We start from the raw sequence: 57,671 nt of genomic DNA on the forward strand, positions 1-57,671 counted from the left end.
TTCATATAATCCTAACGTAGCAGGAAGTTATACATTTACAGCAACACTTGGAAGCTTGCCAACCGGATATGCAAATACAGGAAACTACACAGCGACAGTTGAGATTATAGTTAATAAACAATCTTCTTCTGGAGGTCATAGCTCATCTTCCTCAAACACAACTATAACTTCTACTAAGGTTATTGTGAACGGAGAAGACTATAATGCGGGTAGTACACAGACTGAAAGTGTTAACGGTAATATGGTTACTACGGTTACTTTAGACACTGAGAAGATAGTGAAGCTTCTTGACTCAAAGGATGCGAAGCCAGTAGTTACTATTCCTGTAATAAATAGTTCAGATACGATTTCAGGGGTTTTAAATGGTCAGATGGTAAAGAGTATGGAAAATATTGAAGCCACACTTAAAATTGAAACTGCTTCAGCAACTTATACTCTTCCTGCCAGCCAAATTAATATCGACTCTGTATCACAGCAACTGGGTACTCAGATAGAATTAAAAGATATTAATGTTCAAATTCAAATTGCAGAGCCTTCTGCTGATACTATTTCAATAGTAAAAAATGCAGAAGAAAAAGGAAAATTTACACTGGTAGCTCCAGCAGTTGATTTTAGTATTAGCTGCATACATGACAATAAAACTGTAGATATAAGCAAATTTAATACTTATGTTAATAGAATGATTGCTATTCCTGAGGGGGTAGATCCTACTAAGATTACAACGGGTGTTGTAGTCAATACAGACGGTAAAGTTAGACATGTACCTACTAAGATCACACTAATTGATAGTAAATATTATGCGATAATTAATAGCATGACAAATAGCACATATACTGTTATTTGGAATCCTATTGAGTTTTCAGATGTTGTAAATCATTGGGCGAAAGATGCTGTGAATGACATGGGCTCCAGAATGATAGTAACAGGTGTAGGTGATGGCACATACCATGCGAACAGCAATATTACTAGAGCTGAGTTTGCGACAATTATGGTAAGAGCTCTCGGTCTTCAAGAAGGAATAGGTGACAATAAATTCAATGATGTGAAAGAAAAAAATTGGTACTGCGAATATGTAGAGACAGCGTCCTCTTACGGTATTATTACGGGTTATGGCAATGGTAACTTTGCACCTAATGATAAAATTACACGTGAGCAAGCAATGGTTATGATTGCACGAGCTATGAAATTAACCGAACTAAACGTTGATTTGAGTGATGCTGAAATCAGTACATTACTTGGTGGTTATACAGATTCTGCAAATGCATCAAAGTACGCAAAACAGAGCATTGCAGCATGCCTCAAATATGGGCTTATTTCTGGAAGTGAAAAAAAATCACTTACACTTAAGAATTCAATAACAAGAGGTGAAGTTGCAGTTATTGTACAGAGATTGCTGCAAAAATCTAACTTAATTTAGACTTTGTGCACATTTTTCTTTTTCATTAAAAAAGCTTTTTATGAATTTATATTTTTCATAGAAAGCTTTTATTTTGTTATTTACAGGCTATTTCATAATCTCATAATGTCATTTCCGTTTCAAGTTCTTCTAGATGTATACAGTTACTTTTGTTTGACAGGAATCCAAATTTCACTATAGTATTTTTCATCCTGTATCCCTTTTGCATATTGGGTAGCATCACTATACATTTCAATGTTGTATCCTGCAGCTATTTCATATTCCTTGCAGTTGGGCAGCCATTCTGAAAATATTCTTTCATTTACCTCCTGTAAGGACTTGGGCATTGCACCTCTGCAAGCAAAAACAGCCCAAGTATGTTTAGGAATAACTTTTGTAATAAAGCCTTCGGGGATTTCCATAGAAGGGTTATAATTATCTGCAATCAAGTATTCAAACTCATCCCCGCTCATGTCTTCATCAATACTCATTCCATACATACCGCACACGGTTTCGCCTTTTCCTGTTTGATAATGCTCTGTCCAAAACTGTGGAATTTCTTCTTTGGCATTATCATATCTGAACATTTTTGATACACCTAAAACTGTAAATGTATCCTTTTTAATAATTTTATAATCCATAACATATCCGCCTTTCAATATAAATTTGATTCTTAATGGAGCAAAAGATTTAATCATCGCTCCGTCTTTTCGAACAGAAGTAGGTGTAACGCCATGAAAACGAGTAAAAGCTTTTGTGAAACTATCGGGTGAGCCATAGCCGTATTTAAAAGCAATATCTATAATTTTCTTGTCAGTAGAAACAAGTTCATTTCCGGCAAGAGTAAGCCTGCGCAGCCTGATATATTCTCCAACTGTAAGACCGCAAAGCATTGTAAATCCCTTTTGAAAATAGAATGGGGATATAAATACTTGTTTTGAAATATCTTCAATTGTAAGTTTTTCAGTAATATTATCTTCAATATAGAAAATTGCATCACTAATACATTCAATCCATCCCATACTCGTTACCTCCTGTCTATAACTTTATCTTATCACCCTCAAAGAGGTTATTCCCGACTTTTTATGCTATGTTTTGTCGATGAGGTTGTATAAGTTAATAATCATCTTTTAATTATATCTATTTTTATAAATTATCATCTTTATCAAGCTTATATTTGTTTTATTATACATTATTTTAATGATTTATAATTAAATGTTGATAAACTCTTTATACCAAAAATAATTTATCTATCGCTATCAAAATCCATGTATATAGGTTATCCATAAACAGAATAGGGCTGTGGATGAAAAAAGGATTATTTTGGGAAAATCCTTTTAAAATATTGAAATATAACGCTTTTCATGAATTGAAGTTATGCACAGGTAAGGTTGGATAAAATAGTATACAATTTTATATTGCATGTGGAAAAATATCATAAGTCCTAAAATTATGAGAATATCAGGCTGTTGAAAAATGTTTACGCTATTATATCCTTAAGTTTACATAATGATTAATAAGATTATAACTTGTGTACATTTTATTGTTAACGGGTTCTGAAAGTTAAGATAAAGGTCAGGAAATAAATCCATAATTTTTAATAATTCCTATGAAAAAGTTCTCGCTTTTGCGGGAACTTTTTATAGGAAAACTTAAAATTGTTTAATATATTTTTAGATTTTAGATTTTCTTGTCTTTTAAAAAATATCCATCTACTTTTTTAAAGTAGAGCCTTTGTTGATCTAAAAAGAATTTTGGAAGTTTCTTATGTAACTTAGATTTTCTTTTTACAAGAAATTAGCCAAGGTGCCGGAAATGGTTCTACTATGTTTTTACTATTGACGTGAGATATTCCTATGTGTATAGCTTCTGTACGTTCTAAGCCGTTTTCTCGACATAAAGCTGAAAGAGATGATAACATTTCAAAATCTAGTGTATAGATTATAAATTTTATGTCAGGATTAATAGACATAAGGATTTTTACTTCTTCATCAATTCTCGCAGAAGCTACTATAAATGCTATATCCGGTACATCTACATTACTTAAGATTGAATCCTTAAGAGATTCAACGATAGTTACGTTATTTAATCCAAATTTTGATATATTTTCTTCCATCGTATCGCGGTCTTCTTTGTTATACTCTACAGCAATGACACTACCTTCAGAAACGATCATGGCGGATTCCACCGCAATGCTTTCTCCAGATATTATACAAATATTATTTTGATCTCCCAAATTGAGCTTATTCATGATAATAGCTCGAACTTCCTGACATACATAATGAACAGAGTTGTAAGAAAAACGTCGGTTCTCAATACCAATCTGATAATTTGTTGCAGCATTAGGATTTAGAATCAGCATAGCTGCAGAAGCATTGATCCCTCTATTAATCATACTTGAGAGTTTACTATGCTTAATTTCTCCATATGGTTCAGAACCTTCATTATACCAGACTTCGCAATCTCCTAGTTCAGAATTCCACATGTCGTAGAAGATATCTGGATGCCCTGCATCTACAAAGACTAGTACTGCTCGGTTGCTCATAACGGTTGGCATTAAGTTTTTATTTTTCTTTGTAATATCCATCATTTTTAGTTCTGATAGGTTAATATCAATGTTTTGAGAAAAATAACGAAGCCAAGACAAAATGATCTCATTCGTAAATATTGTCTGTTCCACAGCTTTTTACCTCCCTGTGTTAATAATTCACACTATAATTGTAGTGTATTTTTTAATTGTTATCTTATAGTCCATATAGGATATAAGCTTAGTAATATAGAGGTTATCTGTTTCCTTCTTGAAGTTTTTTTCATAAAATAATGTAACACCTCTAATTATAATTATAATACCATATTTTTAAGATTTGTGAAGATAAGAAAGATACTTAGATATAAATTTGCGCTACTTTTTAGATAAAAGCTAGATACCATTCTAGAAGAATATCAGGCTGTTGAATAATATTTGTATGATAATAGTATTAAGTCTACATAATAATTGTTTTATTTTGTTTATAATTTTCTAATGAAATACAAAAGAATATTATAAAAATATAAGAACCCGTGTACATTTTATTGTTCACGGGTCCTGAAAGTTTTATCTTATCTACGTGTTCTAGGTCTGCAAGGATCACAGTTGTTATAACGGTTATTATTGCATCTGTTATTACATGGATCAACACATTCGCATTCACATTCACATTCGCATTGGCAATCATTTTGAGTACTTTCTTCTTCTGATTCTGTCTCTCCACAATTTTCAATAGTATCACTTTCTTTGATCTGATTTGGGAATAATGATGGGAATGTAGTACAAATTGTGGATACTTGTGGTGCTAATTGTACAAAACCTGTAGATAATACACAGAGCTGTACAGGAACTATTATTTTCTTTTCGCAAGTAACACATAAAGCAATAATTAAATTAGCTTTAACTGTTCCATCAGGACATACAGTTATATCTCTTCCTATGTTGTTTGTAGCCAGTCTTGTTTCACAAGCTGGATTACAGAATTCTGTGAAACGTGGTAAGAATGCACTATCGTGAGTAGAAGGCATACACATTTCAAAGAAATTTGTTAGCATTAGCGGAGCGTTACTGTTAGCAATATTTACATTTGCACTGACCGTGAATACCACTTCGTGATCGCATCTGTCGCATAATAGTAAATCAATTGTAACTAAAACATCTCCTGTTACATGAATATTTTGTGTGCCAAATATTGGTGTTCCCATGCATTTTTCATCACAGTCATCTGTGTCTGCAAATAATACTTTCTCTGAGAAAGTTCCGTCTGGACCTACGACTGAGATCTCTTCACCATCGCACTTCTTGATAAATGTAGCGCCTGAAATGGTGGTATCTAAGTCAAGAGTAAGATTATTTGGATCATCAACATTTAACGGATTAAAGAACCTCTTACAACGAACATCAATGACTCTCTTTAGTCTGTGACCTTTTGGAATAGCAGGACTAAAACACTGATTACTAACTGTTTTCAGACCTTGAAGATTAAATAATACAGCATCATAAACCTTTTGAACATATATAGGTTCAGATACTACGTCTTCTAAATTTCCATTCCATTCGCAGAGCTGATTTGCATTGCAGCAATTTTGAAAGAGGTCCGGCGATACGTTGCCACCGAAACAACTCATATATTTCCCTCCTTTAACCGGTCATTATATTTGTTTTCAAAGCCAGTATATTCGGAAAGAAGGGTTTATGTTACAATTGAAAGCATAACTTAATTCTTAAAATTTTAATATTAGTAATTTTTTGTTTTTTTTCTATCTAATTCTTTTGAAAGTTTTATAACGACAGCGCTTAATGCCAGTAGAGCTAAAAGATTTGGGATTACCATTAAACCGTTAAACATATCTGCTAATTCCCATACAAGTTTTACCTTTAATTTTGAACCTATAATAATGAAAATCATAACTAAAACAGCATAAATTATAACTGCTTTTTGACCAAAAAGATATTTTACATTTATTTCTCCAAAAAAGTACCATCCAATAATTGTAGAGAATGCAAAAAATAACATACAGATTGCTATAAATATTGCTCCGAAATTTCCAAAAGAAGCAATAAAAGCAGCTTGAGTTAAAGCAACTCCCTCCAGAGCTCCGTCAAGAGGAATTCCTGATGTTAAAATAACTAATGCAGTCATATTTAATATGATAAAAGTATCAATAAATACACCCATCATTGCAATATTACCTTGTTCACAAGGATGTTTTACTTTTGCAATCGCATGAGCATGAGGAGTAGATCCCATTCCGGCTTCATTAGAAAAAAGACCACGGGCAACACCATAACGTATTGCATCTCGTACAGTAATACCTAATACACCTCCGGCAATCGAATTGGAAGAAAAAGCACCTGTAAAGATTTGATTAAAGGCTGTCCCTATATTTTCTATATTCATAATAATTATTATTACAGAACCAAGTATATAAAAGCCTGCCATAATTGGTACGATTTTTTCTGTTAAAGAGGCAATTCTTCTTACACCACCTATAAAAATAAATCCGGCAACAACAGCAACGGCAATTCCTATATATAATGGATCTATATTGAAGGCTGTGAAGGCATTGCCTATAGAGTTTGATTGCACCATATTTCCCATAAAGCCTAACGCTAAAATTATTAATATAGAAAAAATTGAGGCTAGTATTTTGCCAAAAGAACCTTTAAAAGCAGCTTGAATGTAATAAACCGGACCTCCGGTTACTTTACCACGTATTGTTTTTTTATATTGTTGAGCCAAAGTTGCTTCTGCATATATTGTAGCCATACCAAAGAATGCACTGACCCACATCCAAAATATTGCGCCGGCACCGCCGGAAAGTATTGCAGTTGCTGCACCAGCTAAATTTCCCGTTCCAACTTGTGCTGCAATTGCTGTGGCAAGGGCTTGGAATGAACTCATTCCGTCATCACCTGCTTTTGCACCTCTAAGATTAAGTTGACCAAATGTAGCATTAAAGCTTGCCTTAAAATTTCTGACCTGAATAAATTTTAATCTTAAAGTATAATATATACCTGTGCCGCAAAGAAGAAAAAGTAAAGCTGCACCCCATAAAAAATCATTTGCCTTTACAGCAACGTCCATAATAAAATTCATAAATGTATTCCTCTCTTGTTTTTCTTAAATATATACACCACAATATGATAACAGAATTATAAAATATAAGTCAATAAAATATATAAATTTACATCTTTATACAAGATTTTAAATATTACGTAATTATTCAAAATAAAGAGTACTAAAATCTTTTATTTATCTTACTCTAGAAATAAAAGGTCAGTTGCTGTATAATAAAATTAAGTAAAAGAACGGGAGGAACTGTTATGTTTGGCATTAATTATAAGAATTGGATTAATGAAAATATTAAATTAAAAGTTATAGAGTATCAAAAAATGTTAAATGTAGAACCATCTTGGGATGATATAGAGGTAGGTTATGCAAATACAGAGGATGAGAAATTCATGGAATTTTATAAAGAAGAGAAATGTAATCATCCTAAAAAACTTTACAGACCAGGAAATACTATAGTTTGCCATTTTATACCAATATCTAAAGAATTAATTAAAAAATATCAAGATGGAGATATGGATGAAAAAACATGGTTTAAACTTTGTCTAGATACAAGACAAGTTTCAAGAGGAATTACGGATGCAGTTACATCTACTTTACAAGGTTTTGGAAGAGAAGTTGCTTTATTGTCTCAAAAAGAAAATTGGTCACATATTTGTGGAGCAGAAGTTGCAGGACTAGGAAAATTTGAATATAAAGACAATATGTTTTGCATAGGAGATAAAATTGGATATTTAGGTGCTGTATCTACAGAATTAAAATTGGATTAATATGAATTGTAAATAATGCGCTCTCATATAGTTTTATATGGGGGTGTTTTACTTTGGATGGAAAATTAAAGAAATTTATGATTTCTGGCATAATTTTTACAATAGTAATAGGTACATTATTACATTTTATTTATGAATTGTCTCTCGAAAATCCTATAGCAGGTGTATTTGGTAGCGTTAATGAAAGTACTTGGGAGCATTTAAAACTTCTTTTTTGGCCAATGTTTTTTTATACGTTAATAGGATATTTTATATTTGGGAAAAAATATGAAAATTATTTTACTGCTGTATTAAAGGGAATAATTGTTGGTCTCTTAACAATTATAATTATTTTTTATACATATACAGGAATTATAGGGACTAACCTTTTGTTGCTGGATATATTAACTTTTATTGTAGGCGTAGTATTTGCATTTATTAAAATGTATAATAATATAATTTCTTTGGATACGGATCAAAGAAACAGTTTTGTAATGAATTCTAAAATATCATTTTTAATAATAATACTAATAGCAATTTTATTTATAGTCTTTACTTTTTTTCCTCCTAAATTAGGTCTATTTATAACAGCATAAGTATTAAATAGCAGTTTAAAACAGGACTGCTAATTTATATTTTTAAAAAGTTAATAATTTTTTAAATACTCCATATTTTATAAGAAAAAATCTAATATATGGAGTATTTTTATGCATAAGAATCCAAGAAAAATTAAAACTATAAGTATTAATTGTAAGTTAATATATGATTTATTAATAAGGGTCAAAATAATAATTTTGTTATTTTAATATTTTATGTAAATTATAACTTTGTTTTGAAAAAACATATAAAATAACTAAACTTATTTTTATGAATTTTTAGTATGCCTAAGAGTAATTGTTATTGGAAGGGATACCCAAATCCACTTGACAAAGTAACAACTTATGACGTATAATAAAGTTGTTACTTTGTCGATTTAAGTTTAGACGATATAATTAAAATGGTTATTAAGTCGAATTTAAGCAACAATAAGTTAACGGAAAGGAAACTATATGTCCAAAATAGAAGTAAAGAATTTATATAAAATATTTGGATCAAATCCAAAAAAAATATTACGTTTAGTAGAAGAGGGAAAACGAAAGGAAGAAATATTAAAATCAACAGGACATGGAGTAGGTGTAAATAATGCAAATTTCAAAGTTGAAGAAGGAGAAATATTTGTAGTTATGGGACTGTCAGGCAGCGGTAAATCTACTTTGATTCGTTGCCTAAACAGCTTAATTAAACCAACTTCAGGAGAAATATTGATTGATGGTGAAAATATCGTAGGATGTAACAAAGAAACTCTTTTGAATGTCAGAAGAAAAAAGATTTCTATGGTTTTTCAAAATTTTGCTTTATTACCTCATCGCAATATTGAAAGTAATGTGGCTTTTGGATTGGAGATTCAAGGCATTAATATAGAAGAAAGAAAAAAGAGAGCACAAAAAGCTATAAGCATGGTAGGTCTAGAAGGTTATGAAGATCGTATGCCGTCTGAACTTAGTGGAGGTATGCAGCAAAGAGTAGGTCTTGCAAGAGCTTTGGCAATGGAATCGGATGTTTTACTAATGGATGAAGCTTTTAGTGCCCTTGATCCTTTAATAAGGAAAGAAATGCAGGATGAACTTCTTATTTTACAGAATAAAATGCATAAAACAATCATTTTCATTACACATGATTTAGATGAGGCACTTAAACTTGGTGATAGAATAGCCATTATGAAAGATGGTGTAATTGTTCAAATTGGTACACCTGAAGAAATTTTAACAAGTCCTGCTGATGGATATGTAAGAGAATTTGTTAAAGATGTTAATCGTGTAAAAGTAGTTACTGCTTCTACCATTATGAAAAAACCTACTCCTGTTGCTTTAGCAAAGGATAGTGTACGTATAGCAGTGCGAAAAATGCAGGAAGCGTCTATATCAAGCATTTTTGTATTGGATAAAGAAGGTCGTGTAAAGGGTCTGCTTACTATTGATGATGCTATGGAATTATTAAAATCTGAAAATCATGATATGGAAAATGTTTTAAATAAAGATATTTGTACAGTTCCTCCTGATATGTCAATAGAGAATTTACTTCCTTTGGTTATTGATTCAAAATACCCTATAGTAGTGGTAGATGAAGAAGAAAAAATCATGGGAATTATAATGAAAGTATCTGTTTTGGCAGGTATCAATGGAGAGGAGGGGCAAAATGTATAGACTTCCTATTGGAGATTATGTTGAACGTCTCACGGATTGGCTTACTGTAAACTGGGCAGGTTTTTTTGGAGCTATAAAAGAGTTTTTACTTGGTATTATCACAAGCTTTGAATGGCTGTTTACAATTATTCCGTTTTATATAATGATTATTTTAATAACTTTACTTGCATGGAAATTGGCAAATAAAGGAGTAGCAATTTTTACACTGGTAGGCTTACTTATTGTACAGTCCATAGACCTATGGACAGAAACAATGCAAACTTTAGCTTTAGTTATAACTTCAACACTGATAGCTTTAATAATAGGAATACCTTTGGGAATTTGGATGTCCAGAAGTGAAGCGGCAAATAAAATTATTCGACCTATTTTAGATTTTATGCAGACAATGCCAGCATTTGTATATCTTATACCAGCTGTATATTTTTTTGATTTAGGAATGGTTCCAGGTGCTGTTGCAACAATTATATTTGCTATGCCTCCTGCTGTAAGATTAACAAATTTAGGTATTCGTCAAGTGCCGAAAGAAGTAATTGAAGCTTCTAAAGCTTTTGGCTCTACAGATAAACAAATGCTGTTTAAAGTTCAGATTCCTTTGGCAATGCCTACAATATTAGCAGGATTAAATCAAACTATTATGCTATCCCTTTCAATGGTAGTAATATCAGCTATGATTGGAGCAAGCGGATTGGGAATAACTGTTTTAAAAGGTATTACACAACTTAGGGTAGGAGAAGGCTTTGAAGGTGGTTTGGCTGTAGTAATCCTTGCTATGATATTAGATAGAATTACCCAAGGATTAGGACAATCAAAAAAGAAAATTTCAAAAAGGGAGAATTCTAAGTAGAAGATAAGTAAATAAGCTCCCGTTAAAAGGAGTTTATTATTTATATTATTTTAGAAAAAGAGAGGAGAGTAGAAATGAAAAAATTATTAATTATGATGCTTATTGGAGTTTTAAGTTTAGGTATTTTTACCGGCTGCGGAGAAACTTCAGATGTTAATGGTGGAAATGGTGATGATGGAGATAAAACCATTACTCTTGGTTATGTAAATTGGGCTGAAGGTATAGCTATGACAAACCTTGCTAAGGCTATACTTGAAGACAAGTTGGGTTATGATGATGTTAAACTTACAATGACAGATGCAGCACCATTATTTACATCATTAGCAAGTGGGAATACAGATGCCTTTTTAGATGCTTGGCTTCCTGTAACCCATGAAAGTTATATGAAAAAATACGGTGATAAAGTAGAGGATTTAGGTTATAATTTTGAGAATGCAAAAATTGGACTAGTTGTACCTTCTTATGTTGATATTAACAGCATTGAAGATCTTAATTCTATGAAAGATGAATTTGACGGGAAAATAGTAGGTATTGACTCTGGTGCAGGTATAATGTCTGCTTCTGAAAACGCAATTAAAGAATATGGTTTAGATTACGAATTGATGCCTGGCAGCGGTCCAACAATGACAGCAGCTTTAAAAAAGGCTATAGATAATAATGAACCTATAGTTGTTACAGGTTGGCAGCCACATTGGATGTTTGCAAAATGGGATCTTAAATTTTTAGACGATCCAAAAGGAGTATATGGAGAAGCTGAGTATATTCATACAATTGCAAGAAAAGGTTTATCAACCGATATGCCTGATGTAGCTAACTTCCTAAGTAATTTCTTAATGAGCAGTGAAGAACTTGGAGACTTAATGGGCGAAATTGAAAATAATAGTGATAAAGATGCTGTTGAAGTTGCAAGAGATTGGATGAATGCTCATGAGGATTTAGTAAATAGTTGGATTGAAGAAAAATAAGATATTTAATTTTATTTACTTATAAATAGAGAATTTTTTAGGAAACGTCTTAATAGATGTTTCCTATTTTTGTAGTGTCTTTTAGTCAAGCAAATAATCCTTTTATTAAAAAAGCACATTAATGAATAACAATATTTATTAATATATTTATAAACATTAATCTTAATAACAGAGGTAACTTTAAAATGATGTAACAAAAATATATAAAGGTTATATAGGTGAAAATATTAGATATTTAAAATATTGATAATAAGCTATTATGTAAAATATTTTATTATAAATAATATTAATATAAGAAAAAATACAAAAACTTATGATAATAACTATAAAAATACGAATAATATATTTTATTTTAACCTTTAAATATTGTACAATTGATTGGACAATATAATTAATATTATATATAGAATGGATTATATTATATAAATATAGACGAGATAAGTAAAATTTAGCAGTTTTAATTTATTTTGCTTGTAACTATCATAATAGGTATAATTTATATTAAATGGAGGAAAATGTTATGTTTAAAACAATAATTGAAAATGTAAAATATAAAACCCCTTTAGTACATTGCATAACAAATTATGTAACGGTAAATGATTGTGCGAATATATTGATTGCTTGTGGTGGATCACCTATTATGGCAGATGATTCAAATGAAGTAGAAGATATTACAACTATTTGTAATTCACTTGATATAAATCTTGGCACCTTAAATGAAAGAACGATTATATCCATGGTAAAAGCAGGAAAAAAAGCTAATGAGTTAAATCATCCAATAGTATTAGATCCTGTAGGAGCAGGAGCTTCTAAATTTCGTACAGATGTTACTTTGAAATTATTAGAAGAAGTTAAATTTTCGGTTATTAGAGGAAATATTTCTGAAATTAAGACTATATCACAAGGCAGCGGAACAACAAAAGGTGTGGATGCTGATGTGAGTGATAAAGTAACAGAAGAAAATTTAGATGAAGCAGTTATTTTTGCAAAAAAATTGAGCGATAAATTAAATACTGTAATTATAATAACAGGAGCTATTGATATTGTTGCGTGCAGTGATAAAGCGTATATTATAAGAAATGGACATGCTATGATGTCAAAGATTACAGGCAGTGGATGTATGCTTACAGCTGTTATTGCTGCATATATAGGAGCAAATAAAGACAATATTTTTGATGCTGCAGCTGCAGCTGTCTGCGTAATGGGACTATGTGGAGAAATAGCTTATAAATATGTTGAAGAAAATAAAAGAGGCACATCTACTTTTAGAACTATTCTTATTGATGAAATGAGTAAGATAAATGAAAAGGATGCAGAAAGAGGTATGAAAATTGAAATTAGATAAATCAAGCATGTTGTTATATGCAGTAACCGACCGCAAATGGCTTTTAGATAATTCTCTAAAAGAACAAGTAGAGCAAGCAATAAAAGCAGGCGTAACGTTTGTTCAATTAAGAGAAAAAGATTTGAATGATAAGGAATTTATTCAAGAAGCTGAAAACATAAAGAAAATTACTGATAAATATAACATTCCATTTGTAATTAATGATAATCTTGAAGTTGCATTAAGTTGTGGTGCGGATGGAGTTCATGTTGGCCAAAGTGATATGAAAGCCAGTGATGCAAGAAATAAATTAGGAAAAGATAAAATTTTAGGAGTATCAGTGCAAACTGTTCAGCAGGCACTTGAAGCAGAAAAAAATGGTGCAGACTATTTAGGAGTTGGTGCAGTATTTTCTACAACAACAAAAGCTGATGCAAATAATGTCTCATTTGCAACATTGAAAGAAATTTGTGATGCAGTATCTATACCTGTTGTAGCTATCGGAGGAATTAATAAGGATAATATAATGCAATTAAAAGGAAGTAATGTTGACGGCGTTGCAGTGGTATCTGCTATATTTGCAGAAAGAGATATATATAATTCAACTAAAGAACTTTACAAATTAACTTGTGAAATGGTGAAAAAATGAATTTAAAAGGTATAATCTTTGATTTAGATGGAACACTTCTTGATTCCATGGAACTTTGGAGTACTATCGGTGAAAAGTATCTGAAATTAAAAGGATATAAGGCAAATAAAGATTTACAGCAAACATTAAAAACTATGAGTTTAATACAAGCAGCACAATATTTTCGTAAAACTTATGGGATTACAGATAGTGAAGAAATGATTATTAAGCAGATAGATGAGCTTGTAGAAATTGGATATTATAAAGAGATTCCATTAAAAAAAGGTGTTCTTTCACTTCTTAATAAATTACATAATAAAGACATAAAAATGTGCATTGCTACGGCAACGGACAAACATTTAGCTGAAGCAGCATTAAAAAGACTTGATATATTGGGTTATTTTTGTGGAGTTTTAACTTGCAGTGAAGTGGGCTTTGGAAAGGATAGACCGGAAATTTTTCGTAAAGCGTTGAAATTGCTTAATACAGATATAAATGAGACTGTTATAATCGAGGATAACCTTCATGCAATAAAAACAGCAAAATCAGCTGAGTTTATGGTATATGGAGTGCATGACAAATTTTCTGAAAAAGATTCCAAGCAAATTAGATTGGTAGCAGACAAATATTTTATTACACTGGAAGATTGGGAGATATAAATATGAAAAAAATATTAACAATAGCAGGCTCAGATTGCAGTGGAGGAGCAGGAATACAGGCGGATATTAAAACAATAACAGCTCATAAGGCTTATGCTATGAGTGTAATTACTGCATTAACTGCGCAAAATACCACAGGTGTTTATGATATTATGGAAGCAACACCACAATTTGTGGCAAAACAATTGGATTGTATTTTTACAGATATTCGCCCTGACGCAGTAAAAATTGGTATGGTATCTAATAAGGAGATTATAACAGTAATTGCAGATAAACTTATAGAATATAAAGCAGAGAATATTGTAGTTGATCCTGTTATGATATCCACGAGCGGAAGCAAGTTGCTAAATGACGATGCTATGTTAGCATTAAAAGAAAGACTATTGCCAACTGCAAATCTTATAACACCGAATATTCCTGAGGCAGAAAGTTTAAGTGGGCTACTTCTTATAGATAAAAAAGAAGATATGGTTTCTGCTGCTGAATTAATATCCAAAACAGGCAAATATGACATCCTAATTAAAGGTGGTCATCTAAGAAACGGTGCCCATGATTTACTTTTGAGCAATAGTCAAATATACTGGTTTAAGCAAAATAAAATTGATAATCCAAATACCCATGGTACAGGCTGTACCTTATCTTCAGCTATAGCATGTAATCTTGCTTTTGGATATTCTATGAATCAAAGCATAGAAAATGCAAAAGAATATATTACAGGTGCGATTTCTAACAGATTAGATTTAGGAAAGGGCAGTGGACCTCTTAATCATTGTTATAATATAAAATAAAAATATTTTATTCTTTATCTGGCTCAGCTTCGTCTGCATCAATTTTGGCAATGACTTTAGCTAATCGTTTCTTATGCTCAAGATTACCTAATCTTGCAATCATAATTCTTTGAGCCTGTGGAGAACCGGCTCCGTGTAAAGATTCTGTTCTATATCCAACTGCTCCGGTACCAAGAGTTAAATTTTCAATAAGCCTCATAATTCTCATACGATGTTCAGTTGGAACAGATTCTACACCTTTAAGATATTTTTTAACATAATGTCCGATTTCTTTACTTCTCAAGTCTTTTTCTGATGGTTGTGTAACCATAATACCACCAGCAAGATCTTCTGCGAGTCTTGATATTTCATAAGGAAATCTTGTAACATTTTGCTTACATACATTTGCTAATAATAAATCAATAAGATAAGCACCAGAAGGAGTTTCCACACCTTCATATGAACAAGCAAGGGCACATGCAAACATTGTTTCATTCAAATGTGTCATTTCAATGAGTTTATCTCTGACATGAGAAGCTCTAGCTACACCGTTATAATCTGCTGCAAGTCCTGCTGCACCAATTAATACATCACTAACACCACATTTGCAAGCATAACTTGGCCTGTGATGACCGCTGAATCTTTCTACTAAAGGAATAACAAATTCAGTTTCACCGTCTAAAAATATTCTTTCATTTGGAACAAATACATGATCAAAGACAACAAGTCCTTCTTGTCCACCGAACATACTGTTTCCTACATCAATTTCTGATCCTTCCAATTTTCTTGTATCACATGATTGACGTCCATAAATTATAGTAATACCAGGTGTATTAGTTGGTACTGCAAATGATATAGCATAATCTTTATCTTCAGGTTTCATTGCTATTGTTGGCATACATAATACTTCTTGAGAATTACATATTCCTGTTTGGTGGGCTTTACATCCGTTTACGATGATTCCATTTTCAGTTCTTTCCACTACATGAAGATATAAATCAGGATCAGCTTGCTGACTAGGTGATAATCCTCGATCTCCTTTAACATCAGTCATAGCACCATCAACTACTATATCTTCCTTTTGAACGTATTTTACGAATTTTACAATGTTTTCAAAATAATTTGTCTTATATTTTTTATCTACCTCAAATGCAACACTATATACTGCGTTCATTCCATCTTGTCCAACGCATCGCTGAAAACAACATGCAGTTTTTTGACCAAGCATTCTTTGACGTTTTACCTTTTGTACTAAATCATCTGTACTTTGGAAAATATGATTATAAAAATTAATTTTCTCTCCTGTTAAATGAGATTTTGTAGTCATTAAATCTTCATACATAGGATCTAAAGCTAAATCATGAGTTAAAGCTACAGCATTTAGAGAGGGAATGATTATTGGATGGTCAACAGGTGATTTGATTTTTTCTCCAAACATATATACATTTAAATTTAAATTTCTAATACTTTGGATGTAATCTTTTGCATTTCTTATTGACATTTTTAGATTCTCCTTTCATATAAATCTTTTTAAGATTGCATTTTTATTGTGTCCAAAACTGGAAATTTAAATCATAAAATTAATATAAATCAAGCATTTTATTCTTCTAAAATTTTCTTTTTTATAGTCATAATTTTATAAAATATGTTATTATATTCTAGAGGAAAATTTATTAAAGCAAAATTATAAATATGCACTAAAAAAATAATAATGATTATATCAAGCTTACATATATTGTAATTCAATAATGTGAAAAGGAGTGAATAAGTGGATATAAAATTTGGTGATAAATTGATTAATTTAAAAAGAGATTTATTTATTTCGTTATTTATTACTTTATCAATATTTATAATCGATTTTATTGTGTATATTACAGGGGGTACTGAGTTTGTTTTTTGTCATTTAATATATATTCCAATTATTATTTCTGCTTATTTTTATGGTGTTACAGGGGGTCTTGTAACTGCTGCGATTGCAGGAATCAGCTTAGGTCCTTTAATGCCTGTTAATGTTCAAATGGGAATTATGCAGCAACCGATTAATTGGATTCTTAGAATGATTTTTTTAATGGCTATGGGTTTAGCTACAGGAATAATGTTTGATAAGCTTAGAAAGAATAAAGAAGATTTGATAAAAAAATCTTATAAGCATGTAATTACAGGATATCCTAATACAAATAAACTAAAACTTGATTTAAATGAATTGATTGATTCAAAAAAAGAATTTACCTTACTAGTATTTAAAATTGTAAATTTGGATCACGTTAACCGGTACATTGATTATAAAACGGGAGAAAAATCAATTTTTAAAGTTATAGAAGTTTTAATAAAAGATTTTAATAAAAATGACATTTACTCTATTTATACTAATGAATTGGTAGTATTGATAAGAGAATGCAGTATTGAAGAAGCTTATATAAAAGCAAAAGAGTTTTTGGATAAATTTAAATCACCATGTATCATAAATGGTTTACCTGTCAGTCTTCGTATTACAAGTGGAATAGTAAATTGTCCTTTAAATGGAATAGAAACAAATGAGCTTTTTAAAAAACTTGGAACTACATTAGATAGCAAGGATTTTGATGGAAATGGAATTTATGTTTATGAGAATTCTATAGCAGAGCAAAATAAAGAAAATTATTTAACCTTTGTCTCTCTTTATGATGTTCTTAAAAATGATAATTTAGTTATGGTATATCAACCTAAAATTAATATAGAGACAAATGAAGTAATAGGTGTTGAAGCTTTATTAAGATATAAAAATAATGTAGATGGAAAAATTAATATTGAACAAATAATAAATGTAGCAGAAGAGACGGGTATTATAAATGATATAACAAAATGGGTTATAAATAATACTACAAAGCAATTAAAAAAGTGGAAAGAAGAAGGATTAGATATAAAGATAGCAATTAATATTTCATCTAAAGATTTAAAGGATAATTCTGTTATAGAATATACAAATAAATGCATAAATGAATATGGAATTAACTCGTCAATGCTTGAATTTGAACTTACAGAAAGAACCATTGTTGAGAATGAAAAGAAAGTGGAATCTCTATTAAAAAGTGTAAGAGATATAGGGTTAAAAATTTCACTAGATGATTTCGGGACGGGATATAACTCTTTAATACACCTTGTTAATCTTCCAATTGACTATATAAAAATCGATAAAGTTTTTATAGACAATGTTGAAGACAAAAATAACAGATCAATAATTGAAGGAATTATCAACTTAGTAAAAATTATGGGTAAAGAGGTTATTGCAGAAGGTGTGGAAACGGATAAACAATTAGAAATTTTAAAAGAGTTAGGTTGTAATAATATTCAAGGATATTATTTTAGTAAGCCACTGCCACCGGAAGAATTAAAAGATTATATTTTAAAATTTAATAAATAAAAATTTATTTAATTTCAACATTTTTTAATAAATCTAAAATGAAAAAGTATTTAAAAATTGTTAAATAATATAGTGAAAAGGGTATAAAAGTAATAATGTAACAAATTAAATTTTATAAAAGGGGAAATAAAATGAATAATTATTTACATATTGCCATAGGACCTTCTACAAAAGGAAGTTTAAAGTGGTTTTTTAAGAATAATAAGGAGCATAAATTTTATGGTGAAATCAGGGGCTTTTATGATGATCTTTCCATGGGAAGTCTTTATGGGATTGAAAATAATTTAGATACCAGGATTGATTGGATAAAGAAATTATATTATGAAACTGGACAAGTTGAATTTTTTCAAGAATATACTATGGATTCAGAATTAAAGGAATCATATATATCTGAGATGGATATCTCACAAAATTGTAAAATTATTATTTGGCATGGAAATAATGTAGTAGAGCAGACAGCATTAAGATATTTAGTTAATAGATTTAAAAATAATGAGATTTATGAAGTTTCTATACCAAGTTATATTAAGAGAGATAAATTGGAGATATATTTAAAAAGTACTGGCGAATGTTCTCCGGAAGAACTGGGGGCAGCAATAGAGAATATTTCTTTGATTAATACGTGGAGAAAAGATAATTTAATAAGTGAATGGAATGAAATGATAAATGAAAAAGCTACGTTAAGAATAATTGAAGATAACAAAATAATTCCTGTAAGTGATGATTATTATGATAAAGAAATATTAAAATATACGCCTAAAGATTTTATAAAGGCTGTCAGAGTAGTAGGAATGGTACTTGGTATGTCTAATCAAGTGGTAGGAGATTTATTTATAAATTACAGATTGAGGAAATTGATTGAATTAGGTAAAATAGAGTATAGTGGTAAGCTGAAAATGATGAGAGACTTTAATGTAAGACTTAGAAGTTAATTAAATTATACAAATCTTTTGAAGGTTTAAAAACAGGTTGAAAACATACACTTAAAAATGTTATAATAATTATAAATATACTGATTCAAGTTTATTATAAACCCCTCGAATTTCGAGGGGTTTATCTGGGATTAAGAAAAATACATCTATATATATTAAGGACGGAGAACTTTACATATGCAAATTAAAGAAAAAATATTATCAATATTAGATCGTATTTGGAAAAACCTTTGGGGTTTTTCCAAATGGGTTTTTGTAGCAATTTTGGTTGGAATAATAGTTGGAAGTATTGGCTGCATTTTCTATTTCTCATTAAATTTTGTAGAAGATTTTAGAAAAAGCAATCCATGGATGCTTTATCTTCTACCAATAGATGGACTTTTAATTGTATTTTTATATCATTTATCACATGTTGTAGAACCGAGAGGAACAAATTTAATTCTTACAGCTATTTGCTGCGAAGAAACCGAACCTCCTGCAAGGATGGCACCGTTAATTTTTATCTCTACTACGTTAACTCATCTTTTTGGGGGTTCGGCAGGCAGAGAAGGAGCAGCACTTCAATTAGGAGGCAGCCTTGGTAATTTTATAGGAAATATTCTTCAATTTGATGATAAAAGCAAAAATATTGTAATTATGTGTGGTATGAGTGCAGCGTTTACTGCAATCTTTGGAACTCCAATTGCTGCAACCATATTTGCTATGGAATTAATCAGTGTGGGGATTATGTATTATTCAGCATTAGTACCTTGTGCTATTGCCTCGATTGTAGCATATGCTATTGCAGGACAATTGGGTATTAAACCGGAATCTTATAATATAATAAGTAGTCCTGCATATGGGTTTATAAGTATTGTTCAAGTTTTAGTTTTAGCAGTGTTATGTGCAGGAATTAGTATTGTTTTATGTTATTCATTGCAAAATGCAGGCAAAAGCTATAAAAAGTATTTTCCAAATCCATATCTGAGGATATTTGCGGGAGGTATATTTGTTATTGGACTTACTTGGATCTTTCAGACACATGATTATTTAGGGCTTGGTAAGAATATTATAGTTCAGGCTATTGATTATGGAATGGTTAGACCGGAAGCTTTTGTGCTTAAAATCCTATTTACAGCAGTTACTTTAGGTGCCGGTTTCAAAGGAGGAGAAATTGTACCTGCATTTTTTGTAGGAGCTACCTTTGGATGTGCAGTTGGTAGCCTTTTAGGTCTTCCTCCCTCATTTGCAGCAGCAATAGGGCTGATTGCGGTTTTCTGCGGTGTAACTAACTGTCCAATGACAGCTTTAATTATGAGCTTTGAATTATTTAATTTTACATCGCCTTTATTGTTTTTAATAGCCACAGGAGTAAGTTATATGCTGTCGGGGTATTATAGCTTGTATAGTACTCAGAAAATTATGTATGATAAATTAAAGCCACAATATATAAACAGAAAAACTCACTAAATATTTATGAAATTTGTATAAGGAAAGATTAATAGGAGGTTATTAAATGAAAAAATATTTATGGACAACTATAACGGTTAATAATTTAGAAGAATCAATAAAGTTTTATAATGAAATTTTAGGATTAAAAGTAAATAGAAGATTTGCAGCTGGCCCTGGTAAGGAGATTGCTTTTTTGGGAGAAGGAGATACTAAGATAGAATTAGTTTGTGATTCTAATATTAAAATAGAGAATAGGAGCTCTGGTATATCTTTGGGATTTAAAGTTGAAAATTTAGATGAAACTTTGAAAATGACAGAAGAAAAAGGAATTAAGATGACAAAAGGTATTTTTCAGCCTAATCCACATGTTAAATTTTTCTTTGTTAATGATCCTAATGGAATTGATATCCAATTTGTAGAAGAAATATAATCTTTTAGTTTAGGGATTATGATAGAAAGATTTATTTGAAGTTTAACTAAAAAATATGATATATTAAAATAATAATCTAAATATTCAATAAATAATTCTCAATTATATAATAAAATCTTCTGAAAAATTTTATTATTAATATTTGAAATAACTTATAGTTATATTTATTAAAAATAGGAGAAAATATGAAAATCCTAATTGATGCTGATGGTTGTCCCGTAGTAAACATTGCTGTTAAAATTGCAGTGGAAAATAAAATAGAATGTATTATTATTTGTGATACTTCCCATTTCTTTGAAAGAGATGGTGCTGAAACTATTACAGTTTCAAAAGGGGCTGACAGTGTGGATTTCGTCTTGGTCAATATGGTTTTAAAAGGTGATATTGTAATAACCCAAGATTATGGCCTTGCCGCCATGTGTCTTGCTAAAAAAGCAATTCCTATAAATCAGAACGGAATGATTTATAGTAATGATAATATTGATAGTTTATTATTTGCAAGGCATACTGCAAAGAAAATAAGAGAAGCAGGAGGGCGTATTAAAGGCAACACAAAGCGAAAGACAGAGCAGGATGAAGCCTTTGAAAGGGGATTAAAAAAGCTTGTTTATACATAGAAATTAAAATAGAGTAAAATGGGGAGGAATAAAAATGGACAAGAGAATAAAAAACACTATTGAAAATTTAGAGAGGAATGGCTTTAGTGTAGAATATTTTGAAACAAGTAAGGACGCTAAGAGTGCATTACTTACTGATATAAAAAAAAATGAAACAGTAGGTTTCGGAGGTTCCATGACTTTAACCAACATGGGAGTTTACGAAGATCTTGTTGCGCAAGGCAATACAGCATATTATCATGGCAGAGCAAAGAGCCCTGAAGAAAGAAAAAATATAATTAAGAATGCGGCCACTGCGGATGTTTATTTATCCAGTTCCAATGCAATAACAGAAGATGGAAGGCTGATTAATATAGATGGGGCAGGAAATCGCTTATCAAGCATGCTCTTTGGACATAAAAGACTTTACATAGTAGCAGGGATAAATAAGGTTGTTAAAAATTATGAAGAAGCTATAATTAGAATAAAAAATGTAACTTGTCCTCAAAATACAGATAGGTTAGATTGCAATACACCTTGCAGAAATACAGGAAAATGCGCTAATTGTGATTCACCACAGAGAATATGCAATGCTACTTTAATTATGGAACGCCAAATGTATGGCGCACATACAATTATTTATTTGATAAATGAAAATTTAGGATATTAATGACAAAACGTATAACGGCGAAATTTTTTATAAATTCCGCCGTTATTTTTATATAAATAAATTATTAATGGTGTAAGTTATAATTTGTTTATTTTTTCATAAGTAAAATTATCGATTAATTTTGTTTTACCAATATATACAGAAACAGCTATTAAAATAGGAGCCTCTATTTTATCTACGGATTTTAAAGTTATTGAATCTACAATGGAAACGTAAACTATAGATGCCAGTGGCTGTGAAGTAATTTTATTTGATATTGCATCACGGAGTTTTGCAGCATTACGTTCCCCTGAATCTAACATACTTTTTGCAAGTTTTAAACTTTCGTGTAAAATAACAGCAGCTTTACGTTCTTGCACCGAAAGATATGAATTCCTTGAACTTTTGGCAAGACCATCTTTTTCTCTTACAGTAGGGCAGCCTATAATTTCAATATCCATATTGAGATCACGAACCATTCTTTTTATAACAGCTAATTGCTGAGCATCTTTTTCTCCAAAGTAAGCTCGATTTGATTTTGTTATATTGAATAGTTTTGTAACTACAGTGCAAACTCCTCGAAAATGACCTTCTCTGCTTTTTCCACAAAGCTCATCAGTAAGACCATTCATATCCACAAATGTACAAAAATCCGAAGCATACATTTCTCTTGAATCAGGAGCGAAAACTAAATGAACACCTGCTTTTTTACATATGTTGGTATCATGTTCTAAATCACGCGGATATGATGAGAAATCTTCTTTAGGGCCAAACTGCATAGGATTAACAAAGATACTAACAATAACCTTTTCATTATCTCTTACAGCTTTCTGAATGAGACTCTCGTGTCCTTCATGTAAAAAACCCATGGTTGGAACAAGTCCTACTTTATAACCTTCGTTTTGCCAATCTGAAACAATTTTTCGTACTTCTTCTATGGTAGTTGCAATAAACATAATTATTATCCTTTCGTAGAAATTAATAAAGTTTAGAGATAACATCGTCGCTGATAGCAAAAGTGTGATCTTTTTCTGGGAATACACCGCTTTGAACTTCTTTAATATAATTTTCAAAAGCTTTTTTCATATTCAAGCCTAATTCTGCATATTTTTTTACAAATTTAGGTGTAAAATTGCTGTACATTCCAAGCATATCTTGATATACCAAAACTTGTCCATCACAACCGTTTCCAGCACCAATTCCAATTGTAGGAATGGATATTTTATCAGAGATCAATTTGGCAAGTTTAGCAGGTACACATTCTAAAACAACAGCAAATGCACCGGCATTTTCAACAGCTTTTGCATCATCTAATAGCTTCCTGGCCGTATCTTCATCTTTTCCTTGTACTTTAAAACCTCCAAAAGCATTGACTGATTGAGGTGTTAATCCTATATGACCTACTACAGGAATGGAGGCTTTAACTATGGCTTCAATCTGCGGCGCCATATCTGTACCCCCTTCAAGTTTAACAGCTCCACCTCTGGCTTCTTTCATAAGACGACCGGCGTTTACTACAGCATCATAAACGGAAGTTTGGTAAGACATGAAAGGCATATCAATAACTACCAATGCATTTTTTGCACCTCTTGATACAGCTGCACCATGATGAATCATATCTTCCATAGTAACAGATAAAGTATCTTCATAACCGAGCATTACCATTCCAAGGGAATCTCCAACAAGAATAGAATTTACTCCTGCTTCATCAATTAATTTTGCTGTAGAATAATCATATGCTGTAAGCATAGTGAGTTTTTCATTGTTAATTTTAGCATTTTGAAAGGTTGTTACTGTATTTTTCAATTGTTTAATCCTCCATTTATTAAATTTTCTAAATTTGTATAATTACGATCGGGATTTTTTAATTTTGCAAGTGGGATCAGTTTTGAACAAAGCAATAAATAAAGCTGCTTATCTTTTAAGGAAAGTACTGACAGATGACTTTTAACAGTATCTATATCACACCGTTCTATAGGCCCTGTAAGTGCGCTTACAATATTCTGTGATTGAAGATTTTTTAAATTTCCGGTCATTAAAGGTAATAATGCAAAAGCTGCATTATTCTCATTAAATCCACATTGTATAAGCATATCAATACCATATTTGAATAAGGCAATCATATGATTGCTCACAGTCACAGCTGCAGCATGGTATAATGTTTTATTTTCTGCAGAAATAACTTGAATCGTATTGCCAAGTTTGTGAAAAATTGATTGCATTAATTCCATACGCTTAGAACTTCCTTCAATTGTAAATAAGCAGTTTGAAAGTGTTTTGTAAGATTGATTTTTATCGCTGATAGCTTGCAGCGGGTGAATGGAATACCCATATGCACCATGAGTATCTATTTGAGAAAAAACAGTGGATGAAAGAGATCCACTACAATGACAAATAATCTTATTTTCAATGGACAGCTTTTTAATGTAATCCCATATTTCCTTTATAACTCCATCGGGAGTGGTAATAAAAAGGGTATCGCTTACTTCTAAAATATGTTCTATACTATGATAATAACTAGTATTTGTAAATTTTGCTGCCTGTATTGCTGACTGAAGTGTTTTGCTGTAATAGCCTGTTATATTAAGTCCATTATCCGCAAAATACTTCCCTAAGGAAAAGCCAACTTTCCCTGAACCAATAAATCCAATTTTCAATGGTATCACCCCCAAAATATTTTAAAGATAATACCTTTTTAGTCCCGTTCCCATAAGGATATGAGCTGTAAATAAAAATAAGTATTTGAAATTTGTGGTGTAGTTCCTCAAGATACCACCCGTTATTTTATTATAACAAAGTATATGGAAATTGCAATGTTTTTTAAAAAAGGAAGAAAGCATTTAAGAATCAGGAATTGCTTATAAAATAAAATTTATAAGCAATTCCTAAAAAATATTTTAGATATAACATAAATTTACATCAGATGTTTAATTTGTCCGAGGTTTTTAATTTCTTCATATAAAAGCCTGTTATTTTCACTGACTGATCTTAATTTATCTAATGTACTGTCATTGTCTAAAGAGTAGAAAAGATCTTGTTCTAAGTCATATACAAGACCTAATTGTTCTAACTCTTTGTTTAAAGAATTAAGCTTTTCATTTATACTTAAATTTAAATTATTGTTATTTTCATAAAAAAATAAATTAAGTAGTGATTTATCTTGTTCCTGCGATATAAAAAAAGAAAGACATATACCAAGAAATATTGCAAGAGGAAAAAGTATTATATACACGTATTGAAAATTACTTAACATTATAATCACATTCCTTTTTATATCATGTTACAATAGTCTTACAGACATAATTAAAATAATTTTTACTTTGAAGTAATACCGTATTAATTTAAGGAAATCATTTTATGTACCATATTATTCGTTTTTATAAGCAAAGGTTCGATATTTGGCAATGTGAAAGTATCAAATTTTGTTGAAAAAACAATAAAAATAAAGTATGATTGACAATATAAAAATTTTAAGCAGTTTATTTAAAATAAATTGTAAAAAATATGAGAGGAATGTAAGGATTTTAAATTCATACTACTGATAAAAATGGAATCAATTTATTATACAGTTAAACAAATAAGAGGAGAATATGCTATTCTTTTTTCTGATGATGGTATAGAAAATACTGTGGCTATGGCGTTACTTCCTATGGAAATTGCCGAAGGAAAGAGACTTCTTTGGGAAAATTTTGTATATAAAATAATAGAAGGGCAGTAATGGGTGTGTATATTTTATTATGTTGAAAGTAAAAGAAGTTAATCTTGAATATGGAAACCCTGCAACGAATGTTGCTGTTATGAATATGGTTAATAAGTTAACTACTTGTAAGGCAAAAGGCTATAAGGCTGTTGTGCTTATTCATGGATACGGATCTTCTGGTATAGGAGGTTCTATTAAGGTAGAGGTAAGAAATAAATTAAAAGAACGAAGTCTTTCTGGTCTTGTTCGTAGTTATTGTGGTGGCGAGGATTGGTTAAATAAAAAACGTCAAATGATAGATGTTTGTCCGCAACTGAAAGATTTTAACAGCAGAATTGATGGGAACAAAGGTGTTACTGTAGTACTTTTAAAATAATTAATTACAGAAATAAAAGGGTTAAAGTTTATAATACAGAAAGGTAGGAACTTAATTGGAAATAAATAATGATGAAAATTTAAAACCGGGTATTTACAGGCATTTTAAAGGAAATGAATATAGGTTGTTATACATTGCATTACATTCTGAGACTTTAGAGAAGATGGTAGTTTATCAAGCTCTGTATGGTGATATGGGTTACTGGGTCAGGCCAATTTCCATGTGGAATGAGGTTGTTGAAAAAGATGGGAAAAAAATGATTCGCTTTGAATTTATCAGGGAGTAAGATTATATGTTTAAAGAATTAATATCTGCAGCTGCAAATACAGAAATATTTACACAATCAATACATAATTTTTTTTCTGATATATCAATAAATAAGATTATCGTATGTATTATGGTATTGTTTATGATTATTGGTGGAATTGATAAAATAAGAGGAAATAAGGGCGGTTATGGAGAAAAATTTGATGAAGGTTTTCTCACACTTGGACCGTTGGCAATAGCAATGCTTGGAATCATAACCTTAGCGCCGGTTTTAAGAGTTATACTCGAACCTATTATTGCACCGATTTTTAAATTTATTGGCGCAGACCCATCTGTTTTCGCAGGAATTCTTTTGGGCTGTGATATGGGAGGATATCCCCTTGCTATGGAATTAGCTGGAAGTCAAAGTGCAGGATATTTTGCCGGTCTTATTGTAGCATCTATGATGGGGGCCTCTATTGTTTTTACCATACCTGTTGCATTAAATATTATTGAGAGAAAAGACAGAACTTATTTGGCAATCGGTGTTTTAATTGGTATTGTTACAATTCCTATAGGCTGTATTATCGGTGGAATTATGATGAATTTAACTGAATATAAAATATCATTTCAGCAAATAATCTTGAATACTGTGCCAATTATTATCTTATCATTAATATTAGCCATAGGACTTTGGTTTTGCACTGATAAAATGCTAAAAGGTTTTTTAATATTTGGTAAATCAATTAATATACTTATTACTATAGGAACAATATTGGCAGTCTCTCAATATCTGACAGGAATTAGGCTTCCTCTTTTTTATATGATGGTAGAACCTGATAAAAATGGTAGCATACCTTTAGAAGAGGGAATAATGATAATTGGCTCAATTGCTTTAGTTTTGATAGGAGCTTTTCCTATGGTACATTTTATTACAAAAGTATTTTCGAATCAATTAACTAAAGTAGGTAATCTTATTGGCATTGATAAAGTAAGTTCGGTGGGACTTATAGCCAATTTGGCAAACAACTTGTTAGTATTTCAATTATTAAAAGACATGAACAGTAAAGGAAAACTGCTGAATTGCACTTTTGCAGTTTCAGCAGCATTTGTATTTGGAGATTACTTAGGTTTTGTTGCGGGGGTTAATCAAGAGATGATATTACCTGTAGTGTTGGCTAAATTGTCAGCAGGTATATCTGCATTAATTATTGCCTCTCTTTTCAGCAACAGGCTGTTAAAAAATACTGATTTGTAAATTATCTGTAAATGAATAATTTACCTAGTAATGGAGTTTTTACTTCTATTGCTTTAGCAGGACACATTTCTTGGCAGCAATAGCATCTGATACAGTTTTTATAATTGTATACAGGTGTTTCTTTTTCTTTAGATTCATTATTATTTTCATTATTAAAATAAAGAGCAATATTTTTTTTATATTCAGTAGAATTTTGCCCATTTGGATCTTTAATAGGGCATGCTTCAACGCAAGCGCCACATTTTACACATTTATCTTTAATAATAACAGGCTTTTTAATAAAGAAAGAACGAAGTAATGCAAGGTTTTGCCATTTATCGGCATTTAACGGTTCTTTGGATACTTTGAAATTTTTATTAATTAAATCATCTGAATAATCACCTACAACTTCAATATCCTCTTCTTTCCATACTCCAAGTCCGAATTCTTCTCCATATTTGATAGAAGGAACACTGGTAGGTTCCACGTCTACCAGTCTGCAAAATATAGAATCCAAAGCTACAGGATCAGTAGATACAATAATTACATTCATAGGAACAGGATCGCCGCTGAATGGACCATTACCCTCCATAGCTAAAATCCCATCCATAATGTGTAGCTTCGGATTTAGACATCTGCTTAAATCAACAATCATTTTACCAAAATCGTCTGTATTGGGAAATTTAGAATGAGACATGGCTTTATTAAAGGCATAAACACATCCTAATGTATTTTTAACAGCACCTGTAATTCGCATAAGTGCGTGGGTTTTCATTTTGCATATATTTATTATGGAATCTGCTTCTAAAGCAGCATTACTAAGTTCAAATCGTTTTGTAAATTTCCCTTCTGAGAATGTATAAGTTTTACCATGGTTAAAATCTCCAAAGGTTAGATTATACTTATCTCCAATCTGTTTTAATCCACAGACTTCTGCTATCTTTTCTGGGGACATGGGATTTCCAGGAGAGTCTCCATAAAAACAATTTTTATATCCTTTTTCCTGTAAAATTTTTATAACTGATTCAAAAACAGCAGGATGAGTTGTAACTGCTTTTTTTGGATTTGCTTTATTTAAAATATTTGGCTTTAATAAAATTTTATCCGTTTTAGGTATTAAATTTTCAATTCCTCCAATTAGTTCAATAGCTCTTGAAATTGCATCATATACTTTATTTAAATCATAAGAATCACATTTTATTACGGCAACTTTACTTTTCATAATTAATTCTCCCAAATTATAATTTTAATAAATGAGATTAGTCATTTATCTTTGATTAACTATTTTATATTCTAACATATTTATTTGGGAGGAACAATTATATAAGAATGCAGCTGGGGAAATCTTGAAATTGTACAGAACTTGATATAGAATGATTATGTAAAAATATCAAAATGTGATTAAATACATATTTGAAAGGACTGTTAATTATGATATTTGAATTGAATGAGCAACAGCAAAAAATGAAAAAGTTTGCAAAAAAATTTGCAGAAGAGGAGATTGCACCCATTGCGGCTGAAATTGATGAAAAAGCAAGCTTTCCTCAGGAAACAATTGATAAGTTGGCAAATTTGGGAATGATGGGATATCCTTTTCCCCCAAAATACGGGGGATATGGAGGAGATTATATTTCCTATGCCATAATGATAGAAGAATTTTCTAAAGTTTGTGCTTCTACAGGTGTAATTGTACAGACTCACCATGGACTTTGCACTTGGCCCATACTTACATACGGAACAGAAGAACAAAAGCAAAAATACTTACCTCCTCTTATGAGCGGAAAGCATCTTGGAGCTTTTGGATTAACTGAGCCATGTGCGGGTACTGATGCAGCAGGTCTTGAAACTGTTGCTGAGGATAAAGGAGATTATTGGCTTCTTAACGGAAAAAAGAGATTTATTTCGGGCGGAGGATTAGCTGATACATATGTTGTTATGGCTATGACAGACAAGAGTAAAGGAACAAAAGGCATTAGTGCTTTTATCGTAGAAAAAGGTTTTGAAGGTTTTACTTCCGGAGAAATATATAAAAAAATGGGAATCAGAGGTTCTATTACTGCGGAATTAATATTTAAAAATTGCAAGGTTCCAAAAGAAAACTTACTTGGAGAAATAGGTAAAGGCTTTAAGGTGGCTATGACAGCGCTGGATGTGGGAAGAATTGGTATTGCATCACAGGCTTTGGGAATAGCTCAAGGTGCCTTTGATGAAACTGTTAAATACATGAAAGAACGTAGACAATTTGGAAGACCTTTATCTGCATTTCAGGCGCTTAGTTTTGATATGGCAGCAATGAAAACAAAAATTGATGCAGCAAGATTTTTGGTTTATAATGCGGCATATAGAAGAGAAAAGGGATTGCCAAGCACTGTAGAAGTGGCACAGGCTAAACTTTTTGCTTCTGAAACAGCTATGGAAGTAACTACAAAAGCCGTTCAATTCCATGGTGGTAACGGATATTTACAAGAGTATCCCGTAGAACGTATGATGCGTGATGCGAAGATTACTCAAATTTATGAGGGCACTTCTGAAGTAATGAAAATAGTTATTTCTAATTCCATATTTAAATAAAGTATATCTATATCATGACACAAGCTCACAAGCATGATTCAATGGTTCTTTCCTTGCAGCAACGCTGTATTTCAATCAATGGAACCACCATATCATAATATTTATATATCTTTTCATTTGACTAAATCACGCAGTAATTGTACAATAATCTAAGTATGCAATTTAGAAGATGAGGAGAAATTATGGTAAACGTAACAAATATAAGTATAAATTTTAGTGGAACTACACTGTTTAAGGATGTAAACTTAAAGTTTACATCCGGAAATTGCTACGGTATAATTGGGGCAAACGGAGCAGGTAAATCCACTTTCTTAAGAATATTATCAGGAGAATTGGAGCCTACAACAGGAGAAGTATCTGTTGGAAAAGGTATGCGTATGTCTGTATTAAAACAGGATCACTTTGCATTTGATGATTTTACTGTTTTAGATACTATTATACAAGGCAATCCCAGATTATATGAAATTATGAAGGAAAAAGATGCTCTTTATGCAAAAGAAGATTTTTCTGATGAAGATGGAATTAAAGCTTCGGAATTAGAAGGTGAGTTTGCTGAACTTGACGGATGGGAAGCAGAATCTGATGCAAGCAGGTTAGTACAGGGCTTAGGTCTTGGTACTGATATTTTATATAATCAGATGTCATCCATTACAGAAAAAGAAAAGGTAAAGGTGCTGATTGCGCAGGCACTTTTTGGAAATCCTGATATTATTCTTTTAGATGAGCCTACAAATGGTTTGGATATCTTAGCAATAAACTGGCTTGAAGATTTCTTGTTAGAGTATGAGGGGACTACAATTATTGTCTCTCATGACAGACATTTTTTAAATACAGTTTGTACTAATATTGTAGATGTTGATTATGGCAAGATTAAAATGTATGTGGGTAACTATGAATTTTGGTATGAGTCAAGTCAATTAATACAGAGGATGATAAAAGAACAGAATAAAAAGAGTGAAGATAAAATTAAAGAATTACAAAATTTTATTCAGCGATTTTCAGCCAATAAGTCTAAATCTAAACAAGCGACTTCCAGAAGAAAGCTACTTGATAAAATTTCTGTAGAAGAAATGCCGGCTTCTTCAAGAAGATATCCTTTTGTTGGATTTAAAATGGATAGGGAACCAGGGAAAGAACTTCTTACTGTTGAAGGTATTAGTAAAACCATTGATGGAGTAAAAGTATTAAATAATATTTCATTCAGGGTAAATAAAGATGATAAGATTGCTTTTGTAGGAGAGAATGAAATTGCAAATACTACCTTTTTTAAAATATTGATGGGAGAATTAGAACCTGATGAAGGTACTTTTAAATGGGGTGTAAGTACATCACAATCATATTTTCCAAGGGATAATTCGGAATATTTTAACGACTGTGATTTAGATTTAGTAAAATGGCTAGGTCAATATACCGAGGAAACAACAGAAACTTTTATGAGAGGTTTTTTAGGAAGAATGCTTTTCTCTGGAGATGATGTTTTCAAAGAGGTTAAGGTACTTTCCGGAGGAGAAAAAGTTAGATGTATGCTTTCAAGAATGATGCTTTATGGTGCTAATGTATTGGTACTTGATCAGCCTACAAATCATTTGGATTTAGAATCAATTACAGCATTGAATAACGGATTGATTGATTTTAAAGGAATAATATTATTTGCATCCCATGACCATGAGTTTATTCAAACCATTGCTAATAGAATTATGGAAATACAAGAAGATGGTACAATAATTGACAGATCTTGTACTTATGATGAATTTGTAGAACAGTATGGGAAATAAAATCTGCAATTTCAAGCAGTGTACTAACTTAAAACCTGATACTATTAATGTAATTTTAAATTATGCAAATTTAAAAGAAAAATATTTTCCGGGTAATATAAATTAATAGTTCACCCTCTATTTTCTATCGTAAAATAAATAGAGGGTTTTTCTTTAAAATTAAAAAAATATATATTAGAATGATATTGATAATTTAGTTTTTATGGTAAGTAAGGAGCATTTTCAAATATGAAAAATACTTGGACTGGATTTTTTATAACCAGAATGATAGCGGTTAGTATGATTTTTGCTTTTACATTAATAAGTTTTAATGGATGTAAAATTAATGAGCCAAATAATAATATTGATATTAAGGAACAGGAAACTTATACTCTTGAAAGAAATGGTCTTAGTTACAATAAATTCACAAATAAAGTAGATGGATACAGTATAAGAATTCCAAATAATATGGATGTGGATATGAGCTTATCAGGAGTACGGTCTGTTCTTGAGAATAAGGATGAACAAATAGAAATTTATAGACAAGATATTGATAAATCTAAAGGAATTACAGCTCAATCATATGTAAACTACTCTAATGCATTTTTGCAAAACAATGTTGATTATACTGTAGAAGATGTTAGACAATTTAAGCTTGGTGAATTTGATATTTCTTTGGCACAATGGTCAAGAGAACCATTAAAACGTATTAAAAATGATAGGTGTTATTATGCTTCAGTGGATATTTTAACAGGAGAATCAGAATGTTTTACTTTTTTGTTTAAAAGTAATAAACCATATGGTGTAAACAATGAAGCGAAAGATTATCTTTCAGTTATCAATAGTTTTAATTTAATAAAGAAGACAAAAGAACCTTATAATAAAAAATTCAGTAGTATTGAAAATAATAGCTGGAATAGAAAAACAGCACAAACATATGAAAAATATTTTGGTGATAATTCTGGATTAACATGGGGAATATTTGACAAAGAAGCCCCACTTGATTTTACTCAATTATATAAGACAGAAAAAAACTTGAATTTTAAATTTCCAATAATATTATATTATACCGGATTTATAGAAGATGTTGATAGACATCCAAGATTAACTGAAGCTTTGAAAAACGCAAAAGAAAATGATAGGTTACTTGAACTTACTTTGCAGACCTTGAGTCAAGATGCTAACAAGGGAAATATGATTTATGATGTATTAAATGGGAAATATGACACCTATTTAAATAATTATATAAAAGCGATAAAAGAATATGGAGATCCTATACTTTTTCGTATTGGAAATGAAATGAATGGTGATTGGTGTGTATATTCTGCCTATCATACCGCTAAGGATACTGAGATATATAAAGCTTTTTATAAATATATATTTCAATTGTTTAAAGAAGCAGGAGCTGATAATGTTATATGGATTTGGAATCCTAATGCAAAATCATTTCCTGATTTTAAATGGAATGATGAATTATGTTATTTCCCGGGAAACGAATATGTGGATGTAATTGGGATGACTAACTATAATACGGGAAACTATTATGAAGGGGAAACTTGGATAGAATTTAAGGACCTGTATGATCAAATATATAAAGAATACCAGCAAAAATACGATTATCCGTTTATGATTACAGAATTTGCATCAAGTAGTGTTGGAGGAGATAAAAATCTTTGGGTTGCTAATATGTTTGAACATATAAAAAAATATGACAAAATTAAAGTTGCCATATGGTGGAGCAGCTATGATTTAGATATAAATGGCAATATATCAAGACCTTATTTTATTGATGAAACTCCTGAATTAATAAAAATATTTAAGGAAAATTTAGATGAATATAAATAATTAAGTGTTTAAATTGTGAAAATTATTTACAACTTCTTGTTTAAAGTCGGATTTTGTATTATACTGGCATAGTTATGTTATATTATGCCTTGTTGTATAATGTTATGTTTCATGTATACAGTAGAATTCAAAAATTAATGGAGATAATGATGGAGAATATAAAAAATTTAATATATAAAATAAAAGAAAATGGAAAAGGATTCTATAATATTTATGGAATTCTTGGATTTATTTTAGCAGCAGCAGTTCCTTTAAAACTGCTTTTGTTTTATAAACTTATCGGAATAGCAACGAATTTTGTATTAATATGGATTATTACATGTATACTTACATTGCTATTATTCACATCTTTCAAAAATAAATGGATACCTGCTGTAGTATATACACTTTTGACTATTTTAATGTTTGCAGATGTAACATACAGCAGCTTTTTTAACAGGTATCTCTCAGTTGCAATGATTGGTGCTGCAGGTGTTCTTGGAGATATTACAGAAAGTATTAAAGAAGTATTAAGACCTGCTTTCTTTTTACTCTTTGCTGATATAGTGTTATTATTTATAACGTTAGTTTACGGTAAAATAAAAAATAGAGAAAAAATACAAAAGCAAGCAGAGCTTGAAAAAAAAAATTGTGCAGATCGGAATATAGTATATAGGTTAAAATTAAAATTCAGATCTATTATAACTTTAATTCTAATTTTATTGATTATAGTTTGTAATATTACAAATAATGGCTTGATTACATCTATCTCCAATCAGGAAATTTATAGTTTTCATATTAAAGATATAGTAAATAAAATAAAGAGTAATAATGATACTGATATAAATTATATTTCAGCTTTTGAAGATAACTATAAAAATGAAAAAGATGGACCATTATTCGGTATTGCAAAAGATAGGAATCTTATAGTTATTCAAGTTGAATCTCTGCAAAATTTTGTAATTAACAGAACTTATAATGGTCAGGAAATAACTCCTAATTTGAATGCTTTACTTAAAGATCAAGGTACTTTATATTTTGACAATTATTATCAGCAAATTGGTAGTGGAAATACTTCGGATGCGGAACTGGCAACAAACAATTCCATTTATGGTTCATTGTCCAGTTATTCATATAAATTATTCCAAGATAATTATTATAGGGGATTACCGGTTTTATTAGGTGAAAAAGGATATTCAACAGCATCTTTTCATGCTTTCTGGGATACAGATTTCTGGAATAGGGCTAAAGCTTACCCTAATTTAGGATTTCAACATTTCTTTGGTGGTATTAACGGATTAGATAATGATAGTTTTGATTTAACAAAAAAAATGGGATGGGGTCTTGTTGATGATGAATTTTTTAAACAATCTATTCAGCATATAAAAAATTTACCACAGCCATTTTACAGTTTTTTAATCACTCTTTCAAATCATCATCCATTTGTTATGCTAGATGAGTATGATTTTATTGACCTGCTTCCTGAAGATAAAGATACCACTGTTGGTAATTACATTAATAGTGTTGCATATACAGATTATTCTATAGGTGTATTTTTACAGCAATTAAAGGACGAAGGATTGTACGATAATTCTGTAATAGCAATATATGGAGATCATTTAGGATTAACCTTAAAGGATGATGAAATAAAAGAATCTATGACAAGAGTTCTTGATAAGGAATATGATTTTGATACTATGATGAATATTCCTCTTATTATTACAATTCCGGGACTTGATAATAATATAAATCAGACAATAAGCGTAGCGGGAGGTCAGTTGGACTTTTTCCCTACGATGGCTTATTTAATGGGATTTGATAGTCTTGACACCATTTATTTAGGGCATAATTTATTATCTGTAAAAGATGGATTTGTAGCAGAGCAGACATATATGACAAAAGGATCTTTTTTCTCTGGAGATATTGCTTATGAAATGTCCAGAGACGGAGTCTTTGAAAATGGACGTGCTTGGAATATACGGACAGGAGAATCTGTTCCCGTACAAGATTGCTATGAAGGCTATTTAAAATCTATGGATATTATAAATGCTTCGGAATACATTCTTAAAAATGATGTTTTAAGAAAAGTTTATAAGGAAGGTAAATCCGCTTCAACTGCTTTTTCCGAAAATATAGATAGAGAATATCCAGATGAGATTGCAGTGGCAGGTGCACCTAATATGGATCTTGTAGGTACAAATTCTCTTGAAGCTTTAGATGCTTCTTATGATGAAGGACATAGATATATTAAAGTTGAAATATCTTGGACTTCAGAAATAGATAATAGGGTAGCAGTACTGCTTTCTGATTGGAGTAATGCACCTAATTATTTTGAAACCGATAACAATACGGAAATGACTTATGATGAGTTTAGTTCCCTTGAGATGAAAAATGGCCTTACTCCTATGACTTATAAAGATTTAGCTGATTGGATGAGTAGACATAAGGATGTAACTATTATTGTAAAAGCTGAGCGAAGTGCAGATTATTTTATGAGAATTATAAATGAATATATGCCTGGTATCAATGATCGTATAATTCCGGAAGTTCCTGGAATGGTAGAATATTCAGGTTTATATAATGCTATTTTATATATGGATAAGGGTAATTTCACAGATACACAATTGCTTGAATTTATGGATATGAATAATGTTTGGGCAGGTTCCATGACAGAAGAGTCTGCTAAAGGAAAATATAAATCAGTTTTAGACTCAGATAATGTTATATATGTATATGAGGTGAATGATGGGCTCCTTACCAAGAGAAATCCAAAGTGTAATTAAGATAGCATTAAAAATAGTAATTGTACTCATAGTAATTGTTACTTTAGTAGTAAATCCCTTGAATAGTTCTTTAGTAATGTCTATAACAAATCAAGAATTTGTATTATATCATTTGAAAGATTTAATTGAAAATTCATCAGATAAGACAATACAAGCAGATAATAATTACTTTTTAGCTACAGGAACTTATGAAAAAAATATGACAGGTGGTTTTAGTGATACTGTTTGCGAAAATTTATTTGGTATTGCAAAGAATAAAAACCTTATTCTTATTCAGATAGAATCCATGCAGAATATGGTAATAAACAGAGAGTATAACGGTCAGGAAATTACACCAAACCTTAATGCATTAATAAAGGAAAAAGGCAGCCTTTATTATGACAATTATTATCAGCAAATAGGAAGCGGCAATACATCCGATGCCGAATTTGCAACAAACAATTCTTTGCTTGGTACAATTGAAAGTTATACTTATCAACTTTTTCAGGACAACTATATGTATGGACTGCCTTGGGTTTTAAAGGAAAATGGATATAGTACAACAGTTACTCATGGATATGATAAGTCCTTTTGGAATCGTGAAAATGTTTATCCAACAGAAGGTTTTGATACTTTTATAAACAGTGATATTCTTGTAAGTGATAATATTAAAGGAATTGGCGGCGGAAATATTGTTGGTATAAGTGATCATGCACTATATGAACAAAGTATGGATTACATGAAAAAATTAAATGAGACGGGTGAGCCATTTTATAATTTTATTATTTCCTTATCAAGTCATAATCCTTTTAGACTTCCAGACTCATTAACAGATATGGAACTTTTAGATAAAGACAAAGATACTCTATTTGGTAATTATATAGCATCTGTACATTATGCTGATAAAGCTTTAGGTGAATTACTTTCACAGCTGAAAGAAAGCGGTATATATGATAATTCAGTTATTGCTATGTATGGAGATCATTTTGGCTTGACAAAAAGTGATGATAGAATTGAGAAAAGAGTTTCTGAGTGGCTTGGTTTCAATTATGATTATGACATGATGCTTAATATTCCGTTGATTATTCATATACCAAATTCAGAGTTAAATGAAACTATTAGTATTTCCGGTGGACAGCTTGACTTTATGCCAACCATAGCGTATATTCTTGGTATAGAAAAGTTAAATACATTATATTTAGGTCAGAATTTACTTACTGCAGAAAGAGGATTTGTAATTGAACAGACTCATTTATTAAAAGGATCGTTTATAAAAGATGATATTGTTTTTGAAATTTCAAGAGACGGAGTTTTTGAGAAAAGCAGGGCATGGAATCGAAAAACAAGAGAAGCAGTTGATATTACACCTTATAAAGAAGACGTTAAAAAAGCAAAAGACCTTGTAGAACTATCTAAATTTTATTTATATAATGATGTACTTAGATCTGTATATCTCGAAGGGAAAAATATAGATGATATTTTAAACGATACTGATACCAAATTAAAGAAAGAGAAAAATATTTCTATGGTTTCTGTTATTACTAGTAAAAATATTAATAAAGGGATACTTTTAGAGGATTTTTATGAGTGGATGAAAGAAGAAAATAAAGAAGATAAAGTTCTTTTAACAATGGATAATATATTAGAAGGGCTAACAAATCTAGAAAGTTGTTCTGGGAAAATTGGTGAAATTGGTGAAATAAAAAGTATAGATTTTATAGCAAATAAAGAGTTTAATGATATTAAAAGTAGAATAATACCAATAATTAACACTATGGAGGATTTTACTAAAATACAATATCTGGGATATGAAAATATTGTATTTATGCCAAATATAGATGAATATTCGAAAGAGCAAATCCTAGATTTTATATTGATTAATAAGCCATATGCTATTGCTCTTCCCGCTGAAAATATTATGGCTTGTGGAATAGATTTTTGTAATAATGATGTTTTTATTTATGCATATGATGTAGAAACAGTAACAGAGAAAGCATTTTGTAACTTTATCGGTGTGGATGGTTATATCGATAATGTTATTAATAATTTTAATTAAATATTAAAAATGCCTGTAAATCCTGTATCTATTATTTAAGATATAGGATTTTTTGATATAATAATAAACTTTATAACAGGATAAAAGTTATATAAAATCGAGGTGATAAAAGTTGGATTTAGAGAGACTTACTATAGGACAAATGGCAAAATTAAATAATATTTCAGAGCAAACTTTACGTGTATATGATAAAAAGAAACTGTTGCTGCCTCTCTATATTGATGAAGATACAGGATATCGATATTACAGTATTACACAGTCAGCAAGGCTTGATATGATTCAATATATGAAAGGTTACGGAATGACGTTGCAGCAAATAAAAGAGCAGCTTGATAGTTGTAGTTCTGATAATATAAAAGAATTTTTAAAATTGCGGTATCATTCTATCGATGAGGAAATTGAGGAACTATATAGATGTAAAAAAGCAATTGGAAGGACTTTGGAAAATTATCATAGATATGAATCACTGCCTAAAGATGAAATGATATTTATGGAATATACAAGAGAGCGAAAAATCTATAAATATAAATCAAATATAAATATCTTTGAACATGATTATTCCAGTTATGAATATATTTTAAGGTCATTAAAAAAGCATTTAATTGGAAATGATTTATCAATTACGTATTTTTGTAATGTAGGGACTATAATAAGAAAAGAAAAAATTATGTCGGGAGAATTTTTTTCTAATGAAATTTTTGTTTTTGTTGATGATGATTATAAAGCAATTGAAGGAATAGAGATAATACCTGCAGGTACTTATATTTCAATGTGCTCAAACGATTTTTATCAGGAGAGAGAACTGGCAGATAAACTTTTTGATTATGTTAGGCAAAAGGGCTTAAACATAGTGGGTGATTATATTTGCGAAGTAATTTCTGAATTTCCTGTATTTAATAACGAACAAAGAAATATGTTTTATAAGATTCAAGTACCAATACGCTAAATTAATATATTGACATTATCCTAACAATAAAGTTTATAATTTAAATAGAAATTATTGAAATTAGTTATGGGGATAATAGGGGGGGTTAAAAATGTACAGAAAAGTATGGATTTTATAAAACTTGTTGGAAAAAGGGTAAGTAACTTATAATTTAAATTAAATGCGTGGAAATTGTTTCTGTCTATAGATTAAATGCTTGAGTCAGAAATATATAAGTAAATATAAAATTAGATAGTCATGGGATGTGAAAAATAAAAGTTACTCTGAAAATAATATGAAGTCCATATAGAATCTTATATACAAATTGCTATTATAGTAATTTGGTTTTATTGCAGGAAACCTTTAATATTTGATAGTAAAGCGTTAATTTGTATATAGGTAAAGACTTGCTTTAGTAGAATTTAAAATGGGAGTTGGGAATTATAGCAATTTATCGTCAAACGAAATCGGTAATTTTGTAAAAAAGATGAATATTTTTCATCAGTTTAGCTATAACAATAAGGTCGGAAATGTAACTGAATTAAATTTTCTCGTAATGATACAAAAGGTATTATCTTACAATCAAAATGTGTGGGTAAGGTTTATGACTATAATTAGTTTTAGCATTTGAGAATAAGATAAGCCTAAAAACTGTGGTTTTTAAAGTATCTGTATATTAAAGTTAGCTTGTGCTGTAACAGCAATTTGTTTGTCTCCACTTATATGCTGTGTATTAGGCATATAGCAACGAAAACAATGTTAGTAGATGCTTATTTGGTAATAACAATGAACATTATATCAAATAATGCAAGTTTATTAATGAACGGAAAAAATGAAGTCAAGAAAAGCAGTCTTGACTTTATTTTTTTGCGTTTAAATATAACTTTTATAATATTGTAGGTAATATAAAAATGTATATAGATAATTGGTAGAATTATAAAATAAATTGTGTAAATTAAGTTTATAATAATCTAACTTTTGTAATTTACGTATTTTTATAGATATAGAATATAATTTTTGTTATAATTAATCGTATATAAGAAACGGCTTATAATGTATATATTTTAATGAACAAGAGGTATATTAATGATTGATGAATTTCAATATTATTTTTTATTTTTTATAATTTTTATTGTATTAGTAACAACTATAATTGTAATTATTAATATATTTATAATTAAGAATAAACTGTTTAACAACAATGATTTACAGGAAATTATTAGATTTACAAATGAAATTATTAGGAATAATGAATTAATTCAAAAAGATATAGAAAAATCCAGAATAGAGCTTGAAAATGAAATAAGAACATCTAAACAGGAAACTACGCAGTATATTCAGACAAGTTTTAATTACTTAGGTGAAATGTTGTCGTCAAATCAGAGACAGTCTGCGGAGGCACAAGATAAAAGACTTCAAGAGCTAAACAGGCAATTGGAGTACATGACAATACAAAATGAAAAAAAATTAGAAAATATCAGACTTACTATGGAAAATAAAATTACTACAATGCAGGAAGATAACTCAAAAAAATTAGATCAGATGAGAGCTGTTGTAGACGAAAAGCTGCAAAAAACATTAGAAGATCAGATTTCTCAGTCGTTTAAGCTGGTTAGTGACAGATTGGAGCAAGTCTATAAAGGTCTTGGAGAGATGCAGAACTTAGCCTCAGGTGTGGGAGACTTAAAAAAGGTACTTTCTAATGTTAAAACAAGAGGTATTTTAGGAGAATATCAACTTGGTGCTATTTTGGAACAGATATTATCTAAAGAGCAATACGAAGAAAATATTTCAACTAAAAAAGGAAGCAGTGAAAGAGTTGAGTTTGCTGTAAAACTTCCGGGAGATGAGGAAAGCTATGTATATTTGCCTATAGATGCTAAATTTCCTGCAGATACATATACAAAGCTAATAGATGCATATGATACAGGTAACCAAGAAGAAGTTGAACAAGCTGTAAAATTATTAGAACGTTCTATTAAAAATTTTGCAAAGAGTATAAATGATAAATATATAGAACCACCAAATACTACAGAATTTGCTATTATGTTTTTGCCATTTGAAGGTCTTTATGCTGAAGTTGTCAGACGTGGATTGGTAGAAACATTGCAAAGAGACTATAAGATTAATATAGCAGGACCTACTACTATGGCAGCTATATTAAACAGTTTGCAGATGGGATTTAAAACTTTAGCTATACAAAAACATTCCAGTGATGTATGGAATATTTTGGGTGCAGTAAAAACGGAATTTGATAAATTTGGAACAGTATTAACGGCAACACAGCAGAGAATTAATCAAGCTAATGCAGAGCTGGACAAGTTAATTGGAACAAGAACCAGAAAAATACAAAGTAAATTAAGGAATATAGCTAGCATTTCGGATATTAACAGTAAGGAAATTTTGGGTATAGAATTATTAGCTAGTGATCAACAATTGGATAAGGATAAAGATAAAGAGGAATAATTTATGAGCATATATGCTATTGCAGATTTACATCTGTCATTTTCAGTGGAAAAACCAATGGATATTTATGGAGGAGAATGGGTAGGTCATACAGAAAAGTTAAAAGATAAATGGGAAAAGATAATAATGCCTGATGATATAGTTATTATACCTGGAGACATATCATGGGCTTTGAAATATGATGATGCATTAATAGATTTAAAATGGATAAGCAGATTACCTGGAAAGAAAGTCTTTGTAAAAGGAAATCATGATCTATGGTGGAATTCAATCAATAAATTGAATAAGATTGATGAAAATTTGTTTTTTTTACAAAATTCATATTATATAGCAGAAGGATATGCAATTTGTGGAAGCAGAGGATGGGTATGTCCGGGTGATGATGATTTTACTCAGCATGATGATAAAATATATAAACGAGAATTAGGAAGATTAAAATTGTCGCTTGAAGAAGCGAGGAGAGCAGGATATGGAGCTTTATCGGAAGGAGAGAGTAAAGGAGATATTATTGGAGTATTGCATTTTCCACCTACTAATGATAAACTTCAGCCTTCTGGATTTACGGAGTTATTTGAGAAGTATGGTGTTAAAAAAGTTATATATGGACATTTACATGGTAAAGATGGATTTAAAAATGGACTTAGGGCTATTTTTAATGGAGTAGAATATATGCTGGTTTCATTAGACTATTTGAAGTGTACTCCAAGAATACTTGTGGATTAAAATATAATATAGGAGGGAAACAAATGAAAAGAGTAATATTAATTGTATTAGACAGCTTAGGTGTAGGAGCTTTAAAAGATGCAGAAAAATATGGTGATAAAGGAGCAAATACATTAGGACATATAATGAAAGTTAATCCGGATTTAAATATACCTAATCTGAGAAAAATGGGTATTTTTAATATTGAAGGGTTGAAAAACGAAGATATTATAAAAGATAAAATAGAAAAAAAAGCTATTGGAAGTTTTGGACGGCTTGCTGAAAAATCCAAGGGAAAAGACACTATAACAGGACATTGGGAGATTGCAGGTATCTACACGGAAGTTCCTTTTAAAACTTATCCTGATGGATTTCCAAAAGATTTTATAAAAGAATATGAAAAGGCAATAGGCATGGAAGTTTTAGGTAATTTAGCGGCATCAGGAACAGAAATTATTAAAGAATTAGGACCTGAACATGAAAAAACAGGAAAACCTATTGTTTATACTTCAGCGGATAGTGTTTTTCAAATTGCAGCTAATACTGAAGTAATTCCATTAGATAAGCTATACCATATTTGTGAAATTGCGAGAAAAATGTTAGTAGGAGATGTTGCTTGTGGTAGAGTAATTGCAAGACCATATATTTTGAAAGATGGTGAAAGAATAAGGACATCAGACAGGAGAGATTATGCAGTTTCTCCAAGTGGAAAAACTGTTTTAGATAATATTAAAGAAAAAGGTAAAACTGTATATGCTATTGGAAAAATCAGTGATATTTTTAATGGAATGGGTGTTACTAAATCAGTTCATACTGAAAATAATATGGATGGAGTAGACAAAACAATAGATGCTTTAAAAGAAAATTTTGAAGGTCTTATTTTTACAAATTTAGTAGATTTTGATTCTAAATACGGACATCGCAGAGATCCTGAAGGTTATGGAAGATGTATTGAAGAATTTGATTTGAGACTGCCTGAAATCATGTCTTTGATGAAAGATGATGATACTTTGATATTATGTGCTGATCATGGAAATGATCCTATTCACAGTGGATGGGATCACACAAGAGAACATGTTCCTGTTTTGGTTTATGGGGAACAAATAAAAGCCGGAGTGGATATTAAAACAAGAAATTCATTTGCGGATATTGGTGCAACCATTGCGGAAATATTACAAGTAAATAAAACTGAAATTGGTGAAAGCTTCTTAGACCATATAAAAAAATAGTAGTAATAATTTTTCCGATAAATTGATAAATCAATCCTTTAAAACCTTAGGAGGAAAATAGTGATGAATATGTACGACATTATTTATAAAAAAAGAGAAGGTGGTATTCTTACAAAGGATGAAATAGATTATTTTGTTAAAGGGTATACGAATAATAATATACCTGATTATCAGGCAGCTGCCCTTTTAATGGCTATTTTTTTAAAAAAAATGAATAATGAAGAAACATTTAATCTTACAGCATCGATGAAAAACTCAGGAGATATTATAGACCTTTCTTCAATAAATGGGATCAAAGTAGATAAACATAGCACTGGTGGAGTGGGAGATAAAACTACACTTATTGTTGCACCACTTGCAGCAGCAGCGGGAATTCCCATTGCGAAAATGTCGGGAAGGGGATTAGGTTTTACTGGTGGTACTATAGATAAGCTTGAATCAATACCCGGTTTTAAAACTAGTGTAGAAACAGAAGAATTTATAAAGCTTGTTAATAATTCTAATCTTTCTGTTATTGGTCAGACAGCTCATATTGCTCCGGCTGATAAAAAAATATATGCACTTAGGGACGTAACAGCTACAGTTGATAATTTAAGTTTAATTACTTCCAGCATAATGAGTAAAAAATTAGCATCGGGAAGTGACGCGATTGTTTTAGATGTAAAATGTGGAAATGGTGCATTTATGAACAATCTGCATGATGCTGAAAAGCTGGGAGAATTAATGGTTGATATAGGTTTTGCAGATGGAAAAAAAATAATTGCCATTATTACCGATATGAATCAGCCTCTTGGGAGAGCAATTGGAAACAGCAATGAAGTAATAGAAGCTATTGAGACTTTAAAAGGAAATGGGCCTGATGATATTACTCAATTATCCTTAACGCTGGCTTCGTATATGATTTACATTGGGGGTAAAGCAAGTAGTCCAGATGAAGGTTATAAAATGGCTGTATCTGCTTTGAAAAGTGGCAATGCATTAAAAAAATTAATTAAATTAATAAAAGGGCAAGGAGGAAATATTGATGTAGTTAATGATTATACATTATTTCCTCAGCCAGCATGGAGTGTTGAAATAAAAGTTACTCGTGAAATGATGATGGATGAAAATGGCGGTTTGTCAGAAAAAAAATATATAAGTAATATTGATACAAAAAATATTGGCTTAGCTTCTCAGCATTTAGGGGCGGGTAGAGCTACAAAAGAAGATATTATAGACCTTTCGGCCGGAATCTATTTACATAGAAAATTAGGAGATTCAGTTTCTTTAGGAGATGTATTAGCTACTATTTCAGGAACAGACTACTCACGAAAAGAATCAGGAATAAAAGAAGTTTCAAAGGTATTTTCTTTTGGTAATATAAAACCTGAAAAGCAGACTCTTATTAAAAAAGTAATTATGAAATGATGGGACAAGGAAAAATATTTCGGAAAAAAATTTCCTTATCGACGAAATTATACAAATAATTATTTTTATTGACATATATATTTAAAATTTTTTTAATAATATGAACTTATAGAATGGTTGAAAATATAAACTTTTTGGAAATGAAATAATTTTCTGAAAAGTTTTTTGCGTTTTTGGCATGTCTTTTGCTCTATTAAAATGCGATTGGTTATTATATTTAAATTTTAAGAAATGGAGAAGATAAAATGTCTACACAAAATCAAACTTTAGAAAAATCTTTTAGTACAAAAGATGTTTTAGCAATGGCATTTGGGACCATGATTGGTTGGGGATGGATTATGCTCTCTGGCCAATGGGCTGCTGATGCAGGAATGGTAGGTGCAATTATAGCCTATGTAGTAGGTGCACTTCTTTGCGTATTTGTAGGGTTAACATATGCAGAATTAACACCAGCTATCCCATGTACTGGAGGAGGAGTTGTATTCTCATATAGGGCAATGGGTTATTGGCCAGCTGTTATTGCAGGACTTGCTACTGCTTTTGCTTATTTAGGTGTTGCAGCTTGGGAAGGACCCGCTTTTGCGACGGCAGTAAATTATGTTTTTCCGATTCCTAGTATTGGTTTTCTTTGGAATATAGGGGGATATGATATTTATGCATCATGGGCATTGGTAGCTATAATTGCATCTATAGTTATTACAATTGTTAATATAAAAGGTGCAAAACAGGCTGCAATATTTCAAACTATTGCAACCGCTGGCATTATATGCGTTGGAATTTTATTTTTATCTGGTGGAATCGCTTTTGGAGGTACAGAAAATGTAACTCCTCTTATAACCTCTTTTAAAGGATTTAGTGCTGTCCTTCTTATGGTTCCTGCTATGTTTGTTGGATTTGATGTTATTCCTCAATCTGCAGGAGAAATGAATGTACCTCTCAAAAGGATTCCCATTATATTAATTCTTTCAATTTGTGCAGCTGCTATATGGTATATGTTGATGATTTTCGCAACTTGTATGTCAGCACCAGCAGCAGTTAGAATGGAAGGTACAATTCCTGTAGCTGATGCAATGGCATTTGCTTTCGGAAATCCTGTATGGGGAAAAATTTGTATTATCGGAGCTATTTGTGGTATTCTTACAAGCTGGAATGGATTTTTATATGGTGGCGCAAGAGTATTATTTGCTTTAGCAAATGCAAAAATGTTACCTGCTTTCTTAGGAAAAATACATCCTAAACACCATACTCCAGTAAATGCTATAATTCTTTGCGGAGTTATATCTACATTTTCTTGCTTTTTAGGAAAGGGAGCATTGGAATGGTTTGTAAATGCCAGCTCATTTGGAGTAGTTATAATGTATGCAATGGTAGTACTTTCATTCATATTCTTAAGAGTAAGGGAACCTAATATGGTAAGACCTTATAAAGTTAAATATGCAAAATTAGTTGGTGTATTAGCTATAGGCGTATCTTGTTTCTTTGCTTATATGTATCTTCCAATGGGACCTAGTCCTTTAGCACCTATAGAATGGTCATTTGTAATTGGTTGGTTTATTTTTGGTCTTTGCCTCGCTTTTTACGCAAAGAACAGATACAAACATGTTACTGAAGAAGAGAGAAGTATAATGCTATTTGGAGCACAATGTGCAGTTGAATATACAGAAAAAGAAAATGAATTTTCCTTAAAAAAATGTAAACTAGCAACAGAGAATAAAAAATTATAAGATAATAAAATAAATAGCTTTATTTTATAGACTATATATTAAGTTTGCCATATTTTGTAATAAATCCCCTGATCAGCTAAGAATTTTATTCTTAGATCAAGGGGATTTATTATTATAATTATTTAATAAAGGGTAGAATTGTGTAATTTTTTATGATTTAATAATTATAAAGATTTGTTTATATGGGGAACAATAAGATTATGAATGAAAGACAAAGTTTAAGAAGAGTATTAGGGCGTACTGATGTTATTGCTCTTGCTATAGGTACCATGATAGGGTGGGGCTGGATAATGCTGGCGGGTAATTGGGTCAGTCAGGCTGGTCTTATTGGTGCTATTGGTGCATTTGTCACCGGTGCTGCTTTCTGCCTTTTGGTAGGAGTAACCTATGCTGAATTAACTGCTGCATTACCTATTGCCGGAGGTGAAATGGTTTTTGCATACAGAGCATTGGGATATAAGTTTTCCTGGTTTGCCAGTTGGACAGTGGCTTTAGCATACCTTGGAGTAGCTGCATGGGAAGGAATAGCCATTGCCACGGCAATAGATTATATTATTCCATTACCTAATTTTGTTACCCTTTGGAGTGTATCAGGTGACCCCGTATCCTTACCTTGGGCAGTTGTTGGTGCTTTTTGTACTTTATTGTTAAGTATTTTAAACCATTTTGGAGCAAGACCAACTGCAATTTTTCAGGTTATGGCAACATCTGCTATAATTTTAGTTGGCTTTATGTTTTTTTTCGGGGGTATAGCATATGGAGATGTAGAAAATATAGGAGTATTTATTACAGATAAAATAGGATATTTTGCAGTACTTATGATAGTACCTTCAATGCTTATAGGTTTTGATATAATTCCTCAGTCTGCGGAGGAAATGAATTTACCAAGACGAGAAATAGGTAAAGTTTTGATGGCTTCTATATTGTTGGGTGCAGGGTGGTATATTTTGATGATGATTGGTATATCATTGTCTGCTCCTGAAGAAATCAGAAATACAACACCCATTCCAATTGCTGATTGCATGGCATATGCTTTTGGAGAAAAAGGATTCGGAGATTTACTTATTTTAGGAGGAATTTGTGCAATTTTAACAAGTTGGAACGGTTTTATGATGGGAGCTACCAGAATTATATTTGCTATGGGAAGAGCAAGAATGTTACCAAAAGCATTTGGAGAGCTTCATCCAAAATATAATACTCCGACTGCCGCTATATGGCTTGTAGCTATTATTTCTGCAGGAGGATCTTTACTAGGGAAAAATGCACTTCTTTGGCTAGTGCATGTCAGTGCTTTTGAAGGAGTATTGGCGTATTTAACCGTGTCTATATCTTTTTTACTAATAAGGAAAAATGAACCGGATTTAAACAGACCTTTTAAAACTCATTTTGGAATATTAATTGGTAATTTTGTTATGATAGGTGCTATTATTTTTGTGTGTATGTTTATAATATCGTCACCTATATCGCTGCAATGGCCTTATGAATGGATGATTATTCTTTTATGGTATATGCTGGGGGTAATTTTTACATTTATAGCAATAAAAAAAGATAAGGTAACCACACCAATTAGAGAAATTTTAATATTTGGTGATGTTTATGCAAGGAAAGAAAAACTATGAAAAATAAATTTGCTTTTGGAATAATTGTAATAATTTTAATAAGTATTTTATTTAGTTATTACTATTATAATAATGTTAAAAATCACAATACTAAGATGGGTATAGACATAACAAATACCTTAACACCTCAAGAACAAACTTTTATAAAGAATAATAAGAAAATTAAAATTGGTGTATCTGATCAATTGTCTCCTTTAGTCTTTATTGATGAAGAAGATGAAGGAAAAGTTAAGGGTTTGGCTGTAGATTTTATGGATATTATTGCAGAGCAGTTAAATCAGGATGTTGAATATGTTTTTCTTAATCAGGACGAGCTAAAGGATTCTTTAATAAATCAACAGCTGGATGGTGCTATTATGTCATATCGAAGAGAAGATAAAAAAGTCTTTTCTTTTACTATTCCTATAATCCCAGTTAAAGGAGTTACTGCTAAATTAATTGACTCGGGACAATCTAAGGATGATGAAGAACTTTCTGCAAGCAGTGATCCTGTTAATTTAATTGATACAAGAAACGTACCGTCAGTGGAAGCTACAATTAAAGATATTTTAGCTGATAAAAATATTAATGAAGAAAAAAAGGTCACGGCTGTTTTAGGTAATGAACCGGCTTTAAGGTATTTTATAGAAAAAAATTATGCACTGGATCAGTTTGTATTCAGCAGAGATTATAAATATGATGGAAATTTTTGTATTGCATTGAATTCCAATAATGAAATATTATATAAAATTTTAAATAAGTCAATTTATAAACTAGATAAAAACTTTATTCTTTCGCAGCTTCAAGGTAAATGGTTTACAATTTCTTATCCTCTTGAAAAGAAGGGGATTACAGAAAGCATAAGTATACTCTTTACTATAATAATAGCATCAGTCTTATGTGTTTTTTATATTTTTTATGGAACTAATAAGGCTTTGTATGAAGAACTTGGATCTAGAATGGAGCAAGTATTAGATAGTAAAAATGAATTACAAACTACTTTTGATGGTGTATCATATTACATGATAGAAATAGATTTAAAAGGGAAAATAGTAAATGTAAATAAAGCGTTTAGAGAGTTTTTACGGGAAAAGGAAACGTTACTCATAGGAAAAGAATTGACAGAAATTTTAGATATGGAGTTGGAAAACAAAGAATTATTGACAAATATCATATTACAAGGAATAAAAAAAGGTGAAGAACAAAAGAAAGAAATTGTTTCAGGAAAGAAAATTTTAACATGCAGAGTGTTTCCTGTAAAAAATGCAAGAGAAAAAGTTGTAAAAATTTTAGTTACTATACAAGATGTAACAAGAGAAAAAACTGCAGAAAGGCAAATGGTACAGGATAATAAAATGATCGCTGTTGGACAGCTTGCTGCAGGTGTTGCACATGAAATAAGAAATCCTTTAGGCCTTATTAGAAATTATTGCTATGTTTTGAAAAATTCAAAACAAGAAGATTCCTTAAAAAGAGAAAAAGCAATTTGTGTTATTGAAAAAGCAGTGGATAAATCAGGTAAAATTATTGATAATCTTTTAAATTTTTCACGCAAATCTAATCATGAAAAGGAGCTAATAAAATTAAAATCCCATATTAATTCTGTTATATCACTGCAGCAAAACAGAGCAATTAAAAATTCAATAGAAATTAAATTAGAATGTTCAACTTTATTAGAGACATTTGTATTAGTTGAATCATTTGATATGGTTTTAATTAACTTAACTGCTAATGCGTTAGATGCTATAGAGAGTCAAATTTCCAAAGAAGATATAAAGGGGCTTTTAAGCATTAGCTGTATAGAAGATGGTAATTATATAAATATTGTTGTCGAAGATAATGGAGAGGGAATTCCTAAAAATATTCAAGAAGAAATTTTTAATCCGTTTTTTACTACTAAAGAAAAACGAGATGGCAATGGCTTGGGATTATATATAGTTTATAATGAAATTCAAAAAATGAATGGACGAATTCAAGTGGAAAGTACTGTTGGAAAAGGAACAAGGTTTACGGTTGTTATTCCCAAAGTGGAGGTGGGACAAAATGAGTAAACAATTAAAGATTTTAATAGTAGATGATGAACAGGATTATTGTGATGTTATGAGTATGATACTTAGCGGAGAAGGGTATATTGTAGATTCTTGTAATAATGGACAAGAGGCTTTAAAAAAGTTAGAAACAGGGAATTTTGATTTAGTTTTAACTGATTTAATGATGCCTAAAATGGATGGAAATCAATTGTTAACAGAGATTAAATCTCTATATAAAGATATGGAAGTTATTATGATGACCGCCTACGGTACTATTGAAAAAGCTGTAGCTGCAATGAAGCAAGGGGCTTATACTTATGTTACTAAAGGTGAAAATCCTGAACAACTTTTAGCTGAGATAAAAAGACTCAAAGATGTCAAGGCTTTAAAAGCTGAGAATCAAAGATTAAGACAGAAATTAAATACAACAGACTATCTGTTGGAAAGTAAAAATTCTGATTTTCAAAATTTAATTGAAATTACCCAAAAAGCTGCTGACAGTTCAGCAAACATTTTAATTTTAGGAGAATCAGGTGTTGGAAAAGAAGTATTTGCTAGATTTATTCATAAATGTAGTCAGAGAAATGAAAACAACTTTGTAGATATAAATTGTCATGCTATTCCAGAGACCGTATTGGAATCAGAGTTATTTGGACATGAAAAAGGAGCTTTTACCGGTGCCACAAACAAAAGAATTGGTCGATTTGAGGATGCAAATAATGGGACTTTATTTTTAGATGAAATCGGGGATATCCAATTAAGTACCCAAGCAAAACTTTTAAAGGTTATAGAAAATAAAAAACTATATCCTGTAGGTAGTAACACTCCTATAGAAGTTGACTTTAGATTATTAACGGCTACAAATAAAAATTTGCAGCATGAAATAGAATTGGAAAATTTTAGAGAAGACTTATTTTATCGTTTGTCTACAATTACTATTGAAATTCCACCTTTAAGAAATCGTAAAGAAGATTTACCTAATCTTATTGATTATTTTCTCGAGAAAAGCCAGGCAGATATGAAAAAAGTTATTAGAAAAGTTGAAACAGGTGTAAAAAATTTTTTAATGGAATATTCTTATCCGGGAAATGTGAGAGAATTAAAAAATCTTATTGAGAGACTTGTTGTACTTTCTGATGATGGAATTATCAAAGAAAATCATTTGCCTAATTATTCTGTTGAAAATCATAATTCTAAAAATATCATAAAGAAATCATCTTCTGCAATAAGTATAGAAAATGACGATAAAAATTATGAAAATTTAACATTAAAAGAAGTAAGAAAAGATGTAGAAGCTCAATATATTCAAAAGATTATTACGCAAGAAAAAGGAAATATGAATAAAGTGGCAGAAATTTTAGGTATTACAAGACGTCAGCTTACGAATAAATTAACAGAATTTAATTTGTAAATTATAAATAATTAATAATTTATAATTATTAATTATTGTAGAATCTATCAGGTAATATAAATAAAAAAAGGTATAAAACCTTAAGAATACAAGTATCTTTATAATAAGATAAATATTAAGGGGGTTTTATTGTGCTTTATTATAAAAAAATAGCTTTGATATTAGTTTTGGTAATGGTAATTACCATGATACCTATGAGTGTAATTGCAGACGAAAAGCTTGTTGATACTGTTGATTCTAAGGCAAAAAGTGAAACGGAAACGACTGGAATGTCAGTGGATGCAAAAGCAGCCGTACTTATGGATGCAGGGAGCGGAAAGGTTATATTTGAACAAAATGCTCATGATAAATTACCACCCGCCAGTGTTACTAAAATAATGACAATGTTACTTATTTTAGAAGCTGTTGATAGAGGACAAATAAGTTTAGATGATAAGGTTACAGTTAGTGAGAGAGCTGCCGGCATGGGCGGAAGTCAGATGTATATGGAAGCCGGAGAACAACAAACCTTAGAAACATTAATGCAAGGCGTTGCAATTTGTTCAGCTAATGAAGAACATAGATAAACATCATTATATAAAAACGTTGAACTTACTTGAAAGTAAGTTTTTTTTATTACGAGGAAATATATTTTGCCATATTGATGTAATATCAAAGAAAGCACATTAATACTCGATAGAATTCAGATTATTAAATTCCCAATATGTAAAAATAATAAACTTTGATTTTAAAGTGTACTTTTTTATATAAGAAATACATGCTTAAGATATTGGCGAAGTATTATTTAATTATGTTGGTAAATAATATAAATATTATTAAAATTTAAGAGGTAAAAGAGGTAAAAGAAAAAATGATTATATTATCTATGATATTTTTGCATATAGTAGATGATTTTTATTTACAAGGATGGCTTAAAAACGCGAAGCAAAGGCAATGGTGGGTTCAAAATGCACCACAAGACTTATATAAATATGATTATCTTTGGGCATTGTTGATCCATTCATTTAGTTGGTCCTTTATGATTATGTTTCCTATAATGGCAATGAGCAATTTTCAGTTAAATTTTAATTTCTATGTTTGTTTTTCTGTAAATGTTATAATTCATTTTATTACAGATAATTTTAAAGCAAATAAAAAACGTATTAATTTGATACAAGATCAATGTATTCATATGGCGCAGATTCTAATAACTTATATTATTTTGGTAATATACTTATCTTGACCATTGTTAAACTATATGATAATTTTATTATATAGTTAAATCATGTATATTAAAGTTATGGAGGTGTTAATATAGAGAATTTTGATTTGTCAAAGTGTATTGGATTTGTTACTAATACAACAATGAAGACAATAACTGAAGATTTTAATAGACGCTTGGAAAAGCAAGGTATGACAAGGATACAGTGGATAGCTTTATATTTTTTAAATAGGGCTGATAAATCAATTAGTCAAAAACAATTGGCATCTCTTATGAATATTCAAGATTCTTCTTTAGCAAGATTGATAGACAGAATGGAAAGAGATGGACTTATAAACCGTGTAGAAAATTCAGATGATAAAAGAGTTAAATTTTTGGAGTTAACAGAAGTAGGTAGAGAAAGGATTGACGAATTGCTGCCTTTGGGAAAACATTTTAGTGATTTGCTGCTGGAAGATATCACCGATGAAGAATTAGATATATTTGATAATATATTAAAGAAGATGTTAAATAATATCAAAAAGTATTAAATGACCTTAAATAATGGTCATTTTTTTTATTAAATAAATTGATTTTCATATAAATATTCTTGACAATAACAAATTAGTTGCTATACTAATAATTAGCTATACAAATTTAATTTTTGGAAATTGGAAATTAATAAAGAGTATAGAGAATAATGAGTTAGGAAAAATTAAATTTAATGATTAAAATTAAATTAATTAAAAATTAAGGAGGTAAAACGATATGGCTAAAGATGTAAGAGAAATGTTAAATAGTTTTGTAGGAGGGATTGAAAATCTTAGTACTACTAATGAAGATATGGCAGCAGCTTTTATGGGATTATTAGGTTCGGTTTATGAGCCAAATAAATTAGATGTAAAAACTAAAGAGTTAATTAGCATTGGAATTGCTTGCTATAACAGATGTGAATATTGTATAGTATATCATTCATATAAAGCATTTGAAGCAGGAGCAACAAAAGAAGAAATTCTTGAAGCAGCCATGGTTTCTGTTGGTTTCGGCGGTGGTCCTTCTATGGCATATTCCGTAACACTTTTAAATGATTGTTTAAAAGAATTTGAAAACGATTTTAAATAAAACCCTTAGGATATTATAAAAGGAGGCGTAAAAGCCTCCTTATAAGGAGAACAGTATGACAGAAATTACATTAAAAAAATTATCAGGCGAAGATAAAAGTGCTAAAATAGGTAAAATTTTAATTGAAGAAGGTCAAAGTATCGAAGAAGGTGATAAATTATTTAATGCAGAATCGGGTAAAGGTAATTTTATCGTAAAATCAGAATATAAAGGGAATATAACAAAAATACTTATTGAAGAAGGTCAAAAAATAAAAATAGGAGATGTAATTGCCCATATTGACGGTGAAAAAGTTTCTAAGCAATCATTAAAAACAGCATCAAATAAAGGATATAGCTTTGGACTTGCAAAACCAAAAAAAGAAGAAATAGATTGTGATGTGGCTGTTATTGGAGGAGGTCCTGGAGGCTATGTTGCTGCAATAAAAGCTGCACAATTAGGTGGAAAAGTCGTTCTCATAGAAAAAGATAAAATTGGTGGAACATGTTTGAATTATGGTTGTATTCCAACAAAAAGTTTTGTAAAAAGCGCACATCTATATGATGAAATTAAAAATAGTATTGAATTTGGTATTAAAGTTAATGATATTTCAGTTGATTTAAATAAAATAGTCACTAGAAAAAATAAAGTAGTGGAAACTTTAAAAGATGGGATCAAGCATCTTTTAGAACATTGGAATATCAGGCTTATAGAAGGAGAGGCAATTATATCAGATGACAATATTAAAGTAAATAATCAAAAAACAGATGCTTTAATAAAACCTAAAAATATAATTTTGGCAACAGGATCTTCACCATCAAGATTAAATATTCCGGGGTCAGACTTACAAAGTGTACTAACTAATGAAGAAATATTAAATCTCACTGAAATACCAAAATCTCTTACTGTGATAGGCGGTGGAGTTATAGGTATGGAATTTGCATTTATATTTAATTCATTGGGCAGTGAAGTTACAGTTATTGAATATTTAGATGATATCTTATTTAATTTTGATAAAGATATTATTGAAGTTATAACCGAAGAATGTAAATTACGACATATACAACTTTTTACGGATTCAAAAGTTGAAGAAATATCTTTAGCAGAGGATGGCAGATTAATTACAACCTTTTCTCAAAAAGATAAAAAGCGATTTATTATAGGTGAAAAGATTTTGATGTCAGTAGGAAGAAAACCTAATTTAACATCAGTAGATTTACAAAATTTAAATATAGGTTTAAATTCAAAAGGAAATGGTATTGAAGTTGACCAATATATGCGTACTTCTAATCCGTGTGTTTATGCTATTGGTGATGTGACAAATATAATTCAACTAGCACATGTTGCAAGCCATCAAGGTATTGTTGCAGCAGAAAATTGCATGGGTAAGCCAAGTTTTATGCATTATGATGCTGTGCCAAGTGCTGTATTTTTATCACCGGAAATAGGTATGGTAGGTATATGCGAAAAAGAAGCAATAAAACTAGGAATAAAATATAAAGTAAGTAAATTTCCGTTTGCTGCAAATGGAAAAGCATTAAGTCAAGGAGATATTAAAGGATTTGTAAAAATTATAAGTAATGAGGATGATAATATAATATTAGGTGCAGCAGTTATTGGACCATCAGCTACAGATTTAATCTCTAATTTTACGTACTTTATTCAAAATAAAATAGATTACAGAACATTAAATAATACTATATTTGCTCATCCTACAACGGCAGAAGCAATACATGAAGCTGTATTATCTATTACTGATGAGGCGATCCATTTTGCATAAAATATTTATTTCAAATAGTATTAATCCATATTTTAATTTAGCTTTTGAGGAATATTTACTTAATAATATTAGCTCAAAAGATAATATTCTTTTTTTATGGCAAAATGAAAATACAATAGTAATAGGAAGAAATCAAAATCCTTGGAAAGAGTGCAATCTGGAGGAATTAAAAAAACAAAAAGGAAAACTTGTTAGAAGATTATCCGGAGGCGGTGCAGTATACCATGATTTAGGTAATTTAAATTTTACATTTATATCTGAATATAATGAAGGTATTGTAAAAGAAAATGTTGAAAAAATTATAGATGTTTTAATTTTAAACGGAATCAAAGCAGAATTTAATGGTAAAAATGATATCTTATCAGATGGGTATAAAATTTCCGGCAATGCTTATTTTATAGAAGATAATATGATTTGTCACCATGGAACATTATTGGTAGAATGTGACGTAGAAAAAATGGTAAGATTGTTAACGGTATCTCAAAAAAAACTTGAATCTAAGGGTATTGATTCAATAAAGTCCAGAGTAATAAATATTAAAGATCTAAATAATAATATTACTGTTGAGTCTTTAAAAATAGATTTAACAAAAAACCTTACAGATTATAATATTAATTATGCATTTGTCGACGAAAATAAAATTGAAAGTAAAGATATAAACTTAAAAACTGTTATAGCATTAATGAAAAAATATGAAAGTTGGGAATGGAACTTTGGAGCTTCACCCGAATTCAATGTAGAATTTAATGAAAAATATTCATGGGGGGAAATAATTATTTATCTGTTTATAAAAGATGGCAAAATAATGAAAGTAAAATCCTATACTGATGCGTTAGATGTAAATTTACCAAAAAAAATAGAATCTTTATTATTAAATACAGAGTTCGATGATAATAAAATAGAATTCTTAATGAAAAATATTAAATAATACTGATATTAAATGCTCTTTTAAAATAAGGGCATTTTTTAGTATGCATAA

At 30.3% G+C, this 57,671-nt stretch carries 50 protein-coding genes; 40 read left to right on the forward strand and 10 right to left on the reverse strand.

Annotation, left to right across the window (positions count from 1 at the left end; genetic code table 11):
* Positions 1-1,417: S-layer homology domain-containing protein (locus tag K292_RS16430; protein ID WP_169515445.1), on the forward strand; the 1,417-nt coding region annotated here is incomplete at its 5' end.
* Positions 1,418-1,560: 143 nt separating this feature from the next.
* On the opposite strand, the gene K292_RS0107790 is transcribed toward K292_RS16430, so the two are convergent.
* The 4 genes from K292_RS0107790 to K292_RS0107805 all read right to left on the reverse strand — a co-directional run bounded on the left by K292_RS0107790 (position 1,561) and on the right by K292_RS0107805 (position 7,023).
* Positions 1,561-2,418, reverse strand: coding sequence for an AraC family transcriptional regulator (locus tag K292_RS0107790; protein WP_027399365.1), 858 nt, complete (start codon positions 2,416-2,418; stop codon positions 1,561-1,563).
* A gap of 752 nt (positions 2,419-3,170) precedes the next feature.
* Positions 3,171-4,043 (reverse strand): precorrin-6B methylase, encoded by an 873-nt coding sequence (locus K292_RS0107795; RefSeq protein ID WP_245570842.1) that lies wholly within the window; start codon positions 4,041-4,043, stop codon positions 3,171-3,173.
* A gap of 452 nt (positions 4,044-4,495) precedes the next feature.
* Positions 4,496-5,551, reverse strand: coding sequence for a hypothetical protein (locus tag K292_RS16435; protein WP_207637164.1), 1,056 nt, complete (start codon positions 5,549-5,551; stop codon positions 4,496-4,498).
* Positions 5,552-5,661: 110 nt separating this feature from the next.
* Positions 5,662-7,023 carry an alanine/glycine:cation symporter family protein gene (locus K292_RS0107805; protein ID WP_027399367.1) on the reverse strand — a complete coding sequence of 454 codons (1,362 nt, stop codon included), beginning with the start codon at positions 7,021-7,023 and terminating at the stop codon, positions 5,662-5,664.
* Positions 7,024-7,250: 227 nt separating this feature from the next.
* On the opposite strand from K292_RS0107805, the gene K292_RS0107810 reads away from it, so the two are divergent.
* The 9 genes from K292_RS0107810 (at position 7,251) to thiD (ending at position 15,196) form a co-directional block, all read left to right on the forward strand.
* On the forward strand, positions 7,251-7,766 hold the full coding sequence (locus K292_RS0107810) for a hypothetical protein (protein ID WP_027399368.1): 516 nt from the start codon (positions 7,251-7,253) through the stop codon (positions 7,764-7,766).
* A 53-nt stretch (positions 7,767-7,819) separates the two neighbouring features.
* Positions 7,820-8,341, forward strand: a complete 522-nt coding sequence (locus K292_RS16440) for a DUF6512 family protein (RefSeq protein ID WP_051280507.1) — start codon at positions 7,820-7,822, stop codon at positions 8,339-8,341.
* A gap of 453 nt (positions 8,342-8,794) precedes the next feature.
* The gene (locus K292_RS0107820; RefSeq protein ID WP_027399369.1) at positions 8,795-9,988 is read left to right on the forward strand and encodes a quaternary amine ABC transporter ATP-binding protein; all 1,194 of its coding nucleotides are present in this window, start codon (positions 8,795-8,797) and stop codon (positions 9,986-9,988) included.
* A complete protein-coding gene (locus tag K292_RS0107825; RefSeq protein ID WP_027399370.1) occupies positions 9,981-10,832 on the forward strand; it encodes an ABC transporter permease in 852 nt (283 codons plus the stop codon). Before K292_RS0107820 ends, K292_RS0107825 begins: the two co-directional genes overlap by 8 nt.
* A gap of 74 nt (positions 10,833-10,906) precedes the next feature.
* Entirely contained in the window at positions 10,907-11,797 is an 891-nt protein-coding gene (locus K292_RS0107830; RefSeq protein ID WP_027399371.1) for a glycine betaine ABC transporter substrate-binding protein, read from the forward strand.
* Positions 11,798-12,317: 520 nt separating this feature from the next.
* Positions 12,318-13,142 (forward strand): hydroxyethylthiazole kinase, encoded by an 825-nt coding sequence (gene thiM / locus K292_RS0107835; RefSeq protein ID WP_027399372.1) that lies wholly within the window; start codon positions 12,318-12,320, stop codon positions 13,140-13,142.
* Positions 13,129-13,770 carry a thiamine phosphate synthase gene (gene thiE, locus K292_RS0107840; protein WP_027399373.1) on the forward strand — a complete coding sequence of 214 codons (642 nt, stop codon included), beginning with the start codon at positions 13,129-13,131 and terminating at the stop codon, positions 13,768-13,770. Before thiM ends, thiE begins: the two co-directional genes overlap by 14 nt.
* Positions 13,767-14,408: an HAD family hydrolase gene (locus tag K292_RS0107845; protein ID WP_027399374.1), complete on the forward strand. Its 642-nt coding sequence runs from the start codon at positions 13,767-13,769 to the stop codon at positions 14,406-14,408. The genes thiE and K292_RS0107845 overlap by 4 nt, the downstream gene beginning before the upstream one ends.
* 2 nt (positions 14,409-14,410) lie before the next feature.
* On the forward strand, positions 14,411-15,196 hold the full coding sequence (thiD, locus tag K292_RS0107850; RefSeq protein ID WP_027399375.1) for a bifunctional hydroxymethylpyrimidine kinase/phosphomethylpyrimidine kinase: 786 nt from the start codon (positions 14,411-14,413) through the stop codon (positions 15,194-15,196).
* Positions 15,197-15,203: 7 nt separating this feature from the next.
* Here the strand turns inward: thiD and K292_RS0107855 are convergent, their stop codons facing one another.
* Positions 15,204-16,676, reverse strand: a complete 1,473-nt coding sequence (locus K292_RS0107855; protein WP_027399376.1) for a 4-hydroxyphenylacetate 3-hydroxylase family protein — start codon at positions 16,674-16,676, stop codon at positions 15,204-15,206.
* A gap of 267 nt (positions 16,677-16,943) precedes the next feature.
* Here K292_RS0107855 and K292_RS0107860 point away from each other — a divergent pair, with 267 nt between their 5' ends.
* The 6 genes from K292_RS0107860 (at position 16,944) to K292_RS0107885 (ending at position 22,634) form a co-directional block, all read left to right on the forward strand.
* A complete protein-coding gene (locus tag K292_RS0107860) occupies positions 16,944-18,575 on the forward strand; it encodes a bifunctional diguanylate cyclase/phosphodiesterase (RefSeq protein ID WP_027399377.1) in 1,632 nt (543 codons plus the stop codon).
* A gap of 131 nt (positions 18,576-18,706) precedes the next feature.
* Entirely contained in the window at positions 18,707-19,507 is an 801-nt protein-coding gene (locus K292_RS0107865) for a DUF3658 domain-containing protein (protein ID WP_027399378.1), read from the forward strand.
* A gap of 177 nt (positions 19,508-19,684) precedes the next feature.
* Positions 19,685-20,956, forward strand: a complete 1,272-nt coding sequence (locus tag K292_RS0107870) for a chloride channel protein (RefSeq protein WP_027399379.1) — start codon at positions 19,685-19,687, stop codon at positions 20,954-20,956.
* A gap of 46 nt (positions 20,957-21,002) precedes the next feature.
* Positions 21,003-21,368 carry a VOC family protein gene (locus K292_RS0107875; RefSeq protein WP_027399380.1) on the forward strand — a complete coding sequence of 122 codons (366 nt, stop codon included), beginning with the start codon at positions 21,003-21,005 and terminating at the stop codon, positions 21,366-21,368.
* A 185-nt stretch (positions 21,369-21,553) separates the two neighbouring features.
* On the forward strand, positions 21,554-21,985 hold the full coding sequence (locus tag K292_RS0107880) for a YaiI/YqxD family protein (protein WP_027399381.1): 432 nt from the start codon (positions 21,554-21,556) through the stop codon (positions 21,983-21,985).
* Positions 21,986-22,019: 34 nt separating this feature from the next.
* Positions 22,020-22,634: a lactate utilization protein gene (locus K292_RS0107885; protein WP_027399382.1), complete on the forward strand. Its 615-nt coding sequence runs from the start codon at positions 22,020-22,022 to the stop codon at positions 22,632-22,634.
* 77 nt (positions 22,635-22,711) lie between these two features.
* Here K292_RS0107885 and panC read toward each other — a convergent pair whose 3' ends face one another.
* The 4 genes from panC to K292_RS0107905 form a co-directional block, all read right to left on the reverse strand.
* Complete coding sequence (panC, locus tag K292_RS0107890; protein WP_027399383.1) at positions 22,712-23,569, reverse strand: pantoate--beta-alanine ligase; 858 nt, start codon at positions 23,567-23,569, stop codon at positions 22,712-22,714.
* A 22-nt stretch (positions 23,570-23,591) separates the two neighbouring features.
* The gene (panB, locus tag K292_RS0107895; RefSeq protein ID WP_027399384.1) at positions 23,592-24,419 is read right to left on the reverse strand and encodes a 3-methyl-2-oxobutanoate hydroxymethyltransferase; all 828 of its coding nucleotides are present in this window, start codon (positions 24,417-24,419) and stop codon (positions 23,592-23,594) included.
* Complete coding sequence (locus K292_RS0107900) at positions 24,416-25,270, reverse strand: Rossmann-like and DUF2520 domain-containing protein (protein WP_037372837.1); 855 nt, start codon at positions 25,268-25,270, stop codon at positions 24,416-24,418. The genes panB and K292_RS0107900 overlap by 4 nt, the downstream gene beginning before the upstream one ends.
* 257 nt (positions 25,271-25,527) lie before the next feature.
* A complete protein-coding gene (locus K292_RS0107905; RefSeq protein ID WP_027399386.1) occupies positions 25,528-25,866 on the reverse strand; it encodes a hypothetical protein in 339 nt (112 codons plus the stop codon).
* A gap of 294 nt (positions 25,867-26,160) precedes the next feature.
* Here K292_RS0107905 and K292_RS18825 point away from each other — a divergent pair, with 294 nt between their 5' ends.
* Genes K292_RS18825 through K292_RS0107925 form a run of 4 tightly spaced genes read left to right on the forward strand, consistent with a single transcriptional unit; the run spans position 26,161 to position 28,193 of the window.
* A complete protein-coding gene (locus K292_RS18825; protein WP_169515447.1) occupies positions 26,161-26,331 on the forward strand; it encodes a hypothetical protein in 171 nt (56 codons plus the stop codon).
* A 19-nt stretch (positions 26,332-26,350) separates the two neighbouring features.
* Positions 26,351-26,689 (forward strand): hypothetical protein, encoded by a 339-nt coding sequence (locus K292_RS16445; protein WP_037372838.1) that lies wholly within the window; start codon positions 26,351-26,353, stop codon positions 26,687-26,689.
* Between the two features lie 55 nt (positions 26,690-26,744).
* On the forward strand, positions 26,745-26,975 hold the full coding sequence (locus K292_RS0107920; protein WP_027399387.1) for a DUF1653 domain-containing protein: 231 nt from the start codon (positions 26,745-26,747) through the stop codon (positions 26,973-26,975).
* 6 nt (positions 26,976-26,981) lie between these two features.
* The gene (locus K292_RS0107925; RefSeq protein ID WP_037372839.1) at positions 26,982-28,193 is read left to right on the forward strand and encodes an ethanolamine utilization protein EutH; all 1,212 of its coding nucleotides are present in this window, start codon (positions 26,982-26,984) and stop codon (positions 28,191-28,193) included.
* 1 nt (position 28,194) lies between these two features.
* On the opposite strand, the gene K292_RS0107930 is transcribed toward K292_RS0107925, so the two are convergent.
* Entirely contained in the window at positions 28,195-29,394 is a 1,200-nt protein-coding gene (locus K292_RS0107930; RefSeq protein ID WP_037372840.1) for a DUF362 domain-containing protein, read from the reverse strand.
* A 209-nt stretch (positions 29,395-29,603) separates the two neighbouring features.
* Here K292_RS0107930 and K292_RS0107935 point away from each other — a divergent pair, with 209 nt between their 5' ends.
* From K292_RS0107935 to K292_RS16475, 20 genes are all read left to right on the forward strand, one after another.
* Entirely contained in the window at positions 29,604-30,743 is a 1,140-nt protein-coding gene (locus tag K292_RS0107935) for an acyl-CoA dehydrogenase (RefSeq protein ID WP_027399390.1), read from the forward strand.
* Between the two features lie 182 nt (positions 30,744-30,925).
* Positions 30,926-32,518: an ABC-F family ATP-binding cassette domain-containing protein gene (locus K292_RS0107940; protein ID WP_027399391.1), complete on the forward strand. Its 1,593-nt coding sequence runs from the start codon at positions 30,926-30,928 to the stop codon at positions 32,516-32,518.
* A 228-nt stretch (positions 32,519-32,746) separates the two neighbouring features.
* Positions 32,747-34,342: a glycoside hydrolase family 26 protein gene (locus K292_RS16450; protein WP_051280511.1), complete on the forward strand. Its 1,596-nt coding sequence runs from the start codon at positions 32,747-32,749 to the stop codon at positions 34,340-34,342.
* Positions 34,343-34,491: 149 nt separating this feature from the next.
* Entirely contained in the window at positions 34,492-37,104 is a 2,613-nt protein-coding gene (locus tag K292_RS0107950) for a sulfatase-like hydrolase/transferase (RefSeq protein WP_027399392.1), read from the forward strand.
* Entirely contained in the window at positions 37,067-39,139 is a 2,073-nt protein-coding gene (locus K292_RS17850) for an LTA synthase family protein (RefSeq protein ID WP_051280513.1), read from the forward strand. The genes K292_RS0107950 and K292_RS17850 overlap by 38 nt, the downstream gene beginning before the upstream one ends.
* 112 nt (positions 39,140-39,251) lie before the next feature.
* On the forward strand, positions 39,252-40,085 hold the full coding sequence (locus tag K292_RS0107960; protein ID WP_027399393.1) for a MerR family transcriptional regulator: 834 nt from the start codon (positions 39,252-39,254) through the stop codon (positions 40,083-40,085).
* Positions 40,086-41,150: 1,065 nt separating this feature from the next.
* The gene (locus K292_RS16460; protein WP_051280515.1) at positions 41,151-42,530 is read left to right on the forward strand and encodes a DNA recombination protein RmuC; all 1,380 of its coding nucleotides are present in this window, start codon (positions 41,151-41,153) and stop codon (positions 42,528-42,530) included.
* A 3-nt stretch (positions 42,531-42,533) separates the two neighbouring features.
* Positions 42,534-43,253, forward strand: coding sequence for a metallophosphoesterase (locus K292_RS0107970; RefSeq protein WP_027399394.1), 720 nt, complete (start codon positions 42,534-42,536; stop codon positions 43,251-43,253).
* A 23-nt stretch (positions 43,254-43,276) separates the two neighbouring features.
* Positions 43,277-44,461 carry a phosphopentomutase gene (locus K292_RS0107975; protein WP_027399395.1) on the forward strand — a complete coding sequence of 395 codons (1,185 nt, stop codon included), beginning with the start codon at positions 43,277-43,279 and terminating at the stop codon, positions 44,459-44,461.
* Between the two features lie 63 nt (positions 44,462-44,524).
* Positions 44,525-45,868, forward strand: a complete 1,344-nt coding sequence (locus K292_RS0107980; protein WP_027399396.1) for a thymidine phosphorylase — start codon at positions 44,525-44,527, stop codon at positions 45,866-45,868.
* 245 nt (positions 45,869-46,113) lie between these two features.
* A complete protein-coding gene (locus tag K292_RS16465) occupies positions 46,114-47,592 on the forward strand; it encodes an APC family permease (protein WP_051280517.1) in 1,479 nt (492 codons plus the stop codon).
* A 200-nt stretch (positions 47,593-47,792) separates the two neighbouring features.
* A complete protein-coding gene (locus tag K292_RS16470; protein ID WP_051280519.1) occupies positions 47,793-49,211 on the forward strand; it encodes an APC family permease in 1,419 nt (472 codons plus the stop codon).
* Positions 49,208-51,241, forward strand: a complete 2,034-nt coding sequence (locus tag K292_RS0107995; protein WP_027399397.1) for an ATP-binding protein — start codon at positions 49,208-49,210, stop codon at positions 51,239-51,241. The genes K292_RS16470 and K292_RS0107995 overlap by 4 nt, the downstream gene beginning before the upstream one ends.
* Complete coding sequence (locus tag K292_RS0108000) at positions 51,234-52,631, forward strand: sigma-54-dependent transcriptional regulator (RefSeq protein WP_027399398.1); 1,398 nt, start codon at positions 51,234-51,236, stop codon at positions 52,629-52,631. The genes K292_RS0107995 and K292_RS0108000 overlap by 8 nt, the downstream gene beginning before the upstream one ends.
* 131 nt (positions 52,632-52,762) lie before the next feature.
* A complete protein-coding gene (locus K292_RS0108005; protein ID WP_027399399.1) occupies positions 52,763-53,197 on the forward strand; it encodes a D-alanyl-D-alanine carboxypeptidase family protein in 435 nt (144 codons plus the stop codon).
* 284 nt (positions 53,198-53,481) lie between these two features.
* A complete protein-coding gene (locus K292_RS0108010; RefSeq protein WP_027399400.1) occupies positions 53,482-53,853 on the forward strand; it encodes a DUF3307 domain-containing protein in 372 nt (123 codons plus the stop codon).
* 86 nt (positions 53,854-53,939) lie between these two features.
* Positions 53,940-54,362: a MarR family winged helix-turn-helix transcriptional regulator gene (locus tag K292_RS0108015; RefSeq protein ID WP_245570843.1), complete on the forward strand. Its 423-nt coding sequence runs from the start codon at positions 53,940-53,942 to the stop codon at positions 54,360-54,362.
* Positions 54,363-54,579: 217 nt separating this feature from the next.
* Entirely contained in the window at positions 54,580-54,933 is a 354-nt protein-coding gene (locus K292_RS0108020; protein ID WP_027399402.1) for a carboxymuconolactone decarboxylase family protein, read from the forward strand.
* 55 nt (positions 54,934-54,988) lie between these two features.
* Entirely contained in the window at positions 54,989-56,692 is a 1,704-nt protein-coding gene (gene lpdA / locus K292_RS0108025) for a dihydrolipoyl dehydrogenase (protein ID WP_027399403.1), read from the forward strand.
* Positions 56,685-57,620, forward strand: coding sequence for a lipoate--protein ligase (locus K292_RS16475; protein WP_037372841.1), 936 nt, complete (start codon positions 56,685-56,687; stop codon positions 57,618-57,620). Before lpdA ends, K292_RS16475 begins: the two co-directional genes overlap by 8 nt.
* Positions 57,621-57,671: the final 51 nt, after the last annotated feature.

The sequence above is a fragment of the Anaerovorax odorimutans DSM 5092 genome (assembly GCF_000426305.1).
Classification (GTDB): Bacteria; Bacillota; Clostridia; order Peptostreptococcales; family Anaerovoracaceae; genus Anaerovorax; species Anaerovorax odorimutans.

Excerpts from the sequence above, each read along its gene's own strand:
- K292_RS0107790 (WP_027399365.1), bottom strand. The coding sequence starts at position 2,418 with ATGGGATGGATTGAATGTATTAGTGATGCAATTTTCTATATTGAAGAT.
- K292_RS16435 (WP_207637164.1), bottom strand. The coding sequence starts at position 5,551 with ATGAGTTGTTTCGGTGGCAACGTATCGCCGGACCTCTTTCAAAATTGC.
- K292_RS0107805 (WP_027399367.1), bottom strand. The coding sequence starts at position 7,023 with ATGAATTTTATTATGGACGTTGCTGTAAAGGCAAATGATTTTTTATGG.
- K292_RS0107810 (WP_027399368.1), top strand. The coding sequence starts at position 7,251 with ATGTTTGGCATTAATTATAAGAATTGGATTAATGAAAATATTAAATTA.
- K292_RS0107820 (WP_027399369.1), top strand. The coding sequence starts at position 8,795 with ATGTCCAAAATAGAAGTAAAGAATTTATATAAAATATTTGGATCAAAT.
- K292_RS0107825 (WP_027399370.1), top strand. The coding sequence starts at position 9,981 with ATGTATAGACTTCCTATTGGAGATTATGTTGAACGTCTCACGGATTGG.
- K292_RS0107830 (WP_027399371.1), top strand. The coding sequence starts at position 10,907 with ATGAAAAAATTATTAATTATGATGCTTATTGGAGTTTTAAGTTTAGGT.
- thiM (WP_027399372.1), top strand. The coding sequence starts at position 12,318 with ATGTTTAAAACAATAATTGAAAATGTAAAATATAAAACCCCTTTAGTA.
- K292_RS0107845 (WP_027399374.1), top strand. The coding sequence starts at position 13,767 with ATGAATTTAAAAGGTATAATCTTTGATTTAGATGGAACACTTCTTGAT.
- thiD (WP_027399375.1), top strand. The coding sequence starts at position 14,411 with ATGAAAAAAATATTAACAATAGCAGGCTCAGATTGCAGTGGAGGAGCA.
- K292_RS0107855 (WP_027399376.1), bottom strand. The coding sequence starts at position 16,676 with ATGTCAATAAGAAATGCAAAAGATTACATCCAAAGTATTAGAAATTTA.
- K292_RS0107865 (WP_027399378.1), top strand. The coding sequence starts at position 18,707 with ATGAATAATTATTTACATATTGCCATAGGACCTTCTACAAAAGGAAGT.
- K292_RS0107870 (WP_027399379.1), top strand. The coding sequence starts at position 19,685 with ATGCAAATTAAAGAAAAAATATTATCAATATTAGATCGTATTTGGAAA.
- K292_RS0107875 (WP_027399380.1), top strand. The coding sequence starts at position 21,003 with ATGAAAAAATATTTATGGACAACTATAACGGTTAATAATTTAGAAGAA.
- K292_RS0107880 (WP_027399381.1), top strand. The coding sequence starts at position 21,554 with ATGAAAATCCTAATTGATGCTGATGGTTGTCCCGTAGTAAACATTGCT.
- K292_RS0107885 (WP_027399382.1), top strand. The coding sequence starts at position 22,020 with ATGGACAAGAGAATAAAAAACACTATTGAAAATTTAGAGAGGAATGGC.
- panC (WP_027399383.1), bottom strand. The coding sequence starts at position 23,569 with ATGTTTATTGCAACTACCATAGAAGAAGTACGAAAAATTGTTTCAGAT.
- K292_RS0107905 (WP_027399386.1), bottom strand. The coding sequence starts at position 25,866 with ATGTTAAGTAATTTTCAATACGTGTATATAATACTTTTTCCTCTTGCA.
- K292_RS18825 (WP_169515447.1), top strand. The coding sequence starts at position 26,161 with ATGGAATCAATTTATTATACAGTTAAACAAATAAGAGGAGAATATGCT.
- K292_RS16445 (WP_037372838.1), top strand. The coding sequence starts at position 26,351 with ATGTTGAAAGTAAAAGAAGTTAATCTTGAATATGGAAACCCTGCAACG.
- K292_RS0107925 (WP_037372839.1), top strand. The coding sequence starts at position 26,982 with ATGTTTAAAGAATTAATATCTGCAGCTGCAAATACAGAAATATTTACA.
- K292_RS0107930 (WP_037372840.1), bottom strand. The coding sequence starts at position 29,394 with ATGAAAAGTAAAGTTGCCGTAATAAAATGTGATTCTTATGATTTAAAT.
- K292_RS0107935 (WP_027399390.1), top strand. The coding sequence starts at position 29,604 with ATGATATTTGAATTGAATGAGCAACAGCAAAAAATGAAAAAGTTTGCA.
- K292_RS0107940 (WP_027399391.1), top strand. The coding sequence starts at position 30,926 with ATGGTAAACGTAACAAATATAAGTATAAATTTTAGTGGAACTACACTG.
- K292_RS16450 (WP_051280511.1), top strand. The coding sequence starts at position 32,747 with ATGAAAAATACTTGGACTGGATTTTTTATAACCAGAATGATAGCGGTT.
- K292_RS0107950 (WP_027399392.1), top strand. The coding sequence starts at position 34,492 with ATGGAGAATATAAAAAATTTAATATATAAAATAAAAGAAAATGGAAAA.
- K292_RS17850 (WP_051280513.1), top strand. The coding sequence starts at position 37,067 with ATGGGCTCCTTACCAAGAGAAATCCAAAGTGTAATTAAGATAGCATTA.
- K292_RS16460 (WP_051280515.1), top strand. The coding sequence starts at position 41,151 with ATGATTGATGAATTTCAATATTATTTTTTATTTTTTATAATTTTTATT.
- K292_RS0107970 (WP_027399394.1), top strand. The coding sequence starts at position 42,534 with ATGAGCATATATGCTATTGCAGATTTACATCTGTCATTTTCAGTGGAA.
- K292_RS0107975 (WP_027399395.1), top strand. The coding sequence starts at position 43,277 with ATGAAAAGAGTAATATTAATTGTATTAGACAGCTTAGGTGTAGGAGCT.
- K292_RS0107980 (WP_027399396.1), top strand. The coding sequence starts at position 44,525 with ATGAATATGTACGACATTATTTATAAAAAAAGAGAAGGTGGTATTCTT.
- K292_RS16465 (WP_051280517.1), top strand. The coding sequence starts at position 46,114 with ATGTCTACACAAAATCAAACTTTAGAAAAATCTTTTAGTACAAAAGAT.
- K292_RS16470 (WP_051280519.1), top strand. The coding sequence starts at position 47,793 with ATGAATGAAAGACAAAGTTTAAGAAGAGTATTAGGGCGTACTGATGTT.
- K292_RS0107995 (WP_027399397.1), top strand. The coding sequence starts at position 49,208 with ATGAAAAATAAATTTGCTTTTGGAATAATTGTAATAATTTTAATAAGT.
- K292_RS0108000 (WP_027399398.1), top strand. The coding sequence starts at position 51,234 with ATGAGTAAACAATTAAAGATTTTAATAGTAGATGATGAACAGGATTAT.
- K292_RS0108010 (WP_027399400.1), top strand. The coding sequence starts at position 53,482 with ATGATTATATTATCTATGATATTTTTGCATATAGTAGATGATTTTTAT.
- K292_RS0108020 (WP_027399402.1), top strand. The coding sequence starts at position 54,580 with ATGGCTAAAGATGTAAGAGAAATGTTAAATAGTTTTGTAGGAGGGATT.
- lpdA (WP_027399403.1), top strand. The coding sequence starts at position 54,989 with ATGACAGAAATTACATTAAAAAAATTATCAGGCGAAGATAAAAGTGCT.